The sequence below is a fragment of the Streptomyces sp. NPDC047042 genome, from assembly GCF_040644035.1.
Classification (GTDB): Bacteria; Actinomycetota; Actinomycetes; order Streptomycetales; family Streptomycetaceae; genus Streptomyces.
On record NZ_JBEYVP010000014.1, the window covers coordinates 113,981 to 169,995 of the forward strand.

General features: G+C 71.3%; 53 protein-coding genes and 3 pseudogenes (2 of these 56 running past the window's edge). 25 read left to right on the forward strand and 31 right to left on the reverse strand.

Annotated features, from left to right (window positions below):
* The 6 genes from ABZ855_RS18140 to ABZ855_RS18165 all read right to left on the reverse strand — a co-directional run.
* Positions 1–212: the beginning of an AraC family transcriptional regulator gene (locus ABZ855_RS18140; protein ID WP_360807865.1), read on the reverse strand. Its footprint begins 577 nt before the window's first position; only the first 212 of its 789 coding nucleotides appear in the window; it begins with the start codon at positions 210–212; its stop codon lies beyond the left edge, outside the window.
* Between the two features lie 95 nt (positions 213–307).
* A complete protein-coding gene (locus tag ABZ855_RS18145) occupies positions 308–763 on the reverse strand; it encodes an RpiB/LacA/LacB family sugar-phosphate isomerase (protein WP_360807867.1) in 456 nt (151 codons plus the stop codon).
* A gap of 401 nt (positions 764–1,164) precedes the next feature.
* Entirely contained in the window at positions 1,165–2,190 is a 1,026-nt protein-coding gene (locus ABZ855_RS18150; RefSeq protein ID WP_360807869.1) for an oligopeptide/dipeptide ABC transporter ATP-binding protein, read from the reverse strand.
* Between the two features lie 4 nt (positions 2,191–2,194).
* Positions 2,195–4,165 (reverse strand): dipeptide/oligopeptide/nickel ABC transporter permease/ATP-binding protein, encoded by a 1,971-nt coding sequence (locus ABZ855_RS18155; RefSeq protein ID WP_360807871.1) that lies wholly within the window; start codon positions 4,163–4,165, stop codon positions 2,195–2,197.
* The gene (locus tag ABZ855_RS18160) at positions 4,162–5,196 is read right to left on the reverse strand and encodes an ABC transporter permease (RefSeq protein WP_360807873.1); all 1,035 of its coding nucleotides are present in this window, start codon (positions 5,194–5,196) and stop codon (positions 4,162–4,164) included. The genes ABZ855_RS18155 and ABZ855_RS18160 overlap by 4 nt, the downstream gene beginning before the upstream one ends.
* Before the next feature lie 2 nt (positions 5,197–5,198).
* Positions 5,199–6,734: an ABC transporter substrate-binding protein gene (locus ABZ855_RS18165; RefSeq protein WP_360807875.1), complete on the reverse strand. Its 1,536-nt coding sequence runs from the start codon at positions 6,732–6,734 to the stop codon at positions 5,199–5,201.
* A gap of 442 nt (positions 6,735–7,176) precedes the next feature.
* Here ABZ855_RS18165 and ABZ855_RS18170 point away from each other — a divergent pair, with 442 nt between their 5' ends.
* Entirely contained in the window at positions 7,177–8,172 is a 996-nt protein-coding gene (locus tag ABZ855_RS18170) for a LacI family DNA-binding transcriptional regulator (protein WP_360807877.1), read from the forward strand.
* Between the two features lie 201 nt (positions 8,173–8,373).
* Here ABZ855_RS18170 and ABZ855_RS18175 read toward each other — a convergent pair whose 3' ends face one another.
* The gene (locus ABZ855_RS18175) at positions 8,374–9,009 is read right to left on the reverse strand and encodes an XRE family transcriptional regulator (RefSeq protein ID WP_360807879.1); all 636 of its coding nucleotides are present in this window, start codon (positions 9,007–9,009) and stop codon (positions 8,374–8,376) included.
* A 106-nt stretch (positions 9,010–9,115) separates the two neighbouring features.
* On the opposite strand from ABZ855_RS18175, the gene ABZ855_RS18180 reads away from it, so the two are divergent.
* Positions 9,116–9,892, forward strand: coding sequence for an IclR family transcriptional regulator (locus ABZ855_RS18180; RefSeq protein ID WP_360807881.1), 777 nt, complete (start codon positions 9,116–9,118; stop codon positions 9,890–9,892).
* 118 nt (positions 9,893–10,010) lie between these two features.
* On the opposite strand, the gene dmpG is transcribed toward ABZ855_RS18180, so the two are convergent.
* From dmpG to ABZ855_RS18205, 5 genes are read right to left on the reverse strand one after another with little or no spacing between them, the layout of a single operon-like run.
* Positions 10,011–11,042, reverse strand: a complete 1,032-nt coding sequence (dmpG, locus tag ABZ855_RS18185; RefSeq protein ID WP_360807884.1) for a 4-hydroxy-2-oxovalerate aldolase — start codon at positions 11,040–11,042, stop codon at positions 10,011–10,013.
* Positions 11,039–11,983 (reverse strand): acetaldehyde dehydrogenase (acetylating), encoded by a 945-nt coding sequence (locus tag ABZ855_RS18190; RefSeq protein WP_360807886.1) that lies wholly within the window; start codon positions 11,981–11,983, stop codon positions 11,039–11,041. The genes dmpG and ABZ855_RS18190 overlap by 4 nt, the downstream gene beginning before the upstream one ends.
* Positions 11,980–12,783 (reverse strand): fumarylacetoacetate hydrolase family protein, encoded by an 804-nt coding sequence (locus ABZ855_RS18195; RefSeq protein ID WP_360807888.1) that lies wholly within the window; start codon positions 12,781–12,783, stop codon positions 11,980–11,982. Before ABZ855_RS18195 ends, ABZ855_RS18190 begins: the two co-directional genes overlap by 4 nt.
* The gene (locus ABZ855_RS18200; RefSeq protein ID WP_360807890.1) at positions 12,780–13,736 is read right to left on the reverse strand and encodes a 3-carboxyethylcatechol 2,3-dioxygenase; all 957 of its coding nucleotides are present in this window, start codon (positions 13,734–13,736) and stop codon (positions 12,780–12,782) included. The genes ABZ855_RS18195 and ABZ855_RS18200 overlap by 4 nt, the downstream gene beginning before the upstream one ends.
* Positions 13,733–14,728, reverse strand: coding sequence for a zinc-binding dehydrogenase (locus ABZ855_RS18205; protein ID WP_360807892.1), 996 nt, complete (start codon positions 14,726–14,728; stop codon positions 13,733–13,735). The genes ABZ855_RS18200 and ABZ855_RS18205 overlap by 4 nt, the downstream gene beginning before the upstream one ends.
* Before the next feature lie 101 nt (positions 14,729–14,829).
* Here ABZ855_RS18205 and ABZ855_RS18210 point away from each other — a divergent pair, with 101 nt between their 5' ends.
* The 8 genes from ABZ855_RS18210 to ABZ855_RS18245 are packed head-to-tail and all read left to right on the forward strand — an operon-like array spanning position 14,830 to position 22,272.
* Positions 14,830–16,182 carry an SRPBCC family protein gene (locus ABZ855_RS18210; RefSeq protein ID WP_360807894.1) on the forward strand — a complete coding sequence of 451 codons (1,353 nt, stop codon included), beginning with the start codon at positions 14,830–14,832 and terminating at the stop codon, positions 16,180–16,182.
* On the forward strand, positions 16,179–16,514 hold the full coding sequence (locus ABZ855_RS18215) for a non-heme iron oxygenase ferredoxin subunit (RefSeq protein ID WP_360807896.1): 336 nt from the start codon (positions 16,179–16,181) through the stop codon (positions 16,512–16,514). Before ABZ855_RS18210 ends, ABZ855_RS18215 begins: the two co-directional genes overlap by 4 nt.
* Positions 16,511–17,785: an FAD-dependent oxidoreductase gene (locus ABZ855_RS18220; RefSeq protein ID WP_360807898.1), complete on the forward strand. Its 1,275-nt coding sequence runs from the start codon at positions 16,511–16,513 to the stop codon at positions 17,783–17,785. Before ABZ855_RS18215 ends, ABZ855_RS18220 begins: the two co-directional genes overlap by 4 nt.
* 60 nt (positions 17,786–17,845) lie before the next feature.
* Positions 17,846–18,421: a 3-phenylpropionate/cinnamic acid dioxygenase subunit beta gene (locus ABZ855_RS18225; protein ID WP_360807900.1), complete on the forward strand. Its 576-nt coding sequence runs from the start codon at positions 17,846–17,848 to the stop codon at positions 18,419–18,421.
* Positions 18,422–18,470: 49 nt separating this feature from the next.
* Positions 18,471–19,340: an alpha/beta fold hydrolase gene (locus tag ABZ855_RS18230; RefSeq protein ID WP_360807902.1), complete on the forward strand. Its 870-nt coding sequence runs from the start codon at positions 18,471–18,473 to the stop codon at positions 19,338–19,340.
* Complete coding sequence (gene hcaB, locus ABZ855_RS18235; RefSeq protein WP_360807904.1) at positions 19,337–20,167, forward strand: 3-(cis-5,6-dihydroxycyclohexa-1,3-dien-1-yl)propanoate dehydrogenase; 831 nt, start codon at positions 19,337–19,339, stop codon at positions 20,165–20,167. Before ABZ855_RS18230 ends, hcaB begins: the two co-directional genes overlap by 4 nt.
* A gap of 40 nt (positions 20,168–20,207) precedes the next feature.
* Positions 20,208–21,812, forward strand: a complete 1,605-nt coding sequence (locus ABZ855_RS18240; RefSeq protein WP_360808067.1) for a long-chain fatty acid--CoA ligase — start codon at positions 20,208–20,210, stop codon at positions 21,810–21,812.
* 1 nt (position 21,813) lies between these two features.
* Positions 21,814–22,272 (forward strand): hypothetical protein, encoded by a 459-nt coding sequence (locus ABZ855_RS18245; RefSeq protein ID WP_360807906.1) that lies wholly within the window; start codon positions 21,814–21,816, stop codon positions 22,270–22,272.
* A 97-nt stretch (positions 22,273–22,369) separates the two neighbouring features.
* Here the strand turns inward: ABZ855_RS18245 and ABZ855_RS18250 are convergent.
* The 6 genes and pseudogenes from ABZ855_RS18250 to ABZ855_RS18275 all read right to left on the reverse strand — a co-directional run.
* Positions 22,370–22,546 (reverse strand): annotated as a pseudogene (locus ABZ855_RS18250) (ISKra4 family transposase); the annotation flags it as partial.
* Positions 22,547–22,589: 43 nt separating this feature from the next.
* Complete coding sequence (locus tag ABZ855_RS18255) at positions 22,590–23,564, reverse strand: amidohydrolase family protein (RefSeq protein ID WP_360807908.1); 975 nt, start codon at positions 23,562–23,564, stop codon at positions 22,590–22,592.
* Between the two features lie 134 nt (positions 23,565–23,698).
* Positions 23,699–26,929, reverse strand: a complete 3,231-nt coding sequence (locus ABZ855_RS18260) for an amidohydrolase family protein (protein WP_360807910.1) — start codon at positions 26,927–26,929, stop codon at positions 23,699–23,701.
* Positions 26,930–27,128: 199 nt separating this feature from the next.
* Positions 27,129–27,323: a YbdD/YjiX family protein gene (locus ABZ855_RS18265; RefSeq protein WP_360807912.1), complete on the reverse strand. Its 195-nt coding sequence runs from the start codon at positions 27,321–27,323 to the stop codon at positions 27,129–27,131.
* On the reverse strand, positions 27,320–29,497 hold the full coding sequence (locus ABZ855_RS18270) for a carbon starvation CstA family protein (RefSeq protein WP_360807914.1): 2,178 nt from the start codon (positions 29,495–29,497) through the stop codon (positions 27,320–27,322). The genes ABZ855_RS18265 and ABZ855_RS18270 overlap by 4 nt, the downstream gene beginning before the upstream one ends.
* A gap of 107 nt (positions 29,498–29,604) precedes the next feature.
* On the reverse strand, positions 29,605–29,826 hold the full coding sequence (locus tag ABZ855_RS18275) for a DUF3311 domain-containing protein (RefSeq protein WP_360807916.1): 222 nt from the start codon (positions 29,824–29,826) through the stop codon (positions 29,605–29,607).
* A 170-nt stretch (positions 29,827–29,996) separates the two neighbouring features.
* Between ABZ855_RS18275 and ABZ855_RS18280 the strand changes: the two genes are divergently transcribed.
* The 8 genes and pseudogenes from ABZ855_RS18280 (at position 29,997) to ABZ855_RS18315 (ending at position 36,282) form a co-directional block, all read left to right on the forward strand.
* Positions 29,997–31,559: a sodium:solute symporter gene (locus ABZ855_RS18280; protein ID WP_360807918.1), complete on the forward strand. Its 1,563-nt coding sequence runs from the start codon at positions 29,997–29,999 to the stop codon at positions 31,557–31,559.
* Complete coding sequence (locus ABZ855_RS18285; RefSeq protein WP_360807920.1) at positions 31,556–32,209, forward strand: SigE family RNA polymerase sigma factor; 654 nt, start codon at positions 31,556–31,558, stop codon at positions 32,207–32,209. Before ABZ855_RS18280 ends, ABZ855_RS18285 begins: the two co-directional genes overlap by 4 nt.
* Complete coding sequence (locus tag ABZ855_RS18290; protein WP_360807922.1) at positions 32,206–32,562, forward strand: hypothetical protein; 357 nt, start codon at positions 32,206–32,208, stop codon at positions 32,560–32,562. Before ABZ855_RS18285 ends, ABZ855_RS18290 begins: the two co-directional genes overlap by 4 nt.
* Before the next feature lie 81 nt (positions 32,563–32,643).
* On the forward strand, positions 32,644–33,807 hold the full coding sequence (locus ABZ855_RS18295) for an MFS transporter (protein WP_360807924.1): 1,164 nt from the start codon (positions 32,644–32,646) through the stop codon (positions 33,805–33,807).
* 85 nt (positions 33,808–33,892) lie between these two features.
* Entirely contained in the window at positions 33,893–34,735 is an 843-nt protein-coding gene (locus ABZ855_RS18300) for an alpha/beta hydrolase (protein ID WP_360807926.1), read from the forward strand.
* Between the two features lie 58 nt (positions 34,736–34,793).
* The gene (locus ABZ855_RS18305) at positions 34,794–35,543 is read left to right on the forward strand and encodes a maleylpyruvate isomerase family mycothiol-dependent enzyme (RefSeq protein ID WP_360808069.1); all 750 of its coding nucleotides are present in this window, start codon (positions 34,794–34,796) and stop codon (positions 35,541–35,543) included.
* Positions 35,544–35,702: 159 nt separating this feature from the next.
* Positions 35,703–35,891 (forward strand): annotated as a pseudogene (locus ABZ855_RS18310) (MFS transporter); the annotation flags it as partial.
* A 67-nt stretch (positions 35,892–35,958) separates the two neighbouring features.
* A complete protein-coding gene (locus ABZ855_RS18315) occupies positions 35,959–36,282 on the forward strand; it encodes a DUF6332 family protein (RefSeq protein WP_360807928.1) in 324 nt (107 codons plus the stop codon).
* Here ABZ855_RS18315 and ABZ855_RS18320 read toward each other — a convergent pair.
* The 3 genes from ABZ855_RS18320 to ABZ855_RS18330 all read right to left on the reverse strand — a co-directional run bounded on the left by ABZ855_RS18320 (position 36,243) and on the right by ABZ855_RS18330 (position 38,995).
* Positions 36,243–36,908: a response regulator transcription factor gene (locus ABZ855_RS18320; RefSeq protein WP_360807930.1), complete on the reverse strand. Its 666-nt coding sequence runs from the start codon at positions 36,906–36,908 to the stop codon at positions 36,243–36,245. The two genes, ABZ855_RS18315 and ABZ855_RS18320, sit on opposite strands and share 40 nt — an antisense overlap.
* Positions 36,905–38,140, reverse strand: a complete 1,236-nt coding sequence (locus tag ABZ855_RS18325) for a sensor histidine kinase (protein ID WP_360807932.1) — start codon at positions 38,138–38,140, stop codon at positions 36,905–36,907. The genes ABZ855_RS18320 and ABZ855_RS18325 overlap by 4 nt, the downstream gene beginning before the upstream one ends.
* 114 nt (positions 38,141–38,254) lie before the next feature.
* Positions 38,255–38,995, reverse strand: coding sequence for a TetR/AcrR family transcriptional regulator (locus ABZ855_RS18330; RefSeq protein WP_360807934.1), 741 nt, complete (start codon positions 38,993–38,995; stop codon positions 38,255–38,257).
* A gap of 156 nt (positions 38,996–39,151) precedes the next feature.
* On the opposite strand from ABZ855_RS18330, the gene ABZ855_RS18335 reads away from it, so the two are divergent.
* Positions 39,152–39,607, forward strand: coding sequence for a nitroreductase family deazaflavin-dependent oxidoreductase (locus ABZ855_RS18335; RefSeq protein WP_360807936.1), 456 nt, complete (start codon positions 39,152–39,154; stop codon positions 39,605–39,607).
* A gap of 27 nt (positions 39,608–39,634) precedes the next feature.
* On the opposite strand, the gene ABZ855_RS18340 is transcribed toward ABZ855_RS18335, so the two are convergent.
* Positions 39,635–40,843, reverse strand: a complete 1,209-nt coding sequence (locus ABZ855_RS18340) for a geranylgeranyl reductase family protein (protein ID WP_360808070.1) — start codon at positions 40,841–40,843, stop codon at positions 39,635–39,637.
* A 135-nt stretch (positions 40,844–40,978) separates the two neighbouring features.
* On the opposite strand from ABZ855_RS18340, the gene ABZ855_RS18345 reads away from it, so the two are divergent.
* Positions 40,979–42,334, forward strand: coding sequence for a dipeptidase (locus ABZ855_RS18345; RefSeq protein WP_360807938.1), 1,356 nt, complete (start codon positions 40,979–40,981; stop codon positions 42,332–42,334).
* Positions 42,335–42,353: 19 nt separating this feature from the next.
* On the opposite strand, the gene ABZ855_RS18350 is transcribed toward ABZ855_RS18345, so the two are convergent.
* Positions 42,354–43,409: an NUDIX domain-containing protein gene (locus ABZ855_RS18350; protein ID WP_360807940.1), complete on the reverse strand. Its 1,056-nt coding sequence runs from the start codon at positions 43,407–43,409 to the stop codon at positions 42,354–42,356.
* Positions 43,410–43,551: 142 nt separating this feature from the next.
* Positions 43,552–43,755 (reverse strand): hypothetical protein, encoded by a 204-nt coding sequence (locus tag ABZ855_RS18355; protein ID WP_360807942.1) that lies wholly within the window; start codon positions 43,753–43,755, stop codon positions 43,552–43,554.
* Between the two features lie 121 nt (positions 43,756–43,876).
* Between ABZ855_RS18355 and ABZ855_RS18360 the strand changes: the two genes are divergently transcribed.
* Positions 43,877–44,320 carry an ester cyclase gene (locus ABZ855_RS18360; protein ID WP_360807944.1) on the forward strand — a complete coding sequence of 148 codons (444 nt, stop codon included), beginning with the start codon at positions 43,877–43,879 and terminating at the stop codon, positions 44,318–44,320.
* A gap of 146 nt (positions 44,321–44,466) precedes the next feature.
* Here the strand turns inward: ABZ855_RS18360 and ABZ855_RS18365 are convergent, their stop codons facing one another.
* A complete protein-coding gene (locus ABZ855_RS18365; protein WP_360807946.1) occupies positions 44,467–45,423 on the reverse strand; it encodes an ROK family protein in 957 nt (318 codons plus the stop codon).
* A 273-nt stretch (positions 45,424–45,696) separates the two neighbouring features.
* Here ABZ855_RS18365 and ABZ855_RS18370 point away from each other — a divergent pair, with 273 nt between their 5' ends.
* Both ABZ855_RS18370 and ABZ855_RS18375 read left to right on the forward strand, forming a co-directional pair.
* Positions 45,697–46,734, forward strand: coding sequence for a LacI family DNA-binding transcriptional regulator (locus tag ABZ855_RS18370; protein ID WP_360808072.1), 1,038 nt, complete (start codon positions 45,697–45,699; stop codon positions 46,732–46,734).
* Positions 46,735–46,741: 7 nt separating this feature from the next.
* The gene (locus ABZ855_RS18375; protein ID WP_360807947.1) at positions 46,742–47,551 is read left to right on the forward strand and encodes a hypothetical protein; all 810 of its coding nucleotides are present in this window, start codon (positions 46,742–46,744) and stop codon (positions 47,549–47,551) included.
* A gap of 1,667 nt (positions 47,552–49,218) precedes the next feature.
* Here the strand turns inward: ABZ855_RS18375 and ABZ855_RS18380 are convergent.
* Positions 49,219–50,025: pseudogene (locus ABZ855_RS18380) on the reverse strand (serine/threonine-protein kinase); the annotation flags it as partial.
* 187 nt (positions 50,026–50,212) lie between these two features.
* Complete coding sequence (locus tag ABZ855_RS18385; protein ID WP_360807949.1) at positions 50,213–51,511, reverse strand: aldolase/citrate lyase family protein; 1,299 nt, start codon at positions 51,509–51,511, stop codon at positions 50,213–50,215.
* A 191-nt stretch (positions 51,512–51,702) separates the two neighbouring features.
* Here ABZ855_RS18385 and ABZ855_RS18390 point away from each other — a divergent pair, with 191 nt between their 5' ends.
* Complete coding sequence (locus ABZ855_RS18390) at positions 51,703–52,608, forward strand: endonuclease/exonuclease/phosphatase family protein (protein WP_360807951.1); 906 nt, start codon at positions 51,703–51,705, stop codon at positions 52,606–52,608.
* 59 nt (positions 52,609–52,667) lie between these two features.
* Here ABZ855_RS18390 and ABZ855_RS18395 read toward each other — a convergent pair whose 3' ends face one another.
* The 4 genes from ABZ855_RS18395 to ABZ855_RS18410 form a co-directional block, all read right to left on the reverse strand.
* The gene (locus ABZ855_RS18395; protein WP_360807953.1) at positions 52,668–53,630 is read right to left on the reverse strand and encodes an electron transfer flavoprotein subunit alpha/FixB family protein; all 963 of its coding nucleotides are present in this window, start codon (positions 53,628–53,630) and stop codon (positions 52,668–52,670) included.
* Between the two features lie 80 nt (positions 53,631–53,710).
* A complete protein-coding gene (locus ABZ855_RS18400; protein ID WP_319203014.1) occupies positions 53,711–54,496 on the reverse strand; it encodes an electron transfer flavoprotein subunit beta/FixA family protein in 786 nt (261 codons plus the stop codon).
* 246 nt (positions 54,497–54,742) lie between these two features.
* Complete coding sequence (locus ABZ855_RS18405; RefSeq protein ID WP_360807955.1) at positions 54,743–55,261, reverse strand: flavin reductase family protein; 519 nt, start codon at positions 55,259–55,261, stop codon at positions 54,743–54,745.
* A 232-nt stretch (positions 55,262–55,493) separates the two neighbouring features.
* Positions 55,494–55,907, reverse strand: a complete 414-nt coding sequence (locus ABZ855_RS18410; protein ID WP_360807957.1) for a thioredoxin family protein — start codon at positions 55,905–55,907, stop codon at positions 55,494–55,496.
* Between the two features lie 76 nt (positions 55,908–55,983).
* On the opposite strand from ABZ855_RS18410, the gene ABZ855_RS18415 reads away from it, so the two are divergent.
* Positions 55,984–56,015, forward strand: partial view of a DUF4395 domain-containing protein gene (locus tag ABZ855_RS18415; protein ID WP_319203020.1) — the start only. Its footprint extends 385 nt past the window's final position; the window shows 32 of its 417 coding nt (coding positions 1–32); it begins with the start codon at positions 55,984–55,986; the stop codon falls past the right edge of the window.

Below are 56,015 nucleotides of genomic sequence, written 5' to 3' on the forward strand. Positions count from 1 at the left end.
ACCGTGGTGCCGGGCGGTACGAGGCTGACGCGGCCGGGGCGGACGACGTGCGGTGTGCCGTCGACGACGAGCTCGGCCTCGTACTGGTAGAGGTGCAACTGCCACAGCTCGGGCAGCCGGAAGACGTCGGTACGGCTCGCGACACCGTGCACACCGACACCGGCGTTCGCCACATGGGGCGGCCGGCCGAGGTGCAGCTCCGTTTCGCGCATGGTGAGAAACTACCAGCGGAGGGAATCTGTCGGCGGCGGCCGGGTCGGGGCGAGGTTCTCGGCCTACGGCGGCCGCGACACGTCGTACATGTGCCTCACCCGGCGCTTCTGCCGTTGTCCAGCCGTTCGACGCGGGCCACGTTCCCCCGGTCCTCCGGGTCCTCGCTCGCCTCGGCGGCGAACCAGGCGTCGAGGATCTCCTTGAGGAGCGGTTCGGAGGTCAGTCGCAGGCTGAGCGCGAGCACGTTGGCGTCGTTCCAGCGGCGCGCGCCGTCCGCCGTGTAGGCGTCTGTGCACAGGGCGGCGCGTACGCCGGGCACCTTGTTCGCGGCGATCGACGCGCCCGTACCGGTCCAGCAGCACACCACGGCCTGGTCGGCGGTCCCGGCGGCGACCTCGCGGGCCGCAGCCTCCGAACATGCGGCCCACTGGGGATCGGCGCCGGGGCTCAGCGCCCCGTACGTCACCACATCGTGTCCGCGGTCGCGCAGTTGCCCGACGAGGGCGCGCGCCACGGGTTCGTCCATGTCCGAGGAAACGGAGATCTTCATGCGCGGCTTCGTGCTCCCCAGGTCAGAGGCCTCGAACGGTTCGGTGACATCAATTCTAGACATCGGTTGACGTTGGTTGATCGCGGTTGAGGGCGCTCCTGCAGGGTTCGGTCGCCGGTCGCCGAAGATGCACAGGTCGCAGCCCGCGGAGATCACGACGGGAGTGCCGTACCAGTCGGCGTAGAGCCGGCGGGGCCACCGTCGGGCTCGACGAAGATCACGTCGTTGTCGCCCAGGACCTGCTCCACCTCGCCGGGGGCCAGGTGCTGGGCGATTTGTTCGTGCCGTGCACCGGGTCCCGACGAGTGCCCGGGCGATGGCGACTGCCCGGGCGCTGGCGAGTACCGCTTGCTCGGGTCTGCCGTCGAATTCGCGACGCAGGCGGCGATCTGACGGCAGGTCTAGGGCCGGCCGGTTGCGACGTCGAGCGCCCGTCCGGGGTCACCCGTCGGCGCGGTGGTGAGTTCCTGCCAGCGGTGGCAGGCCACGGTCGTGCCCGCCGAGGTCTGTTCGAGGGGTGGCCGTTCGGCGTGGCACAGCGGGACGGCGTGTGGGCAGCGGGTGGCGAAGGGGCATCCGGAGGTGGAGACGGGGCCGGTGTTGTCGCCCGTGCGCACGCGGCGCAGGCGGCGTTCGGCCTGGCGCACCGGGTCCGGGACGGGCGCTGCTTCGAGCAGGGTCCTGGTGTAGGGGTGCGCCGGGGTGGCGTAGACCGTGTCGGCGGGGCCCTGCTCCATGATCTGGCCGCGGTACAGGACCATGATGCGGTGCGAGAGGTGCCGTACGACGTCCAGGTCATGGGCCACGAACAGGTAGCCGAGGGCGAACTCGTCCTGCAACTCCCGGAGCAGGTTGAGCACTTGGGCCTGGACTGAGAGGTCCAGTGCGCTGACCGGTTCGTCGCAGATCACCAGCCTCGGGTGAGCGACGAGGGCACGGGCGATGGCGATGCGTTGCCGCTGGCCGCCGGAGAAGCTCGACGGGTGACGGTCCGCGGCGCTCGCGGGCAGGCCGACGCGCTCGAGCATGGCGACGACCCGGTGACGGACCTCGTCCGGGGCCAGTTTCTCCGCCCGCAGCGACTCGCCGAGCGTCTGGGCGATGGTCCGGGTCGGGTTCAGGGAGCTGTACGGGTCCTGGAAGATGACCTGCAGGTCGCGGCTGAGGGCGCGGCGGCGTTTGTGGTCGGCTCGGGTGATGTCCTCGCCCGCGAACTCGATCCGGCCGTCGGTCGGCGGCACCAGGCCGAGCACGGCCCGGCCGATGGTGGTCTTGCCGGAGCCCGATTCGCCCACGACGCCCAGCGTCTCCCGTTCGGCCACCGAGAAGCTCACCCGGTCGACCGCCCGCATGGGGGGCGAGCCGTGGCCGCGGCGGAAGTGCACCGACAGATCGCGGACTTCGAGGAGGTTCGTCTCGTCGTTCACGACGTCACACACCTTCCATCTGGTGGGCGTGGAGGCAGCGGGCCTCGTGGGAGGTGCCGATCTGCAGGAGGGGGATCTCGCCGCTGCCGCATTGCTCGGTGGCGTGCGCGCATCTGGGCCGGAAGTGGCAGCCCTGCGGCCACGAGCCCGGCATGGGGACCGCGCCCGGGATGGTGGGCAGTACCGCCGAGCCGTGCTGGTTGTGCGGGTTCGAGGCGAGGAGTGCGCGGGTGTAGGGGTGGTGCGGGTTGCCGAACAGGTCTTTTACATCGGCGCGTTCGGCGATCTGGCCGGCGTACATCACCACGACCCGGTCGCACATGTCGGCGACCACACCCAGGTCATGAGTGACGAGCATGATCGCCATGCCCCGGTCGCGCTGAAGCGTGCGCAGGAGATCGAGGATCTCCACCTGGATGGTGACGTCGAGGGCGGTGGTCGGCTCGTCGGCGATCAGGAGCTTCGGTTCGCCTGCGAGGGCACGGGCGACAACGACGCGCTGGGCCATGCCGCCGGACAGCTCGTGCGGGTAGCTGCGGGCCACGACATGGGGCTCGGGGAGCTGCACCTGTTCCAGCAGTTCGACGGCGCGCTTCCTGGCCTGCGCGCGGCTCATTCCGGTGTTGGTCCGGACGGCTTCGGCGAGTTGCCAGCCGATCCGGAAGGCGGGATCGAGCGCGACCATCGGTTCCTGGGAGACGTAACCGATCTCCGTGCCGCGGACGGCCTGGAGTTCGGACTCCGACAGGGCCGCGAGGTCGTGGCCGTCGAAGAGGACGTGTCCGGAGTCGATCCGTCCGCCGCCGCCGAGGAGCGCGATGACGGCGAGGGCTGTCGTGGTCTTCCCGCAACCCGACTCCCCGACGACTCCGACCGTCTCGCCACGGGCGATGTCGAAGGTCACTCCGTCGACCGCGCGGATGGGGCCGGTGGGCGAGGCATAGGACACCGTGAGGTCGCGGACCGAGAGCAGGCTGTCGCTCGTGCCCGCAGGTACGACAGCGGCAGGGGCAGTGGCCGTGGCAGCTCGCGTGGGGGTGTTGCGGGGCTTGCCGCCCGTCGGCAGGGCGGACTTCGGGGACCAGCCCTCGGTGCTCGCGTCCCTGACCGCGTCGCCCAGCAGTCCGAAGGCCAGCACGGTCAGGGCGATCGCCAGGCCGGGCGGCCAGATCAGCCAGGGCTGCTGGAAGAGGGCGGAGACTCCGTCCGCGACCATGCCTCCCCAACTGGGCTCCGGAGGCGCGGCGATGAGGCCCAGGAAGGCCAGCCCGGTCTGCACCAGCAAGGCGGTCGCCGCCAGCAGGGACGCCTGCACGATGATGGGACCCATGACCCGTGGCAGCACATGCCGGGTGACGATGTAGGTCCGCGACATGCCGGACACCCGGGCGGCGGCGACGTACAGCTGTTCGCGCACCGGCAGGGTCGCGGCCCGTACGACGCGCACGAGACCCGGTGCCGCCAGGACACCGAGCGTCGCCATCGCGGCCGCCACGCTCTGCGGGAAGACCGACAGCACGACGATGACCAGGATGACGGCCGGCAGCGACAGCACGAGATCGGCCAGCCAGATGATCGTCCGGTCGGTCTTCCCGCCGACGTATCCGGCCACCAGCCCGATGGGGATGCCCAACGCCAGGACGACCGCCATCGCCTCGACGACGCCGACCAACGTGACCCGGGTACCCACCAGTAGACGCTCGAGAACGTCACGCCCCAGGCTGTCGACCCCCAGGGGGTGTGCGCCGCTCGGGCCCTGCAGGACGGTTCCGAGATCGCCGGCCCGTTCGGTGCCGACGTGCGGCAACAGCATCGGGGCGCCGACGGCGATGACGACGAGGACCGCCAGGTACGCCAGGCACACGACGGCCAACGGCCGTCGCAGCAGACGGCGCACGAAGCCGGGGTTCGCCGAGGGTGCTGCCGTCGGTTCGGCATCGGCCACCGTCTCGGTGACGGTCTTGGTCACAGTCATGCTGCGCTCACTCTCGGGTTGAGCAGCCCGTAGGCGACATCGACCGACATATTGACGACGATGACCACCACGGTGAAGACCACCGCGACCGCCTGGACCGTCGGGATGTCATGGGCCAGGGCCGAACCGACCACGAGCGAACCAAGTCCCGGCACGGAGAAGAGGTTCTCGATGAGAACGGCTCCGCCCAGCAGGCCGACGGTCTGGATGCCCAGGACGGTGACGACCGGGATGGCGGCGTTCTTGAGGGCATGCCGGTAGATCAGTGAGGATCGGGAGACCCCGTTGGCGGCGGCCATCCTGATGTACTCGCTGCCCAGCACGTCGAGCATGGATTCGCGGGTCTGCTTCAGTACGGCGGCCACCGAGCCGAGGGACAGCGCGGTCACCGGCAGCACCAGCGAACGGGCCCAGTCCTCGGGCGATTCCGTGAACGGCACGTACCCGAGCGCGGGGAACCACTCGAGTTTGATGGCGAAGACGACGACGAGCACGGAGCCGACCCAGAAGACGGGCAGCGCCCAGCTGAGGAGGGCGAGCGCGTCGACCGCCCTGCCGACCACTCCCCCGCGGACGGCACTGAACACGCCGAGGCTGACGCCGGCCACGACGCTCACCAGCAGAGAGCCGCCGATGAGCGACATGGTGACCGGCACTCGGCTGGTGATCGATTCCAGGACCGGGGAGCCGTTGGTGATCGAACTGCCGAAGTCCCCCGAGACCGCGTGGGTCAGCCAGTTCCAGTACTGCTCGTACACCGGGAGATCGAGCCCGAGTTGCCGGCGCAGCGCTTCGTACTGTTCCCGTGTGCCGTTCGTCCCCAGGATCTGGCGGGCGGCGTCTCCCGGGGTGAGTGACAGCAGCAGGAAGTTGAAGCTCGATACGACCAGCAGCAAGGGGATCGCCGTCACCAGACGGCGGGCCAGCAGCGGGGTCAGCCTGCCGCCTCCGGTACCGCGTCTGCGGATGGTTCGCCCGCGGGGGGAGCGCGCGAGCGGCGCTCCCACCGCGTCGACCGAGGTGTCGGCCATCGTCAGCCCTTCCAGCCGAGGTCGGCACCGAAGACCACCCAGGAGCCCGTCTTGACCCCTGTGATGTGCTCGTTCATGCCCCACGGGATGTGGTACTCGTAGATCGGTACGTTGAGGGCCTGCTCGGTGACCGTGCTGTTGAGCTCTCTGAACGTCTTCGCCGCCTGGTCACCCTGCTCTGTCTGGCCTTGGCGGTAGAGCGCGTCGATCTCGGCGTTCGAGGCACCGAAGGGGTTCAGCGAGGCCTTGGGGCCGTACAGGGTCGAGTACGCGAGGGCCGTCGGGGAGGTGTCCGGTGTCCACTCGAACGCGGCGAACTTCTTCGAGAGGGCCTGCTGGACGAAGTCGGTGGTCGCCGGGGTGACCTTGACGTGGACGCCGATCTTCTCCCAGTACTTCGCGACCGCCTGCATCGTCGGGTCGCCCCAGTTGCCGACGAGGGGCCCCGGGTCGACGACAGTCATACTGAACCCGTTCGGGTAGCCGGCCTTGGCGAGCAGCGCCTTCGCCGTCGCCGGGTCGTAGGGGTAGCGGTTGTCCAGGGCCGGGTCGGTGTGGTCGGTCTGGTACTGCGAAGTGGGCCGGCCGTACTTGCCGACCAGCGCCTTGGTGATCGACTCACGGTCGACGGCGTAGTTCAGCGCCTGTCGGACCCGGACGTCGCCGAGCGGCTTGGTGGCTGTCCCGTTGCGGTCGGCGAGCGTCACCGCGACGGTGCCGCTGCGCCAGTGCATCACCTTCACACCCGCCTTCTCCGCCGCGGGCGCGGTGGACGGGTCGAGGGTGCCGAAGTCGATCTGCTTGGCCTGGAACGCGCGCAGCATCGCGGAGGCGTTGGAGATGATCCGGACGGTCACCTTCTTGAAGCGGACGGCCGACGGGTCGTAGTAGTACTTGCTGGGTACGAGGGTGTAGTGGTCGCCGACCACCGACTGGGCGGCGTCCAGGACGTAGGGGCCGACGCCGTACGTGCCCTTCGCCAGGCTCGCGGGGTCGGCGACGGACTTGGGGCTCGAGAGGGCGCCCCGGTTTCCGTACTGGGACAGCAGCAGGGGCACGATCGGGGACGGCGAGGCGAGATTGAGCCGGACCGTGTACTCGCCCTCGGTCTCGACGGAGCCGATCGCGAGCGAGGTGACGTATGGTCCCGGCTGCTTCGCGAAGTACTCCAGCCAGGTCTTGACCGCCGCCGCGTTCAGCGGGCTTCCGTCGGTGAAGCGGATCCCCTTCTTGAGGGTGAACTCGAAGACCTTGTTCCCGGTGCCGACGTACTTGTAGTCGCTCACCAGGGCCGGGCTGGCGGTGTAGTCGGCGTTCATGTGGAACAGGGACTGGTTGGTCAGCGAACGCAGCACGTTGGGCGCGCCGCCGCCGTCCTTGGCCGGGTCGAGGGTGAACGGCCCGAACGAGAGACCGATGCGCAGCTCGTTCGCGCCGGTGCGCGCGGCTCCGCCCCCGCCGCTACCGGCGCCGCATGCTGTCGTGCCGAGCGCCAGCGCCGCTACAGCGGCCAGCGCGATCAGTGATGTGCGGTTCATGCGTGTTCTCCTGAGGAAAGTCTCGGCTGGGCCGCGAGTCGCGTGTGAGCACGCGTCGCCCCTTCTGCGAGGGCTGCGGGTGTCGTCGGCCGGTCCACTGGACGTGGTGTCCGCCGGACCTGGCGGTCGGGGCGCGGGCGGGGGTGACCGCGTCCGGCGCGTCAGGGCCCTGTCCGGCGCGTCAGGGCCCTGTCCGTCGCGTGAGCGGCAGGGCTCGGGTGGGTCAAAAAAAGCGGTGTGAGGCGGAAGCGCCGTGGTCACCGGGCCGGATCAGCGGCGGGTGATCGGTTGAAGTGGCGGCTCGGGCAAATCCGGTGCGGGGCGTCCATCCCCTTGCAGGCCATTGCGGCGACCAATGCTGCGGTCTAATACGTATTAGACTCGCGAATGGCCGTACCGTAGCCTGCGTCTGAAAGCGTGGCAAGGGGTTCGGGGAGGGACATTGCCGAGGGTCACCAGCAAGGACGTGGCACGAGAGGCCGGCGTCTCCCAGACCACCGTGAGCTTCGTGCTGAACGGCAAGGACGAGCACGGCCTCTCCGCCGAGACCCGCCGCCGCGTACTGGAGACGGCGAACCGGCTCGGCTACGTACCGTCGGGCGCCGGCCGTGCGTTGCGCAAGGGCCGCAGCAACGTCGTGCTCTGCGTGGTGCCGGACTTCCCCGTCGCGGAGGCCATGGAGCAGTTCAAACTGGCCCTCGGCCGGTCGCTGGGCGAGGCCGGGTACACCTGTGTGTTCCTGCACCACGACGGGACGGCCACGCCGCTGGCCGAGCTGTGGCAGCACGTCCAGCCGGCGGTGGTGGTCGCGTTCGGCAGCCTGTCGGCCGCCGACGCGCAGTCGCTGCAACGGGCGGAAATCCCCCTGCTCGACGGCGTGTTCACCCCGGACGGCAGCGGACTGACCGGGCTGAACCAGGAGAACATCGGACGGCTGCAGATCGAGCACCTCGCGGCACTCGGACACACGCACATCGGCTACGCCGCGCTGGACGACCCCAGGGAACGCCCCTTCTGCCTGCCCCGCCTGGAAGGAGCCACCCAGGCCTGCCGTGATCTGGGCCTGCCCGCGCCGCACGTGGTCACCATGCGCTACTCGCGGGCCAGCGCCCGGGACGCCGTCGCGGAGTGGACGCAGGGCTCCACCCCGGTCACCGCGGTCGCCGCCTTCAACGATCTGATCGCCCTCGCCGTCCTGGCGAGCTGCCGCACCCAGCACATCGACATCCCCAACGACCTGGCGCTCATCGGCGTCGACGACCTCCCCGTCAGCTCACTCGCCGTACCAGCCCTCACCACCATCGGGATGGACCTCACCACCGCGGCCGGCAACCTCACCGCCGGCATCCTCACGGCGGTCGGGGCTCCGGCTCCGGCGGCGCCGAGGGGGCACGCCGCTGGTGACATCCTCGCCCTCATCCAGCGCGAGACCACTTGACGCCCTCGCCTGCGTGACGACCGCGGACGATTTCGGTCCGCGCCTCCCCCACCCCTCGGCTTCGCCCGAGCCGGGGGACCCCCATGCCGGCGCCACCGCGGATTCCTGCTTCACAGGCCCTTGCCCGCCGCTTCCTTGCGGGAGCGGGAGCGGCGGTCGCGGTCACGGTTGCGGTCGCGTGACCGCCTCTTCGTCGCGGCGTCAGCCGTTCTCGCGGGGCGCTGTCGCGACGCCCTTGGTGACGGTGGGGCCGAACTGGCGGATCTGGGGGACGGTGGTCACCATGTGGACGACGACCCGCTCGCTGAGGCAGACATGGCGGTGCGGGACGTCTCCGGGGAAGCGGACGAAGTCCCCGGCCGCCAGGTCCACCGGTTCGTTGAGGGGGCCGGTGCGCAGCTTCCCGGTGATCACATAGACGTGGTGCAGGGTGCCCGCGGCGTGCGGTGCGACGGTCTCGGGAGTCGTGCCGCCGCGCTCCAGGCGCAGGACGAGGGCCCGGACGTAACCCGAGCCGTAGGTCTCGTCCAGGAGACGCTCGCTCCAGCCCGCCTCGGTGGACCACTCGCTCTCGTCGTGACGCTGCACGTAGACCGGTGTGCCCCACTCGGTCAGCAGGCGGCGCGCGGGCACGTCCAGTGCCGCGCCGAGCAGGGCCAGGGTTTCCACCGTCGGGTTTCCCGAGCTCTGTTCGATCTTGGACAGTGTCTGCTTCGACAGGCCGGACCGGCGGGCGAGCTCGCCGAGGGACATGGCCCTCTCCAGCCGGTAGCGCCGCACGTTTCGCGCCACGAGTTCGTTCTCCCGGAGCAGCGAGGTGTCACTTTTAATGTGCATCTCGTCATTATTGACGAACGCTCAGCAGGTTCGCATCATTGTCACGTAAAGATTGCCGGACGGTTCACTAAAAGTGACGCCGCCCTCTGGGACGAGGTGAACCACTGTGTCGACGACGCTTGCCGGCCCGGCCCGCGACGATCGGGCCGCCATCGACAAGGCCGTCAGCCTTCTCCTTGCTCTCGGCGACCGGTCAGCCGCCGGGGCCGGCGTCAGCGAACTCGCCCGGCGGGCGGAGATGAGCAAGACGACGGCGTACCGGGTGCTGGGGATGCTGGAGCGCAACGGCGTCGTGGAGCGCCACGGCACGGGATACCGGCTCGGCGAACGTCTGCACCGCCTGGGACAGGCCGTGCACGGGCCGGAGGCCGAGCGCGTCCGTGACGCGATGCTGCCCTTTCTGACCGACCTGTACGAGCTGACCCGGGAGACGGTGCACCTCGCGGTGCTCCACGACACCCATGTGGCCTATCTCGCCAAGCTCTACGGCCATCGGTCCGTGCCGGTTCCGTCCCGGATCGGCGGGCTGCTCCCGGCCCATGCGACGGCCGTCGGCAAGGTACTGCTCGCCTACGACTTCCACGCGGCGGAACAGGCCATGAGCAAGCCGCTGCGGCGGTTCACCGACCGCACGATCACCGACCCCGACGAGCTGTCCGCGGAACTGGACGGCATTCGCCGTACAGGGGTGGCTCTGGACGACGAGGAATACCAGCCGGGCCTGGCCTGTGTCGCCGCTCCCGTGCTCAGCCGCGGCGGGCGGGCGGTGGCCGCCCTGTCCGTCGCCGGCCGGCAGGGCCGGATCGACACGCGGCGGCTGAGCGCCCAGGTCCGTCAGGTCGCCGCCGCCGCGTCGCAGGGCTGGGCGCGTCACGGCTGCTGACGCACGCCGCGGGTCGCAGGTGAAGGTCGGTGGGGGCTGGTCGCGCAGTTCCCCGCGCCCCTTTCGGGGCGCTGACGCGCCACCGATCCGCACCCGCGTCGCCTGCGGCCCGCTCGGCTCAGGATGCGGCGGGCGCCTGCTCCAGCAGGTCCAGCGCGATGTCGGTGATCATGTCCTCCTGCCCGCCGACCAGTCGCCGCCGGCCCACCTCCAGCAGGATGCCACGGACGTCCACGCCGTACTGCCGGGAGGCCGCCTCGGCGTGCCGCAGGAAGCTGGAGTAGACGCCGGCGTAGCCGAGGGTGAGGGTCTCGCGGTCGACCTGGACCGGGCGGTCCTGCAGCGGTCGTACGAGATCATCTGCGGCGTCCTGGAGGGCGAACAGGTCGCAGCCGTGCTTCCAGCCCTGGAGGGTGGCCACCGCGACGAACGGCTCGATCGGGCAGTTGCCCGCGCCCGCTCCGTGCCCGGCGAGGGAGGCATCCACTCTGGTGACCCCCTCCTCGACGGCGACGACCGAGTTGGCCACGGCCAGGGAGAGGTTCTGGTGGGCGTGGATGCCGATCTGGGTCTCCGGGTCCAGTACGTCCCGGTAGGCGCGGACGCGTTCGCGGACGTCGTTCATGGTGAGCCGGCCGCCGGAATCGGTGACGTACACGCAGTGGGCGCCGTAGGACTCCATCAGCTTTGCCTGTTCGGCCAGTTGGGCTGCCGGGGCCATGTGGCTGAGCATGAGGAACCCGGAGACGTCCATGCCGAGTTCGCGGGCCGTGGAGATGTGCTGGGCGGAGACGTCGGCCTCCGTGCAGTGGGTGGCGATGCGGATGGACCGTACGCCGAGGGAGTGGGCGTGCTTCAGCTCGGCGATGGTGCCGATGCCGGGCAGCAACAGGGTGGTGAGGGTGGCGCGTTCGAGGACAGAGGCGGCGGCCTCGATCCACTCCCAGTCGGTGTTGCTGCCGGGGCCGTAGTTCACCGAGCCGCCCGCCAGGCCGTCGCCGTGGGCCACCTCGATGGCGTCGACGCCGGCCGCGTCCAGCGCGGTGACGATCCTGGCCACGTCGGCGGGCGTGATGCGGTGCCGTACGGCATGCATGCCGTCCCGCAGGGTGACGTCCTGGACGTACAGGCTGGTGGTGCTGGTGGTCATGCCGTTGCCCCCTGCTGTGCGTGCTGGGCGATGCGCTCGGCGGTGCGCAGGGCGGCCGAGGTCATGATGTCGAGGTTGCCGGCGTAGGCGGGCAGGTAGTGGGCCGCGCCCTCCACTTCCAGGAAGACGGAGACCTTGGTGGTCGGCCTCGGTGTGCCGGGCGGCAGCAGGGTGTGCACGGGTTCGTCCGCCGGTACGGGCGTGAACTGGACGTCCTGCTTGAGCCGGTAGCCCGGGACGTACTTGGCGACCTCCGCCGCCATGTCCGTGACCGAGGCGCGGATCGCGTCGTGGTCGGCGTCGCCGATGAGGCAGAAGACGGTGTCGCGCATGATGAGCGGCGGCTCCGCCGGATTGAGGACGATGATCGCCTTGCCGCGCGCTGCCCCGCCGACGGCCTCGATGGCGGCCGAGGTGGTCTCGGTGAACTCGTCGATATTGGCTCGGGTGCCGGGACCCGCGGACTTCGAGGCGATGGAGGCGACAATCTCCGCGTACGGGACGGGGGTTACCCGGGCGACGGCGTGGACGATCGGGATGGTGGCCTGGCCGCCGCAGGTGACCATGTTGATGTTGTCGGCGTCCAAGTGGGCGTCGAGGTTGACCGGGGGGACGACGAACGGTCCGATCGCGGCCGGGGTGAGGTCGATGAGGCGCTTGCCGTACGGCCTCAGCCGGTCGGCGTTGGCCAGGTGGGCCTTCGCGGAGGTGGCGTCGAAGACGATGTCGATGTCCTCGAAGCCCTCCACGGCGATGAGCCCGTCGACGCCCTCGTGGGTGGTGGGGACTTTGAGGCGCCGGGCGCGGGCGAGGCCGTCGGAGTCCGGGTCGATGCCGACCAGCGCCGCCATCTCCAGAGTCTCGGAGAGCCGCAGGACCTTGATCATGAGGTCGGTTCCGATGTTGCCGGAGCCGATCACGGCCACCTTCGTCCTCGTCACGACGGCTCCTTGTCGGTGAAGGTGGCGCTTACCGTGCCGAGGCCGGAGATCTCCGCGCGGACGGTGACGCCCGCGGCGACGCCGACCATGGGGCCCAGTGCCCCGGAGAGGACGACCTGGCCGGCGCGGAGGGGGTCGCCGTACTCGCGCGCGGTGCGGGCCAGCCACAGCAAGGCGTTGAGGGGGTCGCCGAGACAGGCGGCGCCGTTGCCCTCGGAGACGAGGACGTCGTCGGCGTACATCCGCATGGTCGCCTCGCGCGGCTCGAACTCCTTGAGCGGGACGCGGGATTCACCGAGGACGTACACGCCGCTGGAGGCGTTGTCCGCGACGGTGTCGGTGAGGGTGATGTCCCAGTCGGCGATACGGCTGTCGACGATCTCCAGGGCGGGCGAGGCGTACGCGACGGCCGCGCGGACGGCTGCCAGGTCGAGGTCGTCGCCGTCGAGGTCGCCGGCGAGGACGAAGGCGATCTCCGCCTCGGCCTTCGGCTGCAGCAGCCGTGTCGCCGGTACCCCGGTGAGGGCGGAGACGTCCATGTCGGCGAAGAGGACGCCGAAATCCGGCTGGTCGACGCCGAGTTGCTTCTGCACGGCGGGTGAGGTGAGGCCGATCTTGCGGCCGGTGACGACGGCTCCGGCGGCGAGCCGGTGTTCGGTGAGCCTGCGCTGTACCGCGTAGGCGGCGGCGACGTCCGTGCTGCCCAGGAGGTCACGGACCGGTGCGCACGGCTGCCTCTTGTCGGCGGCGGCCAGGAGGCGGTCCGCCGCCTGGGTGACGGCTTGCTCGAGGTCGGTCATCGGTTCTGCTCCTGCTCTTGCTGCTCTGCGGTGGCGACGGCGAATCCGGCGATCCACTCGGGGATCGGCGTGTAGAAACGGGAGGTCATGCGGTACGGGCCGGTGGCGGCCAGCGAGGCGAAGGCCGCGATCCAGGTGCGCACCTCGTGCGCGGAGCCGCCGCCCTCCGCTCCCATCCACTCCACGCTCCAGGCGTCGACCTCGGTGAGACGGCCGCTTGCCAGGGTGTCGAGGACGAGGTTGTCCCAGGCCGGGTTGATCGGGATCATCGCCGTCGATCCGGCCGCGTAGTCGCGGCCCGCCTGGACGACCCGCTGCTCGCCCCTGGCCCGCTGCTCCGGCGTCGGCGGGTGTCCTTCGATGAGCGCGTCGGCCACCCGGGGCGGTGCGCCGTCGAGGACCGGTACGGGCGGGTCGTGCGAGAGGCCGCCGGAGCCGAGGAAGAGCACGCGCCGGTCGAGTCCGGCGGCGGCCTCGCCGAGGGCGGTGCCCAGGGCGCGGATACGGCTGACCGGGCCCAGCGGGGTGGCGACGCCGTTGACGAAGACCGGTACGACGGGGATCTTGTCGATGCCGCCGAAGAGGACCTCCAGCGGCTGGACGAAGCCGTGGTCGACGGTCATACGGGCCGAGACGGTCAGGTCGATACCGCGGTCGAGGACCCCGCGGGCAAGTGCGCGGGCGGCGTCGGTGTCGACCGAGACGGGTCCGGCGGTGGAGCCGAAGTCGCCGACCGCCTTCGCGTCCGTGGCCAGGCAGAAGGGAGGCATCTCCTTGTAGAAGAAGCCGTTGTAGTGGTCCGGGGCGTACAGCACGACCAGGTCCGGGTCGAAGGCGCGGACGAAGGCACGTGCGGTCTCGACGGCCTCGTTCACGGCGGCGAGCACCTCGGGCGCCGGGTCGTTCTTGCCGATGAGGGGAGAGTGGGACAGGCCCACTGCGGCGGCGGTCATCGCCGTCCTCCTTCTTCCGGGGCGGGCGGGTGGATGACGAGCTTTCCGGTGAGCCGCCCGTCCATCATGAGCTGGAAGCCCTTGTGGATCTCCTCCAGCGGGAGGGTTCGGTCGATCACCGGACGCAGGCCGGTGGCGTCCATAAGCTTCAGCAGCGACACCAGCTCGCCGCGGGTGCAGCCGGTCGAGCCGAGGACGCGCTGTTGCAGGTAGAAGATCCGGGCGAGGTCGGCGGGCGGGTTGGTGCCGCTGGTCGCTCCGGCGATCACGATCGTGCCGCCGGGCTGCAGGGCCTTCATCGAGTGCGACCAGGTGGCCTCGCCGACCGTCTCGACGACCACGTCCACCCGTTCGGGCAGCCGTTCGCCGGTCGGCACCGCCCGCCGCGCCCCCCAGCCCTCGGCCTCCGCCCGCTTCTCCGCACTGCGGCTGGTGGCGTAGACGACGGCACCCGCGGCGACCGCCAGTTTGATCGCGGCGGAGGCGACGCCGCCGCCCGCGCCCTGGACGAGCACCCGGTCACCGGCGGTGATCCGTGCCTGGGTGAACAGCATGCGATAGGCGGTGCCCCAGGCGACGGGCAGACAGGCGGCCTCGTCGAAGGAGAGCCAGGACGGCTTGGGGATCAGATTGCGGGTGGGGACGGTCAGGTACTCGGCGAAGGAGCCGTTGTGCTGCTCGGACAGGAGAGCGCGGCCGGGGTCGAGTGTCTCGTCGCCCAGGCCGGCGTCGGTGTCGGCGATGACGGGGTGGACGAGGACCTCGTCGCCGTTCTCGTCGTAGCCGGCGGCGTCGCAGCCGAGGACGACGGGCAGCCGCTCGGGCGGGTGGCCGACGCCGCGCAAGGTCCACAGGTCGTGCATGTTGAGCGACGACGCGACGACGCGGACGATCGACCAGCCGGGCCGGGGCTCGGGCTCGGGTACGTCCCCCACGACCAGCCCGGACAGTGGGTCGGCCGCGCTCTGGGATACGGCGGTGGCAGCAAGCATGCGGCCACGCTCTCCCGCCGTCACGGTCTGCCGACAGCGAGCGTTCCGCCGTGCGGAACGACTCGTGGAAACACCCGCCGCACTGCGGTTGCCTTCAGGGCATGACCTCCACGATCGACTCCCAGGGCGCGGCGACGGCGACGCCGCGCGGAAGCCTGCGGCGCCCGGCAGGCCTGGCGCGCACCCTCGACGTCTCCGGGCTCGTCGACAGTGAGGGCGGGCTGCTGGACCGAGTGATCTTCACGGACGAGCAGTTGTACCGGCAGGAGCTGCGCCGCGTGTTCGCGCCGAGCTGGCTGTTCCTCGCGCACACCGACCAGTTCCACAAGCCGGGTGACTTCTTCACCACGTACATGGGCGAGGACCCGGTCATCGTCACCCTCGACCGGGACCGCCGGATCCGCGCCTACCTCAACTCCTGCCGACACCGTGGCGCCCGCGTCTGTCGCGCCGACTTCGGAACCACCCGCAACTTCACCTGTACGTACCACGGCTGGTCGTACAACCTGGACGGCTCGCTGGTCAGCGTGCCCAACAAGGACGGCTACCCGGACTCCTTCGACGAGGGGCAGTGGGGCCTGGTCGAGGTCCCGCACGTGGAGAGCTACCACGGGCTGGTCTTCGGCACCTGGAATCCCGATCCGCTGCCGCTGCGCGAGTCGCTGGGTGACATGGCCTGGTACATGGACGCGATGCTGGACCACGACGACGGGGGCACGGTCGTGGTCGGCGGGGTCCACAAGTGGGTGCTGGACGGCAACTGGAAGCTGGCTGCCGAGCAGTTCGCCACCGACTGGTACCACGTCAACATGAGCCACGCCTCGGCGCTCATGCTGCTCTCGCCCACCGGCAGGAAGCCCAAGGACGAGGTCGTGCACCGCACCGGCCGCCAGTACTCCGACGCCAACGGCCACGGGGCAGGCTTCCCCGTGCACCCCAAGAACCGGTTCGACGCCCAGACCGTGCACAAGTGGACGGACTACGACGCCCTGCGCGCACGCCTCGGCGACGCCCGGGTCGAGGGCCCGCTCACGAACGGCCACGCGACCGTCTTCCCCAACTTCTCCTATCTGCCGGTCAACGGCTCCATCCGGATCTGGCACCCCAAGGGCCCTGACCGCATGGAGGTGTGGGCCTGGACGATCGTCGACAAGTCCATGCCCGAGGAGGTACGGGAAGCCCAACGCCTGTACAACCTGCGGACCTTCGGGCCCAGCGGCATCTTCGAGCAGGACGACGGCGAGAACTGGAGCGAGGTGCAGGCCATCTCGCACGGCTTCATCACCAACGGCGTCGCCCTCAACTACCAGATGGGCATGGGCTCCGAACGTGAGGACGGCCGTCACCCCGGGAGGACCAGCGAGCTGTACAGCGACGCCGCCGGCCGGGCCTTCTACGGGCGCTGGCGCGAACTGATGAACACCCCCGCCTGGCACGAGGAGCACACCCCATGAGCAACGGTATTCGCGTCGCGTCCCTGGACGACATCCCCGAGGGCGAGGGCATCGCCGTCGACAAGGCGGTCACCGGCACGGCCGACAACATCGCCCTGCTGCGGGACACCGACGGCACCGTGTGGGCGCTCGACGACACCTGCACCCACGAGACCGCCTCCCTCGCCGACGGCTGGGTGGAGGACGGACACGTCGAGTGCCCCCTGCACTCCAGCAAGTTCTGCCTCAAGAACGGCGAGGTCCAGGGCCTGCCCGCGACCCGCGACACCTGCCCGCACCGCGTCGAGGTCCGCGACGGCGAGGTCTATCTCTTCCCGGGGCAGACGCCATGACCGGCCCTGTCGTGGACGGCACTGTCGTGGACGGCACTGTCGTGACCGGCTCCGTCGTGACCGGCCCCGTCGTGATCGTGGGCGGCGGCATCGCCGGCGTCAGCACGGCCGCCGCCCTGCGCAAGGGCGGCTTCGACGGCGACATCACCCTCGTCGACGCGGGCGAGTTCCCCTACGACCGCCCGCCGCTGTCCAAGGACTTCCTGTCCGGCGCCAAGGACATCAAGCAGATCGCCCTCCAGCCCGCGCACTGGTACGACGACCAGCGCGTCCGTCTGGTCACCGGGATCTCGGTGGCCGCACTGCGGCCCGCGGAAGGCACCGTCGAACTCGTGGGCGGGCGGCGACTGCCCGCCGACCGCGTCGTCCTCGCCACTGGAGGCGCCGCCGCCCGCCCACCGGTCCCGGGCATCGACAGCTCCCGCGTCCACGTACTGCGCACGGCCGAGGACGCCGACCGGCTGCGTCCGGCCCTCGCGCCCGGCGCGCGGCTCCTGGTCGTCGGCGCCGGACTGATCGGCGCGGAGGTCGCCTCCACCGCCGTACGCCTCGGCTGCGAGGTCACCCTCGTCGACCCGGTCGCCGCGCCCCTGACCGCCGTACTCGGCCCCGAACTTGCCGTATGGCTCCACGAGTTGCACGCCCGCAACCGCGTCACGACCGCCCAGTCGGCCGTGGAGTCCTTCACGGACCGCCACGGCGGTATCGAGGCCAGGTTCACGGGCGTCCCCGGACCGCAGCTCTACGACGCGGTCGTGCTCGGCGTCGGCATGGTCCCGCACACCGATCTCGCCCGGGAAGCGGGCCTCGAGGTGGACCGCGGCATCGTCGTCGACCCCTCCCAGGTCACCTCCAACCCGGCGGTGCTCGCGGTCGGTGACCCGGCACGCACCCGGCAGGACGGTGTACTGCTGCCGCGCACCGAACACTGGGAGGCCGCCCAGCACGACGGCGCCCGGGCGGCGGCCACCCTCCTCGGCGCCGCGCCGCCGGAGCCCACCGCGCCCTGGTTCTGGACCGACCGCCACGGACACCACGTCGAGGCCGTCGGCCACCTGCACGAGGCCACCGAAACCGTCCTCCGTGGCTCCCTCGACGACCCCGCCTTCTCGCTCTTCGGCCTGCGGGACGGGTTCGTGATCGCGGCGGCGGCCGTCGACGACCCGTCCGCCGTACGTGCCGCGCGCCGCATGATCGACCGCCGCGTCCCGGCCGACCCCGCCCGGCTGGCCGACCCCGGCGTCAGCCTCCGCGCCCTCCTGCGCGGCTGATGTGCCGCCCAGCGGAACGGCCCGTACCGCTTCGTCTCGGAGAAGGGATCGAATGACACCGTGAGCACGAGCACCGAGCAGATCCACACACGCGCAGGGACGCGCGCGGACCGGGACACGCACTTCGAGGTCGAGCAGTTCTACTACGAGGAGGCCGCCCTCCTCGACGACGGCCGCTACGCCGACTGGCTCGACCTCCTCGCCGACGACCTCGACTACTGGATGCCCACCCGCACCAACCGGCTGCGCCGCCAGCAGGCCCTGTCCGTGGCCGCGCGGGGCGAGGCCGCCTTCTACGACGAGACCAAGGAGAGCCTCGCCTGGCGCATCCGCCGTTTCGACTCCGGCATGGCCTGGGCCGAGGACCCGCCGTCGAGGACCCGGCACCTGGTGACCAACGTGATGGTGCGCCACGCCGACCCCGCGGAGCACGACGGGTTCACCGAGGACGATCTGTGGGTCCGCTCGGCGTTCCTGGTCTACCGCAACCGGCTGGAGCGCGAGGAGAACGTCTTCGCCGGCTCCCGCACCGACCTCCTGCGCCGTACCGGCGAGGGCCGTCTTCTGGTCGCCCGCCGCACGATCCTGCTCGACCAGAACATCCTGCTGGCCAAGAACATCTCGACCTTCTTCTGAGCCCCTTGACTCTTCATCTCTTCATCTCTTCATCGGATTGGGACATCCCGTGACCGACCTCGAACTCGATCTCGACCTCAAGCAGCACCGCGTAGCCACCTCGCTGGGTGAGATCGCCGTGGCGGAGACCGGTGAAGGGCCCGTGCTGGTGATGCTGCACGGCGGCGGGCCCGGCGCCTCCGGCGTCAGCAACTACCACCAGAACCTCCCCGCCCTGGCCCGGCACTTCCGTGTCGTCCTCCCCGATCAGCCCGGCTTCGGCAGCAGTTATCGCCCTTCGGCCGACGACCTGGAGGAGCGGTCGATCACCGAGATCACCGTGGACGCCCTCTGCCAGTCCCTCGACGCCCTCGGCATCGACACCTTCCACCTGCTGGGCAACAGCCTCGGCGGAGCCGCCGCCATCGCGATGGCCCAGCAGCGCCCGGAGCGTGTCACGCGCCTGGTGCTGATGGCACCCGGCGGCGGCTGGCTGCCCTTCGGCCCCACGCCCACCGAGGGCCAGAAGGAGATGTTCCGCTATTACAACGGCGGCGGGCCCAGCGAGAAGAAGATGGCCGCGTTCATCCGCACCATGGTCTTCGACCACAAGCAGTTCGGTGAGGACGTCGTCCGCGCCCGCTACGAGGCCTCCCTCGACGAGGGTCACATCGCCTTCTACCACCACTACAACGCCGCTTTCGGCAAGCGCGGCGGCATGGATCCGCTGTGGCGGGACCTGCACAAGATCAAGGCTCCCACTCTGCTGCTGTGGGGCCGTGACGACCGTACGATCACCCTCGACGGCGCCCAGTTGATGCTCAAGCAGATCCGGGATGTGCGGCTGCACGTGTTCGGCCGCTGTGGCCACTGGGTGCAGCTGGAGCGACAGCGCGAGTTCGAGACGCTGGTCACCGGGTTCCTGGGGGAGGCGCCGTGAGCTGGCTCAATGGGGACAGCGCTCTGATCACCGGTGGCGGCTCGGGCATCGGCCGTGCCGTCGCCGAACGCTTCCTCGCGGAGGGCGCCTCGGTGACGGTGCTCGGCCGGGACAAGGACCAACTGGACGACGTCGTGCGCTCGGCCGCCGAACCGTCGCGCGTGCACGCGGTTGTCGGCGACGTGCGGGACTCCGACGCCCTGCACCGAGCCGTTGCCGAGACGGTCGACCGCTTCGGCAAGCTCGACACGCTCGTCACCAACGCGGGTGTGTGGGACTACCAGCGCCAGCTCACCCGGCTCGGCCCCGAGGAACTCGACACGGCCTTCGACGAGATCTTCTCCATCAACGTCAAGGGATACCTGCTCGCCGCGGAGGCTGCCTGGCGGGAGCTGGTGAAGACGCGGGGAAGCATCGTGATGACGCTGTCCAACGCCTCCTTCCACGTCAACGGCGGTGGCCCTCTCTACACCGCGAGCAAGCACGCCTGCCTCGGCCTGATGCGTGAACTCGCCTACGAACTCGCCCCCAAGGTCCGGGTCAACGGGGTCGCGTGCGGCGGCATGAACACCGACCTGCGCGGCCCGGAGTCGCTGTCCCTGGCGGACCGCTCGATCGCGGCCTCCTTCGCGAAGAAGGGCCCGGACACGCCACCGATGCCCATCCCGTTGCACGACTCCAGCACCGATCCGCGCGACTTCACCGGGCCGTACGTCCTGCTCGCCTCCCGCGCGCAGAGCGGTCCCATCACCGGACATGCCATCTCTGCCGACGGCGGCATCGGCGTACGCGGGTTCGCGCACGCCGCCGGCGGCGACCACCTGTGACGCTCAACCTCTGACGCTCAACGAGGAGCCGTACGTGAGCATGCCTGAAGCGACCAGACCGCACCCGTCCAACTCGGGACTGCGCGTCAGCCTCAATCCGGCGGCCGCCGTCGCGCGCAACGCGCGGTACGACGGGGATGCCGTCGTCGTCCGTTACGCGGGCGGCGACCTGACGTACGCCCAACTCGACGAGAAGTCGGCCCGGTTGACGACGGTGCTGGCGGACGGCGGGGTGGGGGACGGGGATCGGATCGCCTATCTCGGCCTCAACAGCAGTGCCTTCCTGGTGACGATGCTGGCCGCGTTCCGGCTGGGCGCCGTGTTCGTCCCGGTCAACTTCCGGCTGGCGGAGCCGGAGCTGCGGGCCGTCCTGAACGGCAGCGGCGCGGTGACCCTCGTCTGCGAGGAGGGACACCGGGAGATCGCCGACACCGTGCGGGGCGAGACCGGCCTGCGACGCTTCCTGCTCGTGGACGACGACCGGGAAGTACCGACGCAGGATGCGACGGAGGGCGCGGACGACTGGGAGCCGTGGTCGTCGCTGATCACGGCCGCCCTTCCCGCGTCGTCCGTGGCGGTCAAGCACGCCGACGACCCCGCGGTGCTGATGTTCACCTCCGGCACCACCGGCACGCCCAAGGGCGTCGTCCTGACCCACGGCAACATCTGGTGGAACGCCGTCAACGTCGAACTGCGCCTCGACACCCGCCGAGGCGACGTCACCTACGCTGCCGCTCCGCTCTTCCACGTGGGTGCCCTCAACAGCTTCGTGCTGCGCACGCTGGTGCGCGGCGGCACCGTGGTGGTACGTCGCGGATTCGACCCGCAGCAGTGCGCCGACGACCTGGTCACCCACCGTGTCAACTCGATGTTCGGCGTCGCCCAGATGTTCGCCGCCCTGGAGCGCGTCCCCGCGTTCTTCGACCAGGACCTGAGTGGGCTGCGTGCGGTGGTGGTCGCGGGCGCTCCGGTGCCGCCCTCGCTCATCCAGCGCTACGCCGAGCACGGCGTGCTGCTCCAGCAGGCCTGGGGCCTGACCGAGACCGCCCCCTTCGCCACCCACCTCCCGGCGGAGCGCACCCTGGAGAAACTCGGCTCCGCCGGAATCCCCATGCCCTTCACCGACGTCCGTGTGGTCGACGCGGTGACCAACGAACCGGTGAAGTCCGGTGAGGCCGGGGAGATCGTCGTCCGCGGCCCGAACGTCACGGCCGGCTACTGGAACAACCCGGCTGCCGACCGGGCCGCCTTCGACGAGGAGGGCTGGTTCCACTCGGGCGACATCGGCACCCTCGACGCGGACGGGTTCCTCTACATCGTCGACCGGCTCAAGGACATGATCATCAGCGGCGGCGAGAACGTCTACCCGGCCGAGGTCGAACGCGTCCTCGCGTCCATGCCCGGCATCGTGGACGTCGCCGTCGTCGGTGTTCCCGACGCGGAGTGGGGCGAGACCGTGGCGGCGGTGATCAGCGCGGAGGATCCCGCGGCGATCACTCTGGAGGACATACGCGCGTACGCGGCCGCTCACCTGGCCAAGTACAAGCTTCCGCGCCGACTGAAGATCATCGGTGCCGTCCCGAGGAACGCGTCCGGCAAGCTGGACAAGGGCGTCATCCGACGGCTCGCCAAGGAGGCGGACTGACGTGCTCACGGTGCCGCACCTGCCCGCGCTCGACCCCCCGTACGGCTGGCGCTTCGTCACGGCGGCGGAGACTCGCTTCACCGGCCGGTTCCACCTGCACGGACCGGGCACCGACACCGACATCGAGGTGGAGCGGTGCGCGGCCGGACGTCTCCGGGACACCTATCCGGCAAGCGCCCACGACGTGGAGGTGCGTGTCGCGTCCGGCGCCCTGGGACCGCTTCCGTCCGAAGCGCTCCGCATGCTGGGGGACGCCGTGTGGGCGGCGGATCCGCGCTGCCGTCGCATCGTCTACGCCGCCCCGGACGGAGACCTGACCTCCCTCGCGCGGGCGGAGGCCGCCGGCTTCCGCCACGTCGTCGACGTGGACCTCGCGGACGAACAGTTCCGTCTGCTGGTGGCCGAGCCGGAGTGGGTGACCGGAGGTGACCGGCGGCTCGACCGCGTACCCCAGACCTGAACGCACGCAGCAGCGACCGGCGCAGCCACCACGCAGATGCGGGCGGCCCAGGCGTCGCGCGCCGCGTCGGCGATCTCGCCGCCTGCGCCGGGTGGCGCACTCGGGCGACAGTTGGCCATGCGTTCGCGGTGGGGTTCTCCGCCCGGCGCGAGGCGTCCGCGCCGGCCGCCGACGGCGGTCCGGGCGGCCTTGCGGCGGGCCGCTTCGCGCAGGGCCTCGGGCCGTATGACGGTGCCCTTGCCCCCTCTGCCTGAACAACCGGCGGCATTTGGCGGTGCACGGGATCCCGGGAGACGGTGATCCGCATGCCCCCGGGACTACCCAGCCGTGGAACGGCCGGCCGTCGCGAGTCGCGGGACGAGCGTCTCGGCGTTGCCCCGGTTGACGGCGTACAGCTGACCGGGGTCCCAACCGGCGTAGGTGTCGAGCCCGTTGTCGAAGCCGGCGCCCCACTCCTCGGGAAGCATGGGGAAGTCGCTGCCGAAGAGGATGTGTTCGGGGTTCGCGAAGGCCAGCAGTGAGGGCAGCGCCGCCGGGCTGCCGGCGAGGGCGGTGTCGAAGTAGAAGCGGCGCAGATCGGCGAGGAGGTCCTCGGGGGTGCTGTCGGGTACGAGATGGCCGGCGAGGGCCAGCCGGTGGGCGGCGTACGGGAGGAAGCCGCCCGCGTGCGGGAGGATCATCCTGATCCGGGGGTGGCGGCGCGGCACCCCGCGCATGACCAGGTGCAGGGCGGTCCGCGTGGTGTCGTAGGGAAAATCGACCAGTGGGCCGGGCGGCAGCGTCGGGTCGGAAGGGCCCGGCGGGGCCGTGGGGTGGACGAGTACGACGGCTGAGCGGCGGTCCAGCTCGGCCCACAGGGGCTCGAACTCCGGATCGCCGAGGTAGCGGCCCTGGGCGTTGGACAGGACCATCACGCCGTCGGCGTTCAGCTCGTCCAGGGCGTGGGCGGCCTCGGCGAGCGCGCCGTCCACGTCCGGCAGGGGCAGCACCGCGAACAGGCCGAAGCGGTCGGGCCGGTTCTTGACCAGTTCGGCGGTGTACTCGTTGACGCTCCGGGCCCCGGTGCGGGCCCCGTCCAGGTCACCGGGGGCGGCGAGGGGCGCTGCGTACGACAGCAGGCCCGTGGCGATGGACCGGCGGTCCATCATCTCGAGCGCGCTCGCCTCGTCCCACGCGGGCGCGGGCCAGCCGAGGCCGGCCGCGCGCCCGGCCATCGCGCGCGCACGATCGGGCGGGATCAGGTGCTGGTGGACGTCGATGCGGGTGGAATCCGACCGGATGGGGTCCGTCATGGGTGCCGCGCCTCCTCATACGTGCCGCAGCTGCTCGCATTTCGGCCCATGCGGTACGTGGTGTGCGAAATCGGCCACCAGACGACGATACGCGACATGTGGTCCGCGTCACATCTCGGCGGATCCCCCTGCGGTCAGCCTCCGCTCTCGGGAGAGCAGCAGCCTTCCCGTCGCATCTGGTGGCTGACCTCCAGCCAGTCCTCGGCCGACGCCGCGAGCTGTGGGGCGTGGGCGCGCGTGGCGGTGGGCCCGAAGGCGTCGACCAGGTCCGCCTGCTCGAAGGGGACTCCGCCGCGCAGGACCGCCACGGTGCGGATGAGGGTGGCGAAGTCGGTGAACGGGTCGCCGTCCACGATCGTCAGGTCGGCGAGCTTGCCCTCCTCCAGGGTGCCCAGGTCGGCGTCGGCACCGAAGACCCGTGCGGGCAGCAGGGTGGCGGTGCGCAGTGCCTCCGCCGGTGACAGACCGGCGCGGTGCAGTGCGCGCAGGGAGAGGTGGAGGTGCAGGCCGACGGGGACGAGCGGCTGGTCCGTGCCGAGTGCGACCAGACCGCCCGCCGCGAGGATCCGCCGGTAGACGTCCAACTCCCGGTCAAGAGTGGTGAGTTGGTTCTCGGTCGGCGGCAGTGCGGCCTGTTGCCGGACGAGCGCGGTGTCCCACGGCGGCATGAGAGTGGTCACGCGCGGGTCGTCCGCGAGCGCGGGGTCGGCGCCCAGCAGGGGCAGCGCGGTGAACGGGGTGGCGACGAGATGGAAGTCGCTGCGGGCGTAGATCTCGACCAGGTCCTGGTACGCGCGCCCCGTGGCGGTGGTGGCGTGCCCGAACTCCAGTCGCTGCGTGGCCTGCAGATGGGTCGTCAGATCCTGGCCCAACTGGACGCCGGGACTGCACAGATGGCTGCCGCTGCGCACTCCGAGCCGCTCATGGGCGAAGTCGGCGGCCTCCTTCATCACCCAACCGGGGGCCCGTACATAGGTCTTCACGAAGTCCCACTCCAGCGCCTTGGCGCGCGCCAGCGATCGGTGCAGGCCCTCGGGGGTGCGGTGGGCGCGGGCCATGCTGTAGGCGACGCGCGTCCCGTCGAGCAGTTCGCCGGTGGACAGCAGTCGTGGTCCGGCGAGAACTCCGGCGGCGACGGCCTCCCGGATACGGGCCTGTTCGTAAGCGAACCCGCCGAGCGATACGGCCGTGGTGATGCCGTACGCGACCTGCAGCGCGGTCTGCCGGCCCCCGTAGGTGGACTGCCAGGGGTGGGTGTGCGCGTCCCACAGACCCGGGATGACGGTGCGGTCGCTCGCGTCGACCCGGCGCACGGCCGGGCGGCCCGCGCGGTGCGGGGCGACCTCGGTAATCCGGCCGTCGCGGACCACGACATCGATGTCCTCGCGGACGTCCGTCCCGGTGCCGTCCCAGAAGCGGCCCGCGTGCACGACCGTGTCGGCCGGACGGGGCCTGCGGTAGTCCAGCGGGACGCGGACGGTACGGGTGTCGCCGTCGGCGATGTCGATCAGGCGCAGGGTGCCCGCCGAGAGGTAGAGGAGGGTGCGGGAATCGGCGGACCAGGACGGGTGGTCGGCGGCCTCGGTGGTGAGCCTGCGGGGCTCGCCGTCCGGGGTGCCGTCGGCGCGGACGGGCAGCAGCCACAGCGCGGACTCGGCGACGACGGCCATCCAGCGGCCGTCCGGGGACCAGACGGGGCCGGAGTCGTAGCGGTCGGCGAGCGAGGTGTGCGGGGCGAGGGCGTGCAGGGCGGCGGTGCCGGTGGCGGTGTCGACGACCCGGATGAGGTTGTAGCCCTCACGGAAGCGCTGGTTGACCCGGTTCCGGTCGCACAGGGCGACGTACCGGCCGTCCGGCGACCAGCTGGGACGGCCGGGCAGGCCACCCGCGCCGAGCGCCGCGGCGAGGACGCGTTCGGCGCCGTCGGGCAGGTCGCGCACCACGAGGTTGCCCGACATGTCTAGGCAGGCGAGCCGGCTCCCGTCGGGCGAGAGGGCGGGGAAGACCCGGCCGCCTCCGGCGAGGACGGTCTCCGCGCCGGAACGGAGGTCGCGGCGGCGCACGGCGAACAGTCCGTCACGGTCGTCGGCGTACACCAGCGCCGAGCCGTCGGACGTCCAGGTCGGCGCCACCACATAGCGTGTGGCGGGGACTTGGAGAATCTTGCGGGGTGGACGGCCGCCCTTGGTGCCGACGGTCCACAGCGCGTTGAGCGCGGCGAAGGCGACGGACCGGCCGTCCGGGGAAAGCGCGGGCAGATGCAGGGCGCGCACGGGTCGGACACCGGCGCCCGCACTGTCGAAGTCGTACGCCTTGACGCGGTAGTCGGGCCGGTGAACGGGCAGTGCGGCCGTGAACGGGATCTCCTCGCCGGCGTCCGGCGCGGCCGGGTCGACCAGGCGGAAGTGGCCGTCGATGTTCAGCAGCAGCCGCTCGCCGTCCGTCCAGCGGGGCGGCGCCGGGAGGACGTCGCCCTCGACGGCGACCGGGGTGCCGTCCACGACGAGGGTGCAGGAGGCGGCCGGGGCGGCCGTGGTGCGCAGATAAGCGAGGCGTCCGCCGGGTGAGACGGCGGGGGTCATGAGTTGGGCGCCGGAGTCGTCGGTGTGCTCCGTGGTGACCGCGCCCGAGCCGTCGGCGGCGACCGACGCGACGGTGGCGGCGCGGAGGGTGCCCGGCGCCGGAACGGTCCCGCGCACGAACAGCACCCGCCGGCCGTCGGGCGACCACGTCGGGTCGAAGTCCTCCCAGGCGGTGCCCTGCCCGGGCCCCTGCTGCCCCGGCCGCCCGGTGAGCCGGGTCAGCTCGCCGGTGCGCACGTCCACGACCCAGACGCGGTACGGGGCGCCGGTCACGGTGTCGCCCCCGCGCTCGGAGGCGAACGCGATCCGGGTGCCGTCCGGCGACCAGGCGGGGCCCCGGTCGTCCCACGGCCCGTCGGTGAGCTGCCGCAGCCCGGTGCCGTCGGGCCGGAGCGTCCAGAGGTGGAAGCCGCCGCCACGGTAGGCGCAGACGACGAGCCGGCTGCCGTCGGGCGAGAACTGCGGGCGGGTGGGTTCGAGACCGGGCGAGGTCAGCGCGACGGCGTTCCCTCCGCCGCGCGGCACGGACCACAGCACGTTCTGGATCTCGGCGACCAGCCGGTCACCGGAGGGGGCGAGGGTCGCGGAGCCGCCGGTGGCGGCGGTGAAGGTGAGAATGGTCGCCTTACTGGGCTCTGCGGACGCGACCGGCGTACCGACGGTGGCGAGTGCCGCGACGCCGGCGGTGGCGCCCGCGGTGGCCTGGAGGAATCTGCGTCGGGAGAGCGGGCCGTACCCGGTGTCGTCGTCCGTGGTGTTCGAGGTGGTGTCTTCGGTGGCCAAAGGGGCTCCCAGTGCACGGAGTTGGCGTGTGGGGCGGGTCGGACAGGAAGAGACAACGGTGAAAACGTACGGGGCGGAGTCCGTTTCCGGACCCCGCCCCGACGATTCTCGGCTGATCTTCACCCGGTCGTGAGACCGGTATTGGCGAAATATCTTCGGTCCCCCGCACCTTCGGTGCCTCGCACGTGAGGGCCCGCTGTCAGCAGCAGCGGCTCTGGGGGTGGTTCTCCCGGTGCAGGGTGCGCAGTACCTCGTACTCGCGCCGGGTCGGCACCGGGGCCTGCGGGTGGTGGCCGAGATGGCGCTCGCGAAAGCGGTCGTACTCGGCCTCGCCGGTCAGCTCGCGCAGATACCAGCGCAGGTACCGGAAGAACGCCCTGGCCCGGGCATTCACGAGCCGACTCCCACCAGCGGTTCGGCGGCGTCCTGCCGTACGTCGATGCGGGACTCGACGTACGGCGCCTCGGTCGTGGGGAGCGGTACGGGCGAACGTACGGCTCGTACGCACACCACGGCCGCGTTGGCGATGACCACCGCGACCAGCAGCAGGAACAGGGCGATCAGGACGCCGTCGACCGTGGAGTTGGTGACCACGGTGTGCATGTCGTCGAGGGATTTGGCGGGCGGCAGGACCTGACCGGCGTCGATGCCGTCGGCGTACTTGGCGCGCTGGGCGAAGAAGCCGACCCGGGGGTCGTCGGAGAAGATCTTCTGCCAGCCGGCGGTGAAGGTGATCGCGACCACCCAGGCGAGCGGAACCCCGGTGACCCAGGCCCAGCGCAGTCGGCCGGACTTGATCAGTACCGTCGTGCAGACGGTGAGGGCGACGGCGGCGAGCAGTTGGTTGGCGATGCCGAACAGCGGGAAGAGCTGGTTGATTCCGCCGAGCGGGTCGGTGGCGCCGGTATAGAGGAAGTAGCCCCAGGCGGCCACGACGAGTCCGCTGCACAGCCAGATGCCGGGCTTCCAGTTGACGCGACCGATGGGCTTCCAGACGTTGCCGAGCATGTCCTGGAGCATGAAGCGTCCGACGCGGGTGCCCGCGTCGACCGTCGTCAGGATGAACAACGCCTCGAACATGATGGCGAAGTGGTACCAGAAGGCCTTCAGGGCCGATCCGCCGAAGACGCCGGAGAAGATCTCCGACATGCCGACGGCGAGGGTGGGCGCACCGCCGGAGCGGGCGATCAGTGTCTGTTCCTCGACGGCCTTCGCGGCCTGGGTCAACTGGTCGGGGGTGATGGTGAAGCCGAGGCCCGCCACCGCGTGGGAGGCGGATTCGGCGGTGGTGCCGAGCAGGCCGGCGGGGGCGTTCATCGCGTAGTAGAGGCCGGGTTCGAGGGTGGCGGCGGCGATCAGCGCCATGATCGCGACGAACGACTCCATCAGCATGGCGCCGTAGCCGATCATCCGGACCTGGGACTCCTTCTGGATCAGCTTCGGAGTGGTCCCGGAGGCGACCAGCGCGTGGAAGCCGGACAGGGCGCCGCAGGCGATGGTGATGAAGAGGAACGGGAACAGTGATCCGGCGAAGACCGGTCCCGTGCCCGAGGAGGCGAAGTCGCTCACCGCGTCCGCGCGCATGACGGGCGTGGCGACGACGACGCCGACCGCGAGCAGCGCGATGGTGCCGATCTTCATGAAGGTGGAGAGGTAGTCGCGGGGCGCGAGCAGCATCCACACCGGGAGGACGGAGGCGACGAAGCCGTAGCCGACCAGGCAGAACACCAGGGTCGTCGGGCTGAGGGTGAAGGTGTCGGCGAGGGAGGAGTTCTGGATCCAGCTGCCGCCGATGATCGCGAGCAGCAGCAGGGCGACTCCGATGAGGCTGGTCTCGACGACCCGGCCGGGCCGCACAACATGCATCCAGAAGCCCATGAACAGGGCGATGGGGATGGTCATGGCGACGGAGAAGGTGCCCCACGGCGAGTGGGCGAGCGCGTTGACGACGACCAGGGCGAGCACCCCGAGCAGGATGATCATGATGGCGAAGACGGCGATCAGGGCGGCGGCGCCGCCCGCCCTGCCGATCTCGTCGCGGGCCATCTGCCCGAGCGACTTGCCGTCCCGGCGCATGGACAGGAACAGCACCACCATGTCCTGCACGGCTCCGGCGAAGATCACTCCGGCGACGATCCACAGCGTGCCGGGCAGGTAGCCCATCTGGGCCGCGAGGACCGGTCCCACCAGCGGTCCGGCGCCGGCGATGGCGGCGAAGTGGTGGCCGAGAAGCACCCGGCGGTCGGTCGGCTGGAAGTCGACTCCGTCGTCCAGGCGTTCGGCGGGGGTGGCCCGGTGGTCGTCCGGCTTCAGCACCCGCCGGACGATGAAGCGGGAGTAGAAACGGTAGGCGATGGCGTACGAGCCGAGGGCGGCCATCACCAGCCAGACCGCGGAGATCTCCTCGCCCCGGGCCAGCGCGAGGACACCCCAGCCGACGGCCCCGACCAGGGCGACGGCGGTCCACAGCAGGATCGAACGCGGGGACATACGGGAGGGACCGGAGGGCCTCGACGGCGGGTCCTCCGGCGCCGGGAGAGCGGATTCGGGCATGGCTGATACGGGCATGGCGGCTCCTCACCTTGACGGTGGTGGGTGATGGCTGAGCGCTGGTCGGGTGTGCGGGGCTCAGCGGGGTGACGTCGGCGGTCGTCCGGACGGTCGACCGGACCCGGTCAGGGGTCGCGGCCGTCCTTCCTGGTCAGCGTGTAGGCGGCGAGCAGGCAGAGTCCGCTCCCCGGGACCCAGGCGAGCTGGTACCAGTAGAAGAACGGTGTCCCGGCGAGACGCGGGCTCGCACCGGCGTACCAGGGGACCCACAGCAGTCCTGCCGCGGGCGCGAGGAGCAGCACGGCGACGGCGACGCGCCGTAGCCGCTGGTGTCCGGTCCGTGGCATGACCTGCGCTCCCTTCCCGCTCGCTGGGTGTCTGTGCAAGAGTTGCCCGCCCGCCGGAAACGGTTGACACCGAATTTCCAGAAGATTTCCCGCCGGTTCCCTGTCATCCGAACCGGCCACCCGCGCAACTCTCCGGCGAGGGGTTCCAGGCACACCAAGGACGGTGACCCATGGCGGACAGCGCCATGACCACGACGTTCCTCGCCGTGATCGGCGGGGCGTCGCTGCTCGCCGTGACCGCGCGCCGTCTGCGCCCGAGCGACCGGCTGCCCTCGCTGGAGGGCTGGGCGCTGGCCGACCGGAGTCTCGGACCGGTGTGGACCTGGCTGCTGCTCGGCGGCACGATCTTCACCGCGTACACCTTCACCGCCGTACCCGGCCTGGCGTACGGCAATGGTGCGCCCGCCTTCTTCGCGGTGCCGTACACGGTGATCGTCTGCCCGCTCGCCTTCGTCCTGCTGACCCGGCTGTGGGCGGTGGCCCGGCGGCACGGCTATGTCACGGCCGCCGACTTCGTACGCGGGCGGTACGGTTCGCCGCCGCTCGCCCTGGTGGTCGCGCTGACCGGGATCCTCGCGACGATGCCGTACCTCGCACTTCAACTCCTGGGCATACGCGCCGTGTTGACCGCCGGGGGCCTCTATCCGCGGGGCGCCGCCGGGGACCTGGTCATGGTGGCGCTGTTCGCCGGGCTCGCGGTGGCGACATACCGGCACGGGCTGCGCGCACCGGCTGTCATCTCGGCGCTCAAGGCGGTGGCCGTGTTCGTGTCGCTGGGTGTCGTCTGCTGGCTGGTGCTCGACCGGTTCGGTGGCCCCGGACCGGTCTTCGACGGGGCGGCGCGCCGCCTCGGCGGCACGGACGCCGCCCACTCCCCGCTGCTCCTGTCTCCCGCTCAGCAGCCGGCGTACGCCACGCTCGCCCTCGGCTCCGCGCTGGCGCTGCTGATGTACCCGCATGTGCTCACCGCCGGTTTCGCGGCCGACGGCACGCGCACCGTCCGCAAGGTCGCCGTGTCGCTGCCCGCGTGGACGGGGCTGCTGGCGCTCTTCGGGTTCCTCGGCATCGCCGCTCTGGCGGCGGGCGTCCAGGCACCGGAGGGCGGGGCCGAGGCAGCCGTGCCGATGCTCGTCGACCGGCTGATGCCGGGACCGCTGGCGGGCCTGGTGTTCGGCGCGATCACCGTCGGCGCGCTCGTCCCGGCGGCGGTGATGTCGATCGCGGCCGCCACCAGCTTCGTACGCAATGTGTACGTCGAGTACGTGCATCCGACGGCCACGCCCAAGCGGCAGGTGCGTATCGCCAAGGCGGTGTCCCTGACCGCGAAGGTGGGGGCCGTGGCGTTCGTGTTCGGGCTGCGCGACCAGGACGCCGTCAATCTCCAGCTGCTCGGCGGGGTCTGGATCCTGCAGATCTTCCCGGCCGTCGCTGTGGGGCTGTTCACCGGCCGGCTGCATCCGCGCGCGCTGCTCGCCGGGTGGGCCACCGGTATGGCGGCCGGCACGTTCCTGGTGGTGCGCGAGGGCTTCTCGTCGATCGTGCCGTTCGGTCCGGCCGACCAGCCCCTGCAGATCTACGCGGGGCTCGCCGCCCTTCTGCTCAATCTGGCCGTCGCCGTACTCGGCACCGCGGCCCTCGAACGTCTCGGTGTCCCGCGCGGCGCCGACCTGACCGACCTGCCGTCCCGCCTGACCGTCAGGCGGCGCCCAGAGACGGGAGCGAACCACCCGTGAGACGCAGACAGCACCCGCCCGTGCCCCTGATGCCACCGGGATCCGCGGCCCTGGCCGATCCGGCCGGCACCGCGCCGCCCCTTCCGCGTCCCGTCCTTCCGAGCCCCGCCGCCCCGAGCGAAACCCTCGCCCCGGCGACGGTCGATCCGGCCGAGGCCGAACGGGAGGCGGCCCTCGCGGGTCTCTTCGAGCTGCACTATTCGTCGATGCTGCGCCTGGCCGTCCTGCTCGGCGCGGACGACCCGGAGAACGTGGTGGCCGAGGCCTACTACCAGCTCTACCGGAAGTGGCGCCGCCTGCGGGAGACCGGGGCGGCGGAGGCGTATCTGCGCTCCACCGTGTGCAATCTGACCCGGATGCGCATACGTCACCTCCAGGTCGCCCGCCGTCATGTGGAGAACCCTCCGCCGCCGGACGACGCCGTCGCCTCCGCCGAGAGCACCGCTCTGCTCCACGACGACCAGCGTGTACTGATCGGCGCCCTCCAGCAGCTGCCCGCCCGACAGCGCGAGGCGCTCGTCCTGCGGCACTGGATGGGCCTCAAGGAGAGCGAGATCGCCGCCGCGATGGGGATCTCCTGCGGCTCGGTCAAGACACACACCGCACGCGGCATCGCCGCTCTGACCCAGGCGATGGAGACACGGCGATGAACGACACCAGCCCGGACCGGGCCCACGAGGACTGCACGGAGCGGCATCTCCCGGAACCGCACGACACCCAACAGGGCCGCACAGAAAGGGAGTTGCGCGCCGCCCTGGAAACGCTCGCCGGCGGGGTGAGCGCCGCCCCCTCCCCCGACGCCTTCCGCACGGCACGCGGCGACTGGCTGCGCCGCGAACGCCGCCGACGGCTCGTCCTCGCCGTCCTGACCGCCGTCGTCTTCACCCTCGCCGTACTGATCGGCCTGTGGGTCCTCAACCACGCCCCCGCCGACCCCGGCGTCATCTTCTCGGGCACCCGGAACGCGGTGGTTCCCGGGGCGGTATCGGGTGTCTCACCCTGACAGGTGCTCTTGCCCGGGTCGGCGTCACCGCCCTAGCCTCAGTTTGTGCCACAAATAAACAAAACCCGAACGCACAACGCCGTGCCCGGGAACACCCTCACTCGCCTCCGGATCGCCCTCACCGTCTTCTTCGCCCTCGACGGCTTCGTCTTCGCCGGCTGGGTCGTACGCATTCCCGCCGTCAAGGCGCAGACCGACGCCTCCGCGAGCGCCCTGGGCCTCGCCCTTCTCGGCGTCTCCGGCGGAGCCGTCGTCACGATGATCCTCACCGGGCGCCTCTGCCGTCGCTATGGCAATCACCGGGTCACCGTCGTCTGCGCCGTGCTTCTCTGCCTCAGTGTCGCGCTGCCGCCCCTCACCCACTCGGCCCTCGCGCTCGGCGCGGTGCTGCTGATCTTCGGCATGGCCTTCGGTGGTATCAACGTGGCCTTCAACAGCGCCGCCGTGGATCTCGTCGCAGCGCTGCGCCGCCCGATCATGCCCAGCTTCCACGCGGCTTTCAGCCTCGGCGGCATGATCGGCGCCGGGCTCGGTGGACTCGTGGCCGGCGTGCTGTCCCCCACGCGCCATCTGTTCGGCCTCACCGTGATCGGGCTGATCGTCACCCTTTTCGCGGGCCGCACCCTGCTGCGGCACCCGTCGCCCGGTGCCCCGGCGGACTCGACGCGCCCGGACAGCAGGCCGCGCCGCTTGGACTCCCGCACCCGCCGCCTGGTGACCGTCTTCGGCCTGATCGCCCTGTGCACGGCCTACGGCGAAGGCGCCCTGGCCGACTGGAGCGCCCTGCACCTGGAGCAGGACCTGGACGCCACACCGGGGCTCGCCGCCATCGGCTACTCCTGCTTCGCGCTCGCCATGACCATCGGCCGGCTGACCGGCACGACGCTGCTCGAACGCCTGGGCCAGACGCGCACCCTGGTGCTCGGGGGCACGACCGCCGCCGTCGGCATGCTGCTCGGCGCACTCGCGCCGTCCCTGTGGGCGGCGCTGCTGGGCTTCGTGATCACCGGGCTGGGGCTCGCCAACCTGTTCCCCGTCGCCGTCGAACGCGCCGGCGCGCTGGCCGGGCCCGACGGAGTGGCGATCGCGTCCACGCTCGGGTACGGCGGCATGCTCCTGGGCCCGCCCGCCATCGGCTTCATGGCCGACTGGTTCTCCCTGCCCACCGCCCTCACCAGCGTGGCCGCACTGGCCGCCCTCGCCGCGTTGATCGCCGTGACGACACGCCGCACGGCGACGAACTGACGGCACGTCACTCGGATCGGCCCCGCCGGCCGGCCCACGCAAAACCCGGTTGCCCGGCCCGAGCAGCGCTGCAAGAGTCGTGACCATGTCTGTCTTCTCCGCGTACGACGGAACCAAGCTGGCCTACCGCGTACTCGGGGAGGGACCGCCACTCGTCTGTCTGCCCGGCGGGCCGATGCAGGACTCCGTCTATCTCGGGGACCTCGGCGGTCTGTCCGCGCACCGGCGTCTGATCATGCTCGATCTCCGGGGCACCGGCCGGTCGGCGGTACCGGAGGACCCCGCGTCCTACCGCTGCGACCGCCTCGTGGACGACGTCGAGGCACTCCGTGAGCACCTCGGCCTCGAGCGGCTGGACCTGCTCGGCCACTCCGCCGGCACGAATCTGGCCGCGCTGTACGCGGCCGGACACCCCGAACGCGTCGGCAGACTCGCGCTGATCACCCCCAGCACGGCGGCATTCGGCATCACCGTCACGGGTGAGGTGCGGGTCGGGACGGCACGGCTGCGCCGCGACGAGCCGTGGTTCCCGGGGGCGTTCGCGGCGCTGGAGGCGCTCGTCGCCGGCCTGCCGGGCGCGGACACCTTCCAGGCCATCGCCCCTTTCTGGTACGGCCGTTGGGACGAGGCCGCCCGTGCCCACCGGGCCGCCGAGGACGTGCAGCGCAACAACGAGGCCGCGGCCGTCTTCGCCGCCGAGGGCGCGTTCGACCCGCCCGCCACCCGCGCGGCTCTCGCCCGTCTCGGCTCACCGGTCCTCGTACTGGCCGGGGAGGTCGACCTCAACTCCCCGCCGCCCGCGGTGGCCGAGCTCTCGGGACTGTTCCCGTACGCCGAGTCGACGGTCCAGCCGGGTGCCGGGCACTTCCCCTGGCTCGACGACGCACAGCGGTTCGTGACGACCACCGAAACGTTTCTGAGCCGCTAGGCAACCGCGATCCCGACCCGCACCCCGCGCCATACACCCCGAACGGGAGACAACCTTGATCGAGACCGCGCGATTCGTCGAAACCCTCGACGCGGAGGGCCAGTTGCTCGCTGACGCCGCCGAACGGGCGGGGACCGACGCCAAGGTGCCCACCTGTCCGGGCTGGCAGGTGGGCGACCTGGTACGGCACACGGGCATGGTGCACCGCTGGGCCACCGCCCATGTCGCCGAGCGGCGCATGACCCCCAACCCTCCCGGCAGTCCGCCCGACCTAGACGGCGATGTGCTGCTCACCTGGTTCCGGGAGGGCCATCGCATCCTCGTCGACACCCTCGCCTCGGCACCGCCCGACCTCGAGTGCTGGACCTTCCTGCCCGCCCCCTCGGCCCTCGGGTTCTGGACCCGGCGGCAGGCCCACGAGACCGCCGTCCACCGGGTGGACGCCGAGTCCGCCCTCGGCACCGCGCGCACCCCGCTCGACCCGGACTTCGCCACGGACGGCATCGACGAGATCCTGCTCGGTTTCCACGCCCGCACCAGGAGCCAGGTCCGCACCGACGAACCGCGGGTACTGCGCGTCCGGGCGACCGACAGGGACGAGGCGCTGTGGACCGTACGCCTGACATCGGAGCCGCCGGCCGCCGAGCGAGTCACGAGCCAGGCGGATCGGTCCGTCCAGGAGGCCGACTGCGAGGTGAGCGGGACCGCCGCCGAGCTCTATCTGGCCCTCTGGAACCGGCAGCCATTCCCCGGGGTGAGCGGCGATCCCGCACTCGCCGCCCTCTGGCAGGAGAAGTCCGCCATCTGAGCCGAACGATCGTTTGCCGCACGGGTATTACATGCACTCGCATTCCTGCCTGTGCATGTACTGGCTCCGTCAACGCATTCCTGAGGCCGGCCGGTGACCCGGAAGGCACACCACCTGCGCGGCCACCGGCTTCTCGACAGGCCTGGTGCTCTCCGCGACGCCTCGCCGCAGGCCGTCCTCGACGCCTACCGGCCCGGGCTGATCGTGGTGACGGGCATCGCACTCGTCGGCCTGCTCGTCTCACTCCCGGGTCTGCGCACACGGCGGCCGAGCCGGTCCGTCGTCGTCACCAAGTCCCCTCAGCGGCAGGAGGAGACAGTGACCGAGCGGGTGGCGGCCCGCGACTGACAGGGCCCCGGCGTCTTTGCCCGGCTGGCGGCTTGCCCGGCCGGGCACCCGCTTGTTTACTCGACGGATGGACAACTACGGGGCACACATGGGTCAGGGCCGCACTCGAAGCACGCAAGCGCGGCGGGACGCGGTCACGGTGGAGATCGGATACGCCCTGTGCAGTGCCGCGTTCCTGGCGGCACTCGTGTTCGCGGTGGTGGCCGGTCCCGCCTGGGTCTTCGGGCTGTCGGATGCCGCGCAGGGCACGCTCGTCGGCGCGGGGGCGACGCTGGGCGCCGTCCTGTTCACGGTGCGCGTGGTGAGCGTACTGAACCGCTTCACGCGCGAGAACGACCGCACCGGCGTGACTCAGCCGAGCCAGCCCGGCCGCACCAACCCCGACTCGTAGGCCAGGACGACCAGTTGGGCCCGGTCGCGGGTGCCCAGCTTCACCATCGTGCGGCTCACATGGGTCTTCGCGGTGAGCGGGCTGACGACCAGGCGCCGGGCGATCTCCTCGTTCGACAGGCCGATCCCGACGAGGGCCATCACCTCGCGTTCCCGTTCGGTGAGCGCGGCGAGGGCGTCGGCGGCGGCCGGCTCCTTCGAACGGGCGGCGAACTCGCCGATCAGACGCCGGGTGACCCCCGGCGAGAGCAGCGCGTCACCCGCGACCACCGACCGGACGGCGCGCAGGAGTTCGTCCGGTTCGGTGTCCTTCACGAGGAAGCCGGAGGCACCGCCGCGGATCGCCTCGAAGACGTACTCGTCGAGTTCGAAGGTGGTCAGCATGACCACCCTGACCTCGTTCAGCGCCGCGTCGCCGGTGATCCGGCGGGTGGCGGCGAGCCCGTCCAGCACCGGCATCCGGATGTCCATCAGGACGACATCGGGGCGCAGTTCGCGTACGGCGCGCAGCGCCTCCTCCCCGTCGGCGGCCTCCCCGGCCACCTCGATGTCCGGCTGCGCGTCGAGCAGCGCCCTGAACCCCGCGCGGACCAACGACTGGTCGTCGGCGAGCAGTACACGGATCACCGGTCCTCCCTCACCCTGAGCGGCAGCACGGCCAGCACCCGGAAACCGCCGTCCTCGCGCGGCCCCGCCTCGATCGTGCCACCGAGGGCGGCGGCCCGCTCCCGCATCCCGGCCAGCCCGTTCCCGCTGCCACCCGCGTCGGCGCCGGTCGCGGGCCCGTCGTCGTCGACGCGCAGCCGCAGAGCACCGCCCGCTTCGTCGACGTCGACCCGCACGCGCGCGTGCCGCGAACCGGAGTGCCGTACGACATTGGTGAGTGCCTCCTGGACGATCCGGAAGGCGGCCAGATCGGCGCCCGGCGGCAGCTTCGGGACCGCGCCCCGCACCTCGACGCTCAGCCCCGCCCCGGCCGCCTGCTCCACCAGTTCGGGCAGACGGTCCAGCCCGGGCGCCGGAGCGCGCGGCGCGTCCCCCGGCGTACGCAGTGTGTCGAGCACCTGGCGCACCTCGCCGAGCGCCTCCTTGCTGGCGGCCTTGATGGTGGTGAGCGCGGTGCGGGCCTGCTCGGGGTCGGAGTCGAGCAGCGCGAGACCGACCCCGGCCTGCACGTTGATCACCGAAATACTGTGCGCGAGTACGTCGTGCAGCTCACGCGCGATCCGCAGCCGCTCCTCGTCGGCGCGTCGCCGCGCGGCCCGGGCACGCTCTGCCCGCTCCCGGTCCCACTGCTCCCGCCGTACCCGGACCAGCTCGGCGACCGCCACGATGGCCACCACCCAGGCTGCGACGACGGCCTCCTGACCCCAGGAGGCGGCCTCGTCCCCGGACGGCGGCAGCCACTGGTACAGCCAGTGCGCGATCAGCACATGCCCCGTCCAGAGCATCCCGACAGCCGCCCAGGCCGCCTTCCGGTGCCCGGCGACGACAGCGCTGAAGCAGCCCAGGGCCACGGTCAGGAAGACCGGCCCGTAGGGATATCCGGCGCCGAGATAGATCATGGCGGCGGTGGCGGTGCCGAAGACGACGAGCACCGGGTGCCGCTGCCGCCACAGCAGCAGCCCCGAACCGACGACAAGCAGGAGACGCGCGAAGAGGTCCAGGTGGGCGCGGTCGTCCGCCTGTTGACCGGCGGCGAACCTCGAGCCGGCCAGTACGAAACCGGTCACCAGCACGGTGGAACGCCAGGGCCAGCGACCGACCCCCCGGTCCGTGCCGGATCCGCCCGCACCGTCCAGCCGGCCCCACCACCGAGGCGGGCCTCCGCCGCGTCCGCGCCCGCGCTGCTCGTCCATGTCGGCCACGCTAGACGGCACCGCCCGGGGTCGGCGTCCGCCGGGCGAGGTGATCACTCGTACTCCCCGGGGAGTACGCGGCCGGGACCGCCCCCCTCTCCCCCGATCCCGCCCCTACTTCTCCTTCTCCCCCTTGACCTCCTTGCCCTCCTGGCCTTCTTTCTCCGGAAACACCAGGCCCACCTCGTGGCCGATCCGGCTGACGGCATAGCGGAAGAACGTCTCCCGGTCCTCGATCACCCGGTTGAACTGGCCGAACAGTTCGAACCCGACCAGCCCGTACACCTGAGCCCAGGCCGAGGCGAGCGCCACCGCCACCTCCGCCGGCAGGTCGGGGGCGATGTCGGCGGCCAACCGCTCGGCTTCCGGCCGCAGTTCGGCGGGGACAGGGATACGCGCCACGCCTACGCTCCGGTGGGCGTCACGCACGATGCCCATCAGCAGCAGCCCGACGCGCGACGCGGCCGGCACGGTCGTGTCGGGCGCCTTGTAGCCGGGGACCGGCGAACCGTAGATCAGCGCGTACTCGTGGGGATGGGCGAGCGCCCACTCGCGCACCGCCTCGCACACCGTGACCCAGCGGCGCAGCGAGGGGGTGTCCGCGACGGCGGCGTGGGCGGACTCGGCGGCCTCACCCAGGGAGTCGTAGGCGTCGATGATGAGCGCGGTCAGCAGGTCGTCCCGGCTGGGGAAGTAGCGGTACAGCGCGGAGGAGACCATGCCCAGCTCGCGGGCGACGGCCCGCAGCGAGAGTTTGGCGGCGCCTTCCGCCGCCAGTTGTCTGCGCGCCTCGTCCTTGATCGACGAGGTGACCTCGATCCGGGCGCGGGCGCGGGCTCCTTGTGCGGTGGTCATGGTTTTGAGTGTGCCATGCGTTCAGAGCAGTGCACACAAACGAGAGCATGGAACAAAAAAGAGAGCAGTGCTCTTGATTTGGAGCACCGATCTCCTGCACACTTCCCTTAAGCGCGAGCAAAGCGCGCTCTCCGGCCAGAACTCCAGGAGGACACCATGACGACGACGTCGGCCCACTACATGAAGCCCAAGGCGTTCGAACAGGCCATGAACGGACTGGTCGGCTGGCTCGCGCGTCACGGCGTGAGCCTCATGGGCACCGCCGAACTCTCCGTCCTCGGTCGCAAGAGCGGCGAATGGCGCCAGGTGCCCGTCAACCCGCTTCCGTACCCGGGCGGCCCGTACCTTGTGTCGGCGCGCGGCCACTCCGAATGGGTGCGGAACATGCGCGCCGCCGGCGGCGGACAGCTGAAAGTCGGCCGCCGGGTGCAGGAGTTCACCGCCGTCGAGCTGACCGACGCGGAGAAGCCGGCCGTGCTGCGCCCCTACCTCAAGAAGTGGGGCTGGGAGGTGGGGCGCTTCTTCGGCGACGTCGACGTCAACTCCACCGACGAGGAACTGCTCGCCGCCGCGCCCAAGCACCCCGTCTTCCGGATCACCGTCAAGTCGTGAACGCCCCGCGGACCTGTCCGCCGTGCCTCAGGGCCTGTCGAGCGCGGTCAGGGCGCGCCCGGCCAGCGGATGGGTGCGCACCAGCTCGCCCAGTGAGGTGGAGCCGCGGGTGATGTCCCGGAAGGCGTTCCACGCGGGGCGGAAGCCGGTCAGGGCGGCGTGGAAGACGCCGGGGCGCCGCTCGAACGCCTTCAGCATGCTCCGGCCGACAGCCATCTCCACGCCCAGTCCCGCCTTGATGGCGAACGCGTAGTTCAGGGCCTGGCGTCGCGTGTCCACAGCGTCGTGGGCCTCCGCGATCCGGACCGCCCACTCCCCCGCGAGCCGCCCCGAGCGCAGCGCGAACGAGATGCCCTCCCGGGTCCAGGGCTCCAGCAGGCCCGCCGCGTCACCGCAGACCAGTACCCGGCCGCGGGAGAGCGGCGAGTCGTCGGCCCGGCAACGGGTCAGATGGCCGGAGGAGATGCTCGGCTCGAAGCCGGCCAGCCCCAGCCGGGCGACGAAGTCCTCGAGATACCGCTTGGTGGCCGCGCCCTCTCCGCGCGCCGAGATCACACCGACCGTCAGCGTGTCCCCCTTGGGGAACACCCAGCCGTAACTGCCGGGCATCGGGCCCCAGTCGATGAGCACCCGCCCCTGCCAGTCCTCGGCGACGGTCGGCGGCACCGGGATCTCCGCCTCCAGACCCAGATCCACCTGGTCGAGTTTCACCCCGACGTGTGCTCCTATGCGGCTGGCGCTGCCGTCCGCGCCCACCACCGCGCGGGCCAGCACCGTCTCACCGCCCTGTGTGACGACGGCGACCGTCCGCCGGTCCGGCACCGCCGAGCCGTGCTGCTCGACCCGGGACACCGAGACGCCCGTACGCAGCTCGGCGCCCGCCTTCTGGGCGTGCTCGACGAGTTGCTGGTCGAACTCGGGCCGGTTGATCAGCCCGAACAGCATCTGCTTGGAACGGCGAGTGCGGGTGAAACGGCCGTTGTTGGAGAAGGTGACCGCGTGCACCTTGTCCCTGAAGGGGAGTTCGAAGCCGGGCGGCAGGGAGTCCCGGGAGGGGCCGATGATTCCGCCGCCGCACGTCTTGTAGCGCGGCAGTTCCGCCTTCTCCAGCAACAGCACGCTGCGGCCGGCGACCGCCGCCGCGTACGCGGCCGAAGCCCCCGCCGGTCCCGCGCCCACCACGACGACGTCCCACACCTGCGCCACGTCGTCCGACGAAGAGTTCTCGCTGCTCACGATGGTCTGCTGCTCCTGGTCCATCCGTCTGCCGCACCTGTTCCTCCGCATCCTACGGCGGGCGTCGCCACAGTCCGCTGTGGGAGGATCACAGGACTTGTCTCGTACAACGTCGCACCCACAAGGAGCGTGCCCATGTCCTCGAATCCGGTCGCCGAGACCGTCGCCTCCCTGATGCCGAGGGCCCGGGCGGAACTCACCGAACTGGTGGCGTTCAAGTCGGTGGCGGACTTCGAGCAGTTCCCGAAGAGCGAGAGCGAGGCCGCCGCGAACTGGGTCGCGGACGCGCTGCGCGCCGACGGCTTCCAGGACGTGGCCCTGCTCGACACCCCGGACGGCACCCAGTCGGTGTACGGCTTCCTGCCCGGCCCCGAGGGCGCCAAGACCGTGCTCCTCTACGCCCACTACGACGTACAGCCGCCGCTCGACGAGGCCGGCTGGATCAGCCCGCCGTTCGAGCTGACCGAGCGCGACGGCCGCTGGTACGGGCGCGGCGCCGCCGACTGCAAGGGCGGCCTCATCATGCACCTGCTCGCGCTGCGCGCCCTTCGGGCGAACGGCGGGGTGCCGGTCAACGTCAAGGTGATCGCCGAGGGTTCGGAGGAAATGGGCACGGGCGGTCTCGAGCGGTACGCCGAGGAACACCCCGAACTGCTCGCCGCCGACGCGATCGTCATCGGCGACGCGGGCAACTTCCGCGTCGGCCTGCCGACGGTCACCTCGACGCTGCGCGGGATGACCATGCTGCGGGTCAAGGTCGACACCCTGGAGGGCAACCTCCACTCGGGCCAGTTCGGCGGGGCCGCGCCCGACGCGCTGGGCGCCCTGATCCGCGTACTCGACTCACTGCGCGCCGAGGACGGTTCGACGACGGTCGACGGGCTCACGGACGACGCGGTGTGGGACGGCCTCCAGTACGACGAGGAGCAGTTCCGTACGGACGCCAAGGTGCTCGACGGGGTGGAGCTGATCGGCTCCGGCCCGGTCGCCGACCGGATCTGGGCGCGCCCGGCGGTCACCGTCCTCGGCATCGACTGCCCGCCGGTGGTCGGCGCGACCCCGTCCGTGCAGGCGAGCGCCCGCGCCCTGGTCAGCCTGCGGGTGCCGCCGGGCGTGGACGCGGCGGCGGCGACCAAGCTCCTGGAGGCGCATCTGACGGCGCACACGCCGTGGGGTGCGCGGGTGAGCATGGAACAGATCGGCCAGGGCCAGCCGTTCCGCGCCGACACCGCGAGCCCGGCGTACGAGGCGATGGCCGAGGCCATGGCGGTCGCGTTTCCGGGCCAGGAGATGCAGTACGCGGGCCAGGGCGGCTCGATCCCCCTGTGCAACACCCTCGCGTCGCTCTACCCCCGGGCCGAGATCCTGCTGATCGGCCTGAGCGAGCCGGAGGCCCAGATCCACGCGGTGAACGAGAGCGTGTCCCCGGAGGAACTGGAGCGCCTGTCGGTGACAGAGGCCCTGTTCCTCCGGAACTACGCCGCGTCCTGAGTCCGCCGGGAACCATGTCCTACTCCACCTCGGCCTGTCCCACGGCCACCCCCGCCTCCAGATAGAGCGCGGCGCCCAACTCGCGCGCCCGCAGCGCCCCGCGCAGGCGCTCGTAGCGCACGGGCGGCAACAGGCCGGCGGCCTCTTCCTCGGTGACGAAGCGCCAGCCGCGCAGTTCGGGGCCGGGCAGCAATAGCTGCCCGGCGACGGCGCTGTCGAGCCGCCCCCCGTCGAAGAGGAGGCGCAGCCCGCCGTGGCCGGGCGGCGCGGGCGACTCCCAGTCGATGACGAGGAGCCGGGGTACGTCGGTGAGGTGGATGCCCGTCTCCTCGGCGACCTCGCGCATGCCCGCGCGCGCGGGTGCCTCGCCCCGCTCGACGACTCCGCCGGGGAATTCCCAGCCCGCCTTGTAGGTGGGGTCGACGAGCAGGACCCGGTCCTGTTCGTCGAAGAGCAGGACCCCGGAGGCCACGGTCTCACCGGTGGGTTCCGGGGTCTGCACGATGTCGCACACGGGTGCGGTCCCGCTGCTGACGGCTTCGGCGATCCGTACGGCCGTCTCGTACGGGGTGAGGGCGCTGGTGTCGACCGGGTGCGCGTCGGCGGTGAGCCAGGAGGCGAGCGCCGTCCGGTAGGGCTCGATCTGGTCGTACGACCACTGGCGTACGCGTATTTCCGCGTCCGGGAGGTCCGGTGGGACCTCGCGGGTGGCTATTCGTTCGCGCAGGATCGTTTCCGCCGGGGCGAGGAGCACATGCCGGACCGTGATCCGGCGGGCGGCGAGACCGCCGAAGATCTCGTCACGGTACTCCTGGCGGAGAAGCGTCATGGGCACCACGAGGGTGCCGCCGAGCTCCGCGAGCAGGGCGGCGGCAGTGTCCACCACGAGCCGACGCCAGATCGGCAGATCCTGGAAGTCACCGACCTCCGCGAGGCGCTTGGGTGGCAGCAGTTGTGCGAGTGCCCCGCCGATGACCTCGGGGTCGAAGAGCGTGCTGTTCGGGATCAGTTCGATCAGTTCGCGTGCGGTGGTGGTCTTACCCGCACCGAACGCGCCGTTGACCCAGACGATCACGTTTCCCCCTCTTCTGTTGGACCCCTGAGGCTTGCCCGTTCCACCCTGCCACGGAAACCAGATCCAGTTGAGGCCGCCGACACAGTGGCGCCGGTGCCCCGCCACACGGGACACCGGCGCCACTCGAACCACTTCCGGCCTGTCAGCCGTTGGTGCTGTCGCCTCCCAGCGCGTTCTCGTCCACGGCCAGGCTGTCGCCGGCGACGGTGTGGTCGAGGGTGCTGAGCGTGTCGTCCACGCTCAGATCGCCCAGGGCGTCGGCCCCGAGACCGTGGGAGGGGGTGATCGCCGCGACGACGAACCCGGTGGCGAGGGAGGCGATGGCGAGCATGCTGCGCTTCTTCATGCCCGGTTCAACTGCCGAACAGGGCCGGGGGTCACGGTGTTCGCGCACCGTGTCACATTCCTGGCTCCCCTGCCGTCCTCCTTTTCGAAGACTCCGTCCACCGACCACAGGAGAGACCGCGATGTCGTCGACAACCGGCACTACGGACAACGCAGCGACCCTCGACCGCCTCCACTCCGCCGTGAACAGCGGCGACCTGGACATCGTCTCGAAGGCCATCGACGAGCTCGTCGCACCGGACGTGCTCTTCCACGCGCCGGTACCGATGGGCGCCACGGGCGCGGAGGCCATGAAACGGGTGTGGGAGGTGCTGCTGCGCGCGTTCCCCGACATCCGCGTCACCGTCGAGGAGACGATCGCGGAGGGCGACAAGGTCGTCTCCAGGAACACCGTGACCGGGACCCACCGGGGCGAGTACCAGGGCCTGCAGCCCACCGGCAGGACCGTCACCTACGGCGAGATCTTCATCTGCCGGTTCGCCGAAGGGCGGATCATCGAGATCCGGGGAGTCGTCGACGTCCTCACGCAGCTGCGCCAGCTCGGCGCCCTGCCGGCACCGTCCTGACGCGCCCACGGCACGGCGGTGCACGGCAGGCCGGAACCTCCTGGCGAGGCCGGGTCCCCGACCCGACCCCTTCCAACAGGTCCTGCCGTGCACGTCACTTCACCGGTTGCGCCCCGACGCGGTGACCGGACCGTCCCCGCAGGGCCTCACACGCTCGTCTGAGCCGTGTCGTCCGCCCTGCGGGTCAGCGCCGCCGCTGCCGCGCCGACCAGGCCCGCGTCCGTGCCCATCTGCGCCGGTACGACCTCCAGGCGGTGCACGAACGACAGGGTCGCGTAGGTCTTCAGCGCCGCGCGCAGGGGCGTGAACAGGATGTCGCCGGCCTTCCCCACGCCGCCGCCGATCACGGCGACGTCGATCTCCACGAGGGTCGCTGTGGCGGCGATGCCCGCCGCCAGCGCCTGGGCCGCGCGCTCGAAGGAGGCGACGGCGACCGGGTCGCCGGACCGCGCCGCCTCCGCGACGGCGGCGGCCGAGGTGTCCCCGCCGGGGCCCGGCTGCCAGCCGTTCGCCAGCGCCCGGCGCGCGATGTTGGGGCCGCTGGCGATGCGCTCCACGCAGCCGCGGGAGCCGCAGGCGCACGGGTCGCCGTCGAGTTCGACGCTGATGTGCCCGATGTGGCCCGCGTTGCCGGTGGGGCCCGGGTGCAGTCGCCCATTGAGGACCAGGCCGCCGCCGACACCGGTCGAGACGACCATGCACAGCGCGTTGTCGTGGCCGCGGGCGGCGCCCTGCCAGTGTTCGGCCGCGGTGATGGCCACGCCGTCCCCGATCAGTTCGACGGGCAGGCCACCGGTCGCGGCGCGAACCCGCTCCACGAGCGGATAGCCGCGCCAGCCGGGCACGTTCACCGGGCTCACCGTGCCCGCGGAGGCGTCCACCGGCCCCGCGCTGCCGATGCCGACGGCTGTCGCCCGTCTCCACAGCGACGACCCGGTCAGCTCCGCGAGGACCTCCTCCACGGCCCTCATCACGGTTTCCCCGTCCTCACGGGCGGGCGTAGGGCGCTGTGCGCGCTGCAGGATCCGGCCGTGGCCGTCCACCAGCGCTCCGGCGATCTTGGTTCCGCCGATGTCGAGCGCGGCCACGAGGTCGGTGTGCATCAGTGTCGGATCTCCCTGTCAACCTGGCGAAATGCGGGGGCAGACCGGTCTGATGGTGGGGGCGCAGGCCGGAGTTGATGGTGGACAGTGTCCCCTGCATCTGACAACGTTGTCCAGGCTCTATGCTCGATGCCACATCCTCATACACAACAAGGGACGGCGCATCCCCCGGACGCACCACGGTCCGGAAGCTCAGGCATCTCGGTCCGGAGGCTCAGGCTGACCGCCGTGGACCGCCGTCACCCCCTCGACGACAGGACAGGACTGCGCATCGTGGCCGACACCGCCCGCCGCCCGGAGAACCGCTACGGCAACCGTCCGACCATGAAGGACGTGGCCGCGCGTGCCGGGGTCGGTCTGAAGACGGTCTCCCGTGTCGTCAACAGCGAACCCGGGGTCACCCCGGAGACCGAGCGTCGCGTCCAGGAGGCCATCGACGCGCTGGGGTTCCGCCGCAACGACAGCGCGCGGGTGCTGCGCAAGGGCAGTACGGCGTCCATCGGCCTCGTCCTGGAGGACCTCGCCGACCCGTTCTACGGCCCCCTGAGCCGGGCGGTCGAGGAGATCGCCCGGGCGCACGGCGCGCTGCTCATCAACGGGTCGAGCGCCGAGGACCCGGACCGCGAGCAGGAGCTGGTGCTGGCGCTGTGCGCACGACGCGTGGACGGGCTGGTGATCATTCCGGCCGGTGACGACCACCGCTATCTGGAGCCCGAGTTGAAGGCGGGCGTCGCCACCGTGTTCGTGGACCGGCCGGCCGGGCGGATCGACGCCGATGTGGTCCTGTCGGACAGTTTCGGCGGCGCTCGCGACGGTGTGGCGCATCTGATCGCGCACGGACACCGCCGGATCGGTTTCATCGGCGACATGCCCCGCATCCACACCGCCGCCGAGCGGCTTCGCGGCTACCGCGCCGCGATGGAGGACGCCGGCATACCGGTCGAGGACGAGTGGATGTCGCTCGGCGTCACCGACCCGGAGCGGGTGCGCCGCGCGGCCGAGGAGATGCTCGCCGGACCGTCCCCGGTCACGGCGATCTTCGCGGGAAACAACCGGGTGACGGTGACGGTCGTCCGGGTCCTCGCCGAGCACCGCCGTGCCGTCGCCCTCGTGGGCTTCGACGACTTCGAACTCGCCGACCTGCTCCAGCCGGGCGTCACTGTCGTCGCCCAGGACTCGGCCCAGCTCGGCCGTACGGCCGCCGAACGCCTCTTCCGCCAGCTGGACGGCACTCTGCTCACCCCGGAGCGCATCGAACTCCCGACCCGTCTGATCACCCGGGGCTCGGGAGAACTGCCCCCGGCGGACTGACCGGCGGATGCCCACACTCGAGTCCCTCGGCCTCGCCGGGGCCCCGCGCGAGCACCCGCTCACCTACCCGGGCGCATGGCCGAGCGAGTCCGGGATCCTGGACGGCGACCGGTTCCTTCCTCTCCCCGTCGGCCCGCCGCCCGGCCTCTCCAGCGTTTTCCCCGACCGGGCGCCCGTCCTCGCCGTCGGCTCCAACGCGTGCCCGGGTCAACTGCGGCACAAGATGGCGGAGTTCGACATCCGTGAGCCGCTCCCGATGACCCGGGCCCTGGTCACCGGGCTCGAGGTCGGCGTCTCGGCGCATGTGAGCCGACTGGGATATGTGTCCGCCTCGCCCTTCAACTCCCCCGGTAACGTACGGGAGTTGTTCGTCACCTGGCTCGACGCGGACCAGTTGGCCGTCATCGACGCCAGCGAGGGAGTGCCGGTGCCGACGGGCCCCTACGACCGTGCCTGGCTCCCCTCCCCGGAGGTGGGCGTCGAGTTGGAGTCCGGCGAGCGGCTTTCCGGCGTGTACGCGTACATCAATCGGCGCGGTGTGCTGCACGACGGTGCGGGAAGTCCGCGCCGGCACCCGGGAGAACGCCGGCTGCTCACCGAACTCCTCGACGAATCAGCGGGTTTGCGGAACCTGTTCGGCGACACACCGGAAGAGTTCTGCGCCCGGGCCCGTTTCGACAGGGAGCGGTGCGACCGGGGCACCCTGCTGTTCGCGGAGGAGGGGCTGGTGGTCCCGTCCGGCCTGGAGCCGTACGTACGGGCTCAGCACAGCGGGAGTCCGGGCACCGGGCTGTCGTTGTCGCCGCCCTTGATGTAGACGTCGCTGACATAGACACCGGCGTTGCCGCTGTCGTCGTCGGTCTTCGCCCACCAGACGTTCGTCCACTGGCCGTAGGTCTCGCGCCTGCCCAGGTTCTGCTGACAGTAGAAGTAGTTGATACCGGCGTTGAGGACACCGACCTCGGCACCGGACGCGGTGTAGGACTTCGCGGTGCGCCAGACCGAGCAGTCGTACTTGCCGTCACCTTTCGACTCGCACGCGGGGGCGGGGCTGGGGGCCGGGGTGGGAGCGGGGGTGGGCGTCACGTCTCCGCCCGTACCACTCCCGCCGGCCGCGCCTGTTCCGGCGGTCGGGCCGGTGCCACCGGAAGTGCCGCCGGAGGTGCCGCCACCCGTCGTGCCGCTTTCCGAGGTCTGTGCCGGGGTCGGGGCGGCGCTGGAGCTGCGGTTCGTCGGCGGGGACTCGGACTTGGCGGCGCCCTTGCCGGCGGGCGTGGGCTCGACGGAGGGGTCCGCGCTGGCCTTGCCGGTTCCCTTGGAGTGCTCGGCGACGCTGCTGCCCTCGGACGCCACACGCCGACCGTTCGCCTCGCTCTCGGCCTCGTCACCGAGCAGCGCCACGGTAATTCCGGCGGCAGCGAGAACCACGGCGACGGCCGCAACGGCGAGCAACGCGCGTCCCCTGCGGCGGGGTTGGGCGGAAACGGGCACCGGGACAGTGAACGTGGTCGGAGCCGCGAGGTAGCCGGGTTCCGGCTCACCGACGTCAGGCAGAGAGCCGACGGGACCGAATCCGGGCGTCACGGATGCCATCGGCGCAGGTGACCCGAAGCCGGGCGGCGAGGCGGGCAGCGGGGCTCCAGAGGCGGGCGACGCCTGCGCGGCTCCGGAAGCCGGCGACGCAGGCTGCGTGGATTCGGAAGCATGGGGTGTCGGCTGCGCGGCTCGGCCGGAGGGCCACGCCTGCTCGGCGGCTCCATAGGCAGACGACGCAGGCTGCACGGACCCGGATGCGGGCGACGCCTGCTCGGCGGCCCCCGAAGCCGGCGACGCAGGCTGCGTGGATTCGGAAGCATGGGGTGTCGGCTGCGCGGCTCGGCCGGAGGGCCACGCCTGCTCGGCGGCTCCATAGGCAGACGACGCAGGCTGCACGGCTTCGGAGGCGTGCGACGCCGAACTGGCGACTCCAAAGGCAGGCAACGTCGACTGCGGGGCTCCAGAGGCAGGTATTGCCGGTTGCGCGGCTCGAGCGGAGGGCGACACTTGCTCGGCGACTCCGGAGGCGGGCGGGGCCTGCCCGGCGGCCCCCGAAGCGGGCGGCGCAAGCTGCGCGGGACCCGAAGCCGGCGCCGCCAGCCCAGCCACTCCATGAGCAGGCGACGTCGACCGCGGGGCTCCGGAGGCGGGCGGCGCAGGCTGCGTGGGAGCGGAAACGGGCGCGGCTTCAGGAGCGGGCTGCGGGCCGGCCGGGCCGGGGCTCGGCGGGGGCGGCGCGTTCAGCGGCGGTGGGGGCGTCTCGGGCTCAGTCGCTTCGTTCTCCGCTGCCTGGGGTCCAGCGTTGCCGGCCGTCCCGGACAACCGCAGCCCCGTCGTCGGCGTGTCCGTGGCGCCGGTCGAGGGCAACGCCGGAGCACCGCTCGGGGGCGCGCCCGCACCGCCCGTAGGGGTGCTCGTGGCGCCGCCCGGAGGCGTGCCCGTGGCCGATGCCACTGCCTCGAGCAGGCTCCGCGCCGTTTCCGCGTTCGGGCGCTCCTCCGGTGCCTTGGCCATCAGTTGCCGTAGGACCGGGCCCAGGGCGCCGGCCCTGCGGGGGTCCGGGAGGGGTTCCGCCACGATCGCGGTGAGGGTGGACCAGGTCGACGTACGGCGGAAGGGCGAGGTGCCCTCGACGGCCGCGTACAGCGTGGCACCCAGGGCCCAGATGTCCGACGCCGGGCCGGGAGCGTTGCCCTGGGCCCGTTCGGGGGCCAAGTAGTCCAGGGAGCCCACTAGTTCACCGCTGCGGGTGAGGTTCGTGGCCGAGCCGTCGCCGGGGTCCTCCATCGTGGCGATGCCGAAGTCGGTGAGAACGACCCGGCCGGAGGTCTCCAGCAGGATATTGCCCGGCTTCACGTCCCGGTGCAGCACGCCGACGCGGTGCGCGGCGGCCAGCGCGTCCATGACCTGGGCGCCGATTCCGGCCACCTCGCGCGGGTCCAGGGTGCCGCGCTCGCTCAGGACGTCGTCCAGGGAGCGGCCGTCGACCAGTTCCATGACGATCAGGGGGCGGCCGTCGATCTCCGCGACATCATGGACGGCGACCACTCCGCGGTGGCGGATCCGGGCCGCGGCCCGGGCCTCGCGCTGCATCCGCAGCCGCAGGGCGGCCAGTTCAGGTGCGGCGGCGTCAGTGAAGGTGCGCAGTTCCTTCACCGCGACCTCACGGCCGAGGACCTCGTCGACCGCGCGCCAGACGACTCCCATGCCCCCGCGCCCGAGCCGGTCGACGACCCGGTAGCGGCCGGCCAGCAGACGACCGGCCCCGGTCGTCCCGCCCGCCGCCCGCTCCTCCGGCTGTCCGGCCGTCTGTCCGTGCTCCGGCGAAGACACCACTGCCCCGTTCGTGTGACCCACTCATGCGTTCGTACAGATTACGTGGGTGACAGGTGCCCTTCAGCACAGCCCGCCCAGCCGTGGGGCAGGCCAGCATCGTGGCGCTCTAGAGCGTCGCCGGCGTGTGTCCAGGTCGGGCGAAGCCCTCCAGGTCCGACCGGGTGAGGCCGTTCGTCGCCAGGGTTACCTCCGCCGTGTCCAGGGCGCCGCAGTCCAGGCCGCGCAGCAGATAGCCGCTGAGGGCCTTGGCGGTGGCGGGCTCGTCCATGACGTCGCCCCCGGCGCGGTTGGCGTAGCGGGACAGGCGGGCGGCGGCCTGTTCGTAGCCCTCGCGGTAGAAGGCGAAGACGGCCGCGTACCGGGTCGGGATGTGCCGGGGGTGCATGTCCCAGCCCTGGTAGTAGGCGCGGGCGAGGGCGCGGCGGGTGAGGCCGTAGTGCAGACGCCAAGCCGCGTGGACGTGCTCGGTCGGGCCGACGGGCAGGACGTTGGTGGAGCCGTCCGAGACGCGTACGCCGGTGCCCGCAGCCGCGACCTGCATGATCGCCTTGGCGTGGTCGGCGGCCGGGTGGTCGCTGGCCTGGTGGGCGGCGGAGACGCCCAGGCAGGCGCTGTAGTCGAAGGTGCCGTAGTGCAGGCCGGTGGCGCGGCCATCGGCGGCCTGGATCATCCGGGCGACTGTGGCCGTGCCGTCGGTGGCGAGGATGGCCTGGCTGGTCTCGATCTGGATCTCGAAGCCGAGCCTGCCGGGCGTGAGGCCGCGCGCCTTCTCGAATTCCTCCAAGAGCCTGACCATCGCCGTGACCTGCTCGGCGTATGTCACCTTGGGAAGGGTGAGGACCAGCCCCTCGGGGAGTCCGCCGGCGTCCATCAGACCGGTGAGGAAGATGTCGAGGGTGCGGATGCCCCGGTCGCGTACCGGCGCCTCCATGCACTTCATCCGGATGCCCATGTAGGGGGCGGCCGTGCCCTTCGCGTACGCCTCGGCGATCAGACGGGCCGCGCGGGCCGCCGTCTCGTCCTCCTCGGCGTCCGGGCGGGGGCCGTAGCCGTCCTCGAAGTCGACGCGCAGGTCCTCGATCGGTTCACGCTCCAGTTTGGCGCGGACACGGTCGTGGACGGGTTCGGCGAGGTCGTCGGACAGGCCGAGGACCGCGGCGAGGGAGGCGGCGTCGGGGGCGTGCTCGTCCAGGGCGGCGAGGGCCTGGTCGCCCCAGGAGCGGATGGTGTCCGCCGCGAAGACGTCGCCGGGGACGTACACCGTGTGGACGGGCTGGCGGGTGCCGGGGTCTCCGGGGTAGCGGCGCGCCAACTCCGCGTCGACCGGGGCGAGGGAGGCACTGATCCCCTCGCTGACGGTGCCCGCGAGGCTCGTCGTCACGTTTTCCTGCCGGCCCTGCACCATCAAGAACCCTCCGCATTCCGCAGTACGGAATCATTGATCCGCATAACGAAGCTAGTCGTCGATCTTCGCCCGGGTCAACACCGTCTCGAGGTGTGATTCCCGATCCTCTTGCCAGGTCACTGCTGATCCGGGCGCCCTCTTCCGTATTCAGTGGGCAAGGATCATTCTGACTCCGAAGGGGAGGGGATCGCGTGCCGAGAGAGATCGGAGTGACGCGTCGTCACGGACTCAAGTCCGTTGCGGCCGCCGCCATCGCCATGCCGCTGCTGACCACGGCGGGTTCGTCGATACCGGCGGCTGCCGGCGGGCACGCGGACCCGTTGAACGTCATGACGTTCAACGTGCGTTTCGCGACCGTGATCGACAAGACGCCGCGCTGGTCCGTGCGTCGTCCGGTGATGCGGGAGCTGTTGCGTCGCGAGCGACCCCACGTCATCGGGACCCAGGAAGGGCTCTACCAGCAGGTGCGCGCGATCGAGAAGGATCTCGGCGGGCACTACGACTGGATCGGTACCGGCCGGGGCGGTGGCAGCAAGGACGAGTTCATGGCGGTCTTCTACGACACCCGGAGACTGGAACCGCTCGAGTTCGATCACTTCTGGCTGTCCGACACGCCGTACACGATCGCCTCCAACACCTGGGGCGCGGACTGGCTGCGCATGGTGACCTGGGTGAGGTTCGCCGATCTCGCCGACGGGAGGCGGGAGTTCTACGTCCTCAACACCCATCTGGACAACGTCAGCCAGTACGCCCGGGAGCGTTCAGCGAAGCTGATCGGCAAGACGATCGCCGGGTGGGACGCGTCGAAGCCGGTTGTCGTGACCGGCGACTTCAACTCGGCCGCCCACGAGAACCGGGTGTACGACCTGATGCTGGGGAACGGGCTCGTGGACACCTGGGACACGGCGGCCTCGCGCGGCCCGGCGTACGGGACACTCAACGGCTACCGGGCACCCGTACTGGGCGGCCGGCGCATCGACTGGATCCTGACCTCACCCGGGGTGACCACACACCGGGCGGCGGTCAACACCTTCTCCGTCGACGGGATGTACGCGAGCGACCATCTGCCGGTGCAGGCCTCGCTGACCCTGGGATGAGCTGAGACCCCCGGGACCGGTCGTGCGGTCGCGGGGGCCTCGACGGCTCAGGAGGCTGCTCAGCCCTTGCGGGCGTTGATCTCCTCGGTGAGCTGCGGGACGACGTCGAAGAGGTCGCCGACGACGCCGTAGTCGACGAGGTCGAAGATCGGGGCCTCGGAGTCCTTGTTGACGGCCACGATGGTCTTCGAGGTCTGCATACCGGCGCGGTGCTGGATGGCGCCGGAGATGCCGTTGGCGATGTACAGCTGCGGCGAGACGGACTTGCCGGTCTGGCCGACCTGGTTGGTGTGCGGGTACCAGCCGGCGTCCACCGCGGCGCGGGAGGCACCGACGGCCGCGCCGAGGGAGTCGGCGAGCGCCTCGATGAGCGGGAAGTTCTCGGCGCCGTTGACGCCACGGCCGCCGGAGACGACGATCGCGGCCTCGGTCAGCTCCGGACGGCCGGTCGACTCGCGCGGGGTGCGCCCGGTGACCTTGGTGCCCGTGGCCTGCGCGGAGAAGGTGACCTCCAGTGCCTCGACGGCACCGGCGGCCGGGGCGGCCTCGACGGCGGCCGAGTTCGGCTTGACCGTGATGACCGGGGTGCCCTTGGCGACGCGGGACTTGGTGGTGAAGGACGCGGCGAACGCGGACTGCGTGGCGACCGGGCCCTCGTCACCGGCCTCGAGGTCGACGGCGTCGGTGATGATGCCGGAGCCGATGCGCAGCGCGAGGCGGGCGGCGATCTCCTTGCCCTCGGCGGAGGAGGGGACCAGCACGGCGGCCGGGGACACGGCCTCGTAGGCGGCCTGGAGGGCGTCGACCTTCGGGACGACGAGGTAGTCGGCGTACTCGGCGGCCTCGTGGGTGAGGACCTTGACGGCGCCGTGCTCGGCGAGGACGGCGGCGGTGTCGGCGGCACCGGCACCCAGCGCCACCGCGACCGGCGAACCGATGCGGCGGGCGAGCGTCAGCAGCTCCAGGGTGGGCTTGCGGACGGCACCGTCCACGTGATCGACGTAGACGAGAACTTCAGCCATGGGACTTCTACTCTCCTGCTTGCGGAAGATGAGGGGCGGTCGGCGAGTCGGGGCTCACGGAGATGAGCTCCGGACGGGGCCTAGATGAACTTCTGGCCCGCGAGGAACTCGGCGAGCTGCTTGCCGCCCTCGCCCTCGTCCTTGACGATCGTGCCGGCCGTGCGCGCCGGGCGCTGGGTCGCGGAGTCGACCACCGAGTAGGCGCCTTCCAGACCGACTTCCTCGGCCTCCAGGTCGAGGTCGGACAGGTCCCAGGCCTCCACCGGCTTCTTCTTGGCGGCCATGATGCCCTTGAAGGACGGGTAACGCGCCTCACCCGACTGGTCGGTGACCGACACGACGGCCGGGAGGGAGGCCTCCAGCTGCTCGGAGGCGGAGTCGCCGTCACGGCGGCCCTTGACGACACCGTCCTCGACGGAGACCTCGGAGAGCAGGGTGACCTGCGGAACACCCAGACGCTCGGCGAGCAGCGCCGGTACGACACCCATGGTGCCGTCGGTGGAGGCCATGCCGGAGATGACCAGGTCGAAGCCGGCCTTCTCGATGGCCTTGGCCAGCACGAGGGAGGTGCCGATGGCGTCGGTGCCGTGCAGGTCGTCGTCCTCGACGTGGATCGCCTTGTCGGCGCCCATCGAAAGGGCCTTGCGGAGCGCGTCCTTGGCGTCCTCGGGGCCGACGGTCAGGACCGTGATCTCGGCGTCGTCGGCCTCGTCGGCGATCTGCAGCGCCTGCTCGACGGCGTACTCGTCGAGCTCCGAGAGCAGACCGTCCACGTCGTCACGGTCGACGGTCAGGTCATCGGCGAAGTGCCGGTCGCCAGTGGCGTCGGGCACGTACTTCACAGTGACAACGATCCTCAAGCTCACGCCGGCTCTCCTACTGCATCGTCTGTTCCGGGCTGCCTTCCTGCAGGCAGCATAGGCGCCTCAAAGCGGCAGATCCCGATGGGGGCGACCCACGCTCCGAACTAAATATTACTCGCCAGTACACCCACTCGGCGTCCACTGAGCAAGCGCTTTGACGTGTGACCTTCGCAACGCAGCGTAACCGGAACCGGGCGCCCCCGCTCCGTCGCCAAAATCACACCACACCGACGGGCCGATCACGGACGGTCAGTCCCGGAGCCCGTTGAACCGGCCCTGGTGATAGAGCAGCGGACGTCCGGAACCCGCGGGATCGCCCGCCATGACCTCGGCCAGCACCACCCGGTGGTCGCCGGCCGGTACGCGTGCCAGGGGCCGGCACACCAGCCAGGCGAGGACGTCGTCGAGGACGGGCACCCCGTGGGGACCCTCGTGCCAGGCCGTGGGCGCGCCGAACCGGTCGGCGCCGCTACGGGCGAAGGTCGCGGCCAGCTCGTGCTGGTGCTCGCCGAGTATGTGCACGCCGACATGGTCGGCCTCGGCGACCGCGGGCCAACTGGAGGCCCCGGTGCTGATGCCGAAGGAGACGATCGGGGGTTCCGCGGAGACGGAGGCGAGGGAGGTCGCGGTGAAGCCGACGGGACCGGCGCTCCCCCGGGCGGTGATCACGGCGACACCGGCCGCGTGCTGCTGGAAGACCGAACGCAGAAGGTCGGGAGAGGCGGGAACGATGGACCGGGGGGAACCGAGGGCGGGCGTAGCGGTCATGGACTTGTCCTTCTGCGGGAGGCGGTGAGCTGGGCGGTGGCTGCTCAACGGCCCGGACAGCGCGCGCTCGCGGTGCGCACGAGGTCCACGTGGACGCGCGCGTGGAGAAGGAGTTCCGGAGGCATAGGGTCAGGCTGACGATAGTTGGCGTGCGCAGTCAAGTGGCTTCCGACATCTGGGAGATGCGTCACCGAACGCACCATCAGCGGAAGTACCGGAAACCCGGGCGCCCTCAAACGGCCTCCCCCAGCGCCGCGATGACCTCTTCCTTGCGCGGCTGCCCGGTCGCCCGCCGCACGATCCGCCCGTCGGCGTCGAGCACCAGCACGGTGGGCGTCTTGAGGATGTCGAGCCTGCGTACGAGGTCCAGGTGCTCCTCGGCGTCGATCTCGACGTGGGTGACGCCGGGGACGACACCGGCCACCTCCCCGAGGACGCGGCGGGTGGCCCGGCAGGGCGCGCAGAACGCGCTGGAGAACTGGACGAGCGTCGCCCGCTCACCGAGGGCCCCGCCCAACTCGGCGGCGCCGAGCCGCTTTCCGTCGTCGCGCACGCGCACGCGTACTCTCCCGCTCCGCCGCCGATGCAGCACTCCGAAGGCGCTCGCCGCCGCGAGCACCGCCACGCACATCACGATTCCGGTCATCCCCGGCTCCAGCGTTCATCAGACTGCAAAGATTCCCGACTGCTCAAAAAGGTTTCCGCTGCGGAATGATCGCTTCATGGACATTGATGTGAGGGGGCCGCGCTTCGG

What these genes read in the sequence shown, in the direction of transcription:
- ABZ855_RS18145 (WP_360807867.1), bottom strand. Translation starts at nt 763, where the DNA reads ATGAAGATCTCCGTTTCCTCGGACATGGACGAACCCGTGGCGCGCGCC.
- ABZ855_RS18155 (WP_360807871.1), bottom strand. Translation starts at nt 4,165, where the DNA reads ATGACTGTGACCAAGACCGTCACCGAGACGGTGGCCGATGCCGAACCG.
- ABZ855_RS18160 (WP_360807873.1), bottom strand. Translation starts at nt 5,196, where the DNA reads ATGGCCGACACCTCGGTCGACGCGGTGGGAGCGCCGCTCGCGCGCTCC.
- ABZ855_RS18165 (WP_360807875.1), bottom strand. Translation starts at nt 6,734, where the DNA reads ATGAACCGCACATCACTGATCGCGCTGGCCGCTGTAGCGGCGCTGGCG.
- ABZ855_RS18175 (WP_360807879.1), bottom strand. Translation starts at nt 9,009, where the DNA reads ATGCACATTAAAAGTGACACCTCGCTGCTCCGGGAGAACGAACTCGTG.
- dmpG (WP_360807884.1), bottom strand. Translation starts at nt 11,042, where the DNA reads ATGACCACCAGCACCACCAGCCTGTACGTCCAGGACGTCACCCTGCGG.
- ABZ855_RS18195 (WP_360807888.1), bottom strand. Translation starts at nt 12,783, where the DNA reads ATGACCGACCTCGAGCAAGCCGTCACCCAGGCGGCGGACCGCCTCCTG.
- ABZ855_RS18200 (WP_360807890.1), bottom strand. Translation starts at nt 13,736, where the DNA reads ATGACCGCCGCCGCAGTGGGCCTGTCCCACTCTCCCCTCATCGGCAAG.
- ABZ855_RS18205 (WP_360807892.1), bottom strand. Translation starts at nt 14,728, where the DNA reads ATGCTTGCTGCCACCGCCGTATCCCAGAGCGCGGCCGACCCACTGTCC.
- ABZ855_RS18210 (WP_360807894.1), top strand. Translation starts at nt 14,830, where the DNA reads ATGACCTCCACGATCGACTCCCAGGGCGCGGCGACGGCGACGCCGCGC.
- ABZ855_RS18215 (WP_360807896.1), top strand. Translation starts at nt 16,179, where the DNA reads ATGAGCAACGGTATTCGCGTCGCGTCCCTGGACGACATCCCCGAGGGC.
- ABZ855_RS18220 (WP_360807898.1), top strand. Translation starts at nt 16,511, where the DNA reads ATGACCGGCCCTGTCGTGGACGGCACTGTCGTGGACGGCACTGTCGTG.
- ABZ855_RS18240 (WP_360808067.1), top strand. Translation starts at nt 20,208, where the DNA reads ATGCCTGAAGCGACCAGACCGCACCCGTCCAACTCGGGACTGCGCGTC.
- ABZ855_RS18255 (WP_360807908.1), bottom strand. Translation starts at nt 23,564, where the DNA reads ATGACGGACCCCATCCGGTCGGATTCCACCCGCATCGACGTCCACCAG.
- ABZ855_RS18270 (WP_360807914.1), bottom strand. Translation starts at nt 29,497, where the DNA reads ATGCCCGTATCAGCCATGCCCGAATCCGCTCTCCCGGCGCCGGAGGAC.
- ABZ855_RS18275 (WP_360807916.1), bottom strand. Translation starts at nt 29,826, where the DNA reads ATGCCACGGACCGGACACCAGCGGCTACGGCGCGTCGCCGTCGCCGTG.
- ABZ855_RS18280 (WP_360807918.1), top strand. Translation starts at nt 29,997, where the DNA reads ATGGCGGACAGCGCCATGACCACGACGTTCCTCGCCGTGATCGGCGGG.
- ABZ855_RS18290 (WP_360807922.1), top strand. Translation starts at nt 32,206, where the DNA reads ATGAACGACACCAGCCCGGACCGGGCCCACGAGGACTGCACGGAGCGG.
- ABZ855_RS18300 (WP_360807926.1), top strand. Translation starts at nt 33,893, where the DNA reads ATGTCTGTCTTCTCCGCGTACGACGGAACCAAGCTGGCCTACCGCGTA.
- ABZ855_RS18315 (WP_360807928.1), top strand. Translation starts at nt 35,959, where the DNA reads ATGGACAACTACGGGGCACACATGGGTCAGGGCCGCACTCGAAGCACG.
- ABZ855_RS18325 (WP_360807932.1), bottom strand. Translation starts at nt 38,140, where the DNA reads ATGGACGAGCAGCGCGGGCGCGGACGCGGCGGAGGCCCGCCTCGGTGG.
- ABZ855_RS18330 (WP_360807934.1), bottom strand. Translation starts at nt 38,995, where the DNA reads ATGACCACCGCACAAGGAGCCCGCGCCCGCGCCCGGATCGAGGTCACC.
- ABZ855_RS18335 (WP_360807936.1), top strand. Translation starts at nt 39,152, where the DNA reads ATGACGACGACGTCGGCCCACTACATGAAGCCCAAGGCGTTCGAACAG.
- ABZ855_RS18345 (WP_360807938.1), top strand. Translation starts at nt 40,979, where the DNA reads ATGTCCTCGAATCCGGTCGCCGAGACCGTCGCCTCCCTGATGCCGAGG.
- ABZ855_RS18355 (WP_360807942.1), bottom strand. Translation starts at nt 43,755, where the DNA reads ATGAAGAAGCGCAGCATGCTCGCCATCGCCTCCCTCGCCACCGGGTTC.
- ABZ855_RS18360 (WP_360807944.1), top strand. Translation starts at nt 43,877, where the DNA reads ATGTCGTCGACAACCGGCACTACGGACAACGCAGCGACCCTCGACCGC.
- ABZ855_RS18365 (WP_360807946.1), bottom strand. Translation starts at nt 45,423, where the DNA reads ATGCACACCGACCTCGTGGCCGCGCTCGACATCGGCGGAACCAAGATC.
- ABZ855_RS18375 (WP_360807947.1), top strand. Translation starts at nt 46,742, where the DNA reads ATGCCCACACTCGAGTCCCTCGGCCTCGCCGGGGCCCCGCGCGAGCAC.
- ABZ855_RS18385 (WP_360807949.1), bottom strand. Translation starts at nt 51,511, where the DNA reads ATGGTGCAGGGCCGGCAGGAAAACGTGACGACGAGCCTCGCGGGCACC.
- ABZ855_RS18395 (WP_360807953.1), bottom strand. Translation starts at nt 53,630, where the DNA reads ATGGCTGAAGTTCTCGTCTACGTCGATCACGTGGACGGTGCCGTCCGC.
- ABZ855_RS18405 (WP_360807955.1), bottom strand. Translation starts at nt 55,261, where the DNA reads ATGACCGCTACGCCCGCCCTCGGTTCCCCCCGGTCCATCGTTCCCGCC.
- ABZ855_RS18410 (WP_360807957.1), bottom strand. Translation starts at nt 55,907, where the DNA reads ATGACCGGAATCGTGATGTGCGTGGCGGTGCTCGCGGCGGCGAGCGCC.